Origin of the sequence: Corallococcus sp. AB049A, assembly GCF_003668885.1 — a bacterium.
GTDB classification, from domain to species: Bacteria; Myxococcota; Myxococcia; order Myxococcales; family Myxococcaceae; genus Corallococcus; species Corallococcus interemptor.
This window is the reverse complement of sequence record NZ_RAWL01000001.1, coordinates 1-54,792: the sequence shown is the minus strand read 5'-3', so window position 1 is coordinate 54,792 and position 54,792 is coordinate 1. Positions and strand designations below refer to the sequence as shown.

The following is a 54,792-nucleotide window of genomic DNA, read 5'->3' as shown; positions in this document are numbered from 1 at the left end:
CGCCGGCCCTGTCCGGTGGCTTGCTCACGAACCCCAGCGCACCCGGTAGGAACAGGCGTGGCCGTCGAAGTCGAAGGGCTCCACGCGGAGGTTCTTCGCGCCGGCCCGGGTCAGCCCCGCTTCGATGATGCCCAGGTGGTAGCCCGGGTTGCCGTTGCACTCGCTGACCTTGATGGTGTGGTCCGCGCGGCCGTGGGTGATGAGCTCGGTCTTCAGGTAGTTGTTCACCGTGGCGAAGCTCTCCTGCATGCGGGAGAGGACCCGGTCGGGCCCGAAGATGGGCCACAGCGACACGAGCGCCTTGCCCAGCAGCGTGTGCTCCAGGCCGGCGATGACGCCCATCCCCAGCCGCCGGTAGCCTTCGTGCGCGTCCACGTTCGGGTAGAGGTAGCGCGCGGTGATGCTCAGGGCCTCCGCGAAGACGTGGCGGGGCGTGTGGTGCGGAATCTTCTCATCCAGGTCCAGGCCAATGGCCCGCAGCTGGCCCTTGAGCTCCGGCGTGAGACGCGGGCCCAGGGAGCGCAGGAAGAGCCCCTCGATGGCGTGGCGGTAGACAATCTCTTCACTCACCCCGGCACCCATACCTGCATTGACCCTGTAATGCACTCGCGCGCGGGGTGAATCCGAGACAGCAAGGCCCCCAGGTCAGACAGCCAGACCTGGGGTGCCTCCGTGTATCAGCGTTATTCAGGGACTCAATGCACCTTGGGAGCAATCGTATCCAGCGGCGGCAGCGGCGGGATGCCGCCGGTCGCGCCCATGGAGACGGAGTCCGTGCGGGACAGGTCCTCCTCCTGCGACGCTTCGCTGCCCTCCAGCTTCTGGCTCACCTGGTCTCCCAGCTGGGACAGGCCTTCCTGCGCGCGGCGCTTGGCCGGCTCCAGGAGCTGGCGCTCCTTGTCCGTCACCGGCAGCAGGCTCGCGGCCATCATGCCCAGGGCCACCGCGCCCAGCGCGAGCGCCAGGGGCTGCTCCTCGAGGGCCCGGTCGTACCACTGCGAGGTGCGTCCCCGGAGGGCCTGGGGCGACGGCACGCGCTCGCGCAGGTGCGAGGCCTGGCTGCGCACGGCGTCCGCCGCGTCATGGACCCGGCCGCGCACGTTGTCCGCGGCGCTGCTCACGCGGTCCTTCACGTTCTCCGTGGTGTTCCCCACGCTCTCCTTCGCCATGTGCAGCGCTTCGCTCGCGCGGTCCTTGAGGTGCGCGCCCTCGTGCTCACCCGAATCCGCGCTGTATTCCTCGCGCGTGTTGTATCCGGTGACGGGGATGACCCGGCCCGCGTCATAGGTGCCGTAGTACTCGCGCTCGGCCGTGTACAGCGGGATGCGCTCGCGGCCTGGCGGGACCCGCTCATGGTCCCGGACGCGGTACTCGCGCTCCTCGATGCGCGAGCGGAAGGCCCGCTTCATCAACATGGAGCCCACGCCGGCACCCACGAGCGCGCCCAGCAGTCCCAGCCCCCGTGGCGTGTGGGTGGCCTCATCCGTCCATTCGTACGTCTTGCGCATCGCCTTCTCCTTGGCCTGTGATTTCCAGTCGAGCACCTTCTCGCGAGCCTGCTGTTTCAGCTCCTCGCGCTTCTCCGCGGCGAGCTGCTTCGCGTGCTCCGTCACCTCTTCCTTCTTCTCCAGCGCGAACTCCTTCGCGCGCGCCTTCAGCAGCTCGGGATTCGCACGGCGGCCGAGCTCGTCCGCCAGCACGCTCATGCGTGCCCGTGCATCTGCGATTTCGCGGAGCGCATCGTCGTGCTCGCCCATTGGCTGTCCTCCTTGAGGGTCTGGATGGTCTTGCGCGGTGCATGCACCGCCTTGAGTCGTTTGGCGCCCACGGCGGCGATTCCCGCCCCCGCGGCGATGAGCAGCACGGTCACCAGCAGCGCGCTGGCCCACAGCGGCATCACTTCCGCGAGCGCGATGACCAGGAAGGCCACCAGGGCCATGGCGCCCAGGAGGAGCACCACGCCGCCCGCGGCGAGCATGCCGCCACCCGCCGCTGCCTTCTTCGCCTCGGCGCGCATCTCCGTGCGCGCCAGGCTGAACTCCGCCCGCAGCAGGTGCCGGCCCTGCTCCAGGAACTCCGACACGATGGTGCCAAGCGACTGCTCGCCCAGCGAGTCCGTGTCACGGAAGCCGTCCGACGGGCGTCGGGACCGCACTTCGTCCTCGTCCAGCCCCATGTATTGACCGCGTGCGCGTGAGGATGAGGGATCCATGTCCGTCCCCCTCACGCCTTCAGGAATCGAGCGGCGACGAAGCCGAGCAGCGCGCACCCCGCCAGCGCCACGCCCGGGCGCTCGCGCATCCGCGTCTGCGCCTGGCGCAGCAGCTCTTCCGTCGAGTTGTTTTCGAGCGTGTCAGAGGCCTTGCGCACGAAGCCCACGGCGCTGCCGATGAGCTGCTGCGGAAGCTGCGTGTCCCCCTGGCCGGAGATGGACTCCAGCTGCTTCGCGAAGCCGTTGAGGCTCTCCACCAGGACACCCTTGCGGGAGTCCACCTGGGAGAACGCGCGCTGACGGGTGATGCCGCCAAGGCGCTTCACCTGCTCCTTGCCCTCCTGCTTCAGCCCCACGCGCTCACTGCCCGCTGCCGACGAGGACTGGCTGTCACTGTAGAAGCCGGGATTCCTCAGGCCCTCTTGCTCGATGATGCTGCCCATGTCGCAACCTCCCCTGGCGTGATGTGTTCATGTGTGTCGTTGAACGACTGCTCATCAAGCTATGCAATCAGCCGGAGGCTGCCGTGGAGGGCGTGTGCGCTGGTCGTGGAGCAGGCGGAATGGCATGCCCCGCGCCTGGGAATAGCTCGCCAGGTGAGACGGGGTGTGTCCCACGGCTCTATCGCTGTGTCGTGATGGGCCCGGGGGTGTGGACCCACGTCCGATGCCGCGAGGCGCGCGGCCCACTAACGGGCACGCCGCCTGCCCGCTCGGCAAAATCGACCAACCCCAGAGGTCACAACCTGAACGGATTTTCAAGGGAGCAAACGCGAAACGGTTCGGCTAGAGCGCGGCGCATTCCCTGACCCGGCTGCCTCCCGCCAGCCCGTGGGTGCCACGATGCATGCCTCCGCTCCTGAAGTGACGTCCTCCCCACCGCCTCGCGCCAGCCGCCTCAAGCGGTGGATCATCGGCGTGGTGCTGCTGCTCGCGGTCTTCGCGGGGCTCGCCGCCGTCAAGGCAGGGCAGATCGTCTCGATGATCAAGGCGGGTGAGACCTTCGTGCCTCCTCCCGAGTCGGTCACGTCCGCCCAGGCGGAGTCCTTCGGCTGGCAGGGGACGCGCAGCGCCGTGGGCACCGTGCTGGCGCTGCGGGGGGTGACCCTGAGCGCGGAGCTGCCGGGCGTCGTCAACGACATCCGCTTCGAGAACGGCGCCTCGGTGAAGAAGGGCCAGGTGCTCGTCCAGCTCGACACGTCCAGCGAGCAGGCGCAGCTGGCCGGCGCCGAGGCCGACGCGGAGCTCGCGCGGCTGACCCGCGAGCGCGCCGAGAAGCTCAACGCCCAGGGCGCCAACACCCAGTCGGACCTGGACGCCGTCCGCGCGCGGGCGCTCCAGTCCTCCGCCACGGTGGCCCACCTGAAGTCGCTCATCGCCAAGAAGACCATCCGCGCGCCCTTCGATGGCCGCATCGGCATCCGCCAGGTGGAGCTGGGGCAGCTCGTGTCGCCGGGCATCCCCATCGCGTCCCTGCAGTCCTCCTCCCCGGCGCTGGTGGAGTTCCAGCTGCCCCAGCAGTCGCTGGCCCAGGTGAAGCAGGGCCAGAAGGTGCGGCTGCGCGTGGACGTCTTCCCGGGCGAGTCCTGGGAGGGGGAGCTGACCACCATCAACCCGGAGGTGGAGCTGTCCTCGCGCAACGTGCGCATGCGCGCCACCGTGCCCAACGCGGACGGCCGGCTCCTGCCGGGCATGTTCGCCAGCGTGGAGGTGCTCTCCGACGCCAGCGAGCAGGTGGTGGCCATCCCCGCCACCGCCGTGCTCTTCGCGCCCTACGGTGACTCGGTGTTCACGCTCTCCGAGGGCAAGGACGCCGCGGGCAAGGCGGCCCTGCTGGCGCGGCAGCAGTTCGTGCGGCTGGGAGAGCGGCGGGGGGACTACGTCGCGGTGACGTCCGGCCTGAAGCCCGGGCAGACCGTGGTCAGCAGCGGCGTCTTCAAGCTGAAGAACGGCGCGGCCGTGGTCGTGAACAACGCGCTGGCGCCTCCCGTCGAGGCCGCGCCCCAGCCGGTGAACCCGTAAGGGACGCAAGAAGGCGAACCCATGAACTTCACCGACCTGTTCATCCGGCGCCCGGTCGTGGCGCTGGTCGTCAACCTCATCATCATCATCGCCGGCCTGCAGGCCCTGCGCTCCCTCAACGTGCGGCAGTACCCGCGCAGTGAGAACGCGGACATCACCGTCACCACGGTCTACGTCGGCGCCAACGCGGAGCTCGTCCGGGGCTTCATCACCACGCCGCTGGAGCGCGTCATCTCCGCGGCGGACGGCATCGAATACGTCGAGTCCACCAGCTCGCAGAACGTCTCCATCATCCGCGCCCGGCTCAAGCTCAACTACGACGCCAACCGCGCCCTGAGCGAAATCAGCGCCAAGGTGGACCAGGTGCGCGGCGACCTTCCGCCGGAATCCCAGGTCCCCATCCTGAGCATCGAGTCCGCGGACAGCCAGTTCGCGGTCGCGTACCTCAACTTCACCTCCGAGTTCCTGGAGCAGAACGAGCTGTCCGACTACCTGGTGCGCGTGGTGCAGCCCCGGCTGTCCTCGGTGGAGGGCGTGCAGCGCGCGGACATCCTCGGGGCGCGCACGTTCGCCATGCGGGTGTGGATGAAGCCGGACCAGATGGCCGCGCTCAACGTCAGCCCCATCCAGGTCCGCCAGGCGCTCGCCACCAACAACACGCTCGCCGCCGTGGGCCAGACGAAGGGCTCGCTCGTGCAGGTGAACCTCACGGCGAACACGGGCCTGCGCTCCGTGGAGGAGTTCAAGCAGCTCATCGTCCGCAAGGACGGCGGCGCGGTGGTGCGGCTGTCGGACGTCGCGGACGTGGTGCTGGGCGCCGAGGACTACGACACCGACGTGACGCTCAACGGGAAGACGGCCGTGTTCGTCGGCATCTGGGCGCTGCCCAACGCCAACTCGCTGGACGTCATGCAGGGCATCCGCGTGGAGATGGAGTCGCTCAAGAAGGACCTGCCCGAGCAGATAAAAGGCGGCGTCGCCTTCGACGGCACGGACTACATCCAGAACGCCATCGACGAGGTGGTGAGCACGCTGATTGAGACGCTCATCATCGTGGTCCTCGTCATCTTCCTGTTCCTGGGCTCGGTGCGCTCCATCCTGGTGCCGGTGGTGGCCATCCCGGTGTCGCTCATCGGCACGGTGTTCCTGATGCAGGTGTTCGGCTTCACGGTGAACCTGCTCACCCTGCTCGCGGTGGTGCTGTCCGTGGGCCTGGTGGTGGATGACGCCATCGTCGTGGTGGAGAACGTGGAGCGCCACCTGCGTGAAGGGCTGCGCCCGGTGGATGCCGCCCTCAAGAGCGCGCGCGAGCTGGTGGGCCCCATCATCGCGATGACCCTCACGCTGGCCGCGGTGTACGCGCCCATCGCCTTCCAGGGCGGCCTCACGGGCTCGCTGTTCCGCGAGTTCGCGCTCACGCTGGCCGGAGCGGTGGCCCTGTCCGGCGTGGTGGCGCTGACGCTCTCTCCGATGATGTCCTCCGTGCTCCTGAAGGCGGGGCACGAGGACAAGGGGCTCGCGGGCGTCATCAACCGCGCCTTCGAGCGCCTGCGGGCCGCGTATGCGCGCTCCCTGGACAGCTCGCTGCTGGTGCGCGGGCCCGTCTACGCGGCGTGGATCTTCCTGAGCGTGCTCGCGCTGATGATGTTCAGCCAGTCGCCCCGGGAGCTGGCGCCGGTGGAGGACCAGGACTTCGTCATCGGCATCGTCAGCACTCCGGCCAACTCCACGTTGGATCAGCTGAAGCCGTCCATCACCAAGACGAGCGAGACGCTGATGTCGATGCCGGAGTCCAGCTTCAACTTCCAGATCGTCCAGCCGAGCAACGGCTTCTGGGGGCTGGTGCTCAAGCCGTTCAAGGAGCGCACGCGGACCACGGCGCAGGTGCTGGCGGAGGCGCAGGAGCGGGTGAACGCCATTCCGGCGGTCCAGACGTTCACGCTCCAGCCCCCCGCGCTGCCGGGTGGTGGCAACTTCCCGGTGGAGTTCGTCATCGCCTCCACGGCGGAGGCGGACGAGCTGCTGGGCTTCGCGCAGCAGCTCCAGGAGAAGGCGGCGCAGAGCGGCCTGTTCGCCTTCCCGCCCATCATCGACGTGAAGCTGGACCAGCCCCAGTCGGAGCTCGAGGTCGACCGCGAGAAGGTCGCGCAGCTGGGCTTGAACCTGGGGACCGTGGGCCAGGACCTGGGGTCCGCCGTGGGCGGCAACTTCGTCAACCGGTTCAACATCGCGGGCCGCAGCTACAAGGTCATCCCGCAGGTGCTGCGGACCTCGCGCCTCAACCCGGAGCAGCTCAGGGACATCCACGTCACGGGCCCCGACGGCAAGCTCGTGGCCCTGTCGTCCATCGCGACGCTGAAGGACAAGGTGGCGCCCCGGTCGCTCAACCGCTTCCAGCAGCTCAACGCCGTCAAGCTCAGCGGCGTGGCCATCCGCCCGCTGGATGAGGCGCTGACCTACCTGGAGACGGAGGCCTCGCGCATCCTGCCCGCGGGCTACCGCGTCGACTACACGGGTGAGTCCCGGCAGCTGCGCACGGAGGGCGACTCGTTCGCTCCGGCGTTCGGGCTGGCGGTGGTGTTGATCTTCCTGGTGCTCGCGGCGCAGTTCAACAGCTTCCGGGATCCGCTCATCATCCTCGCGGGGTCGGTGCCGCTGGCGCTGTTTGGCGCGCTGGTGACGACGTTCCTGCGGATGCCGAACCCGACGATGCCGTACTTCACGGACAGCTTCACCACCACGCTCAACATCTACTCGCAGGTGGGCCTGGTGACGCTGGTGGGGCTCATCGCGAAGAACGGCATCCTCATCGTGGACTTCGCCAACCGCCTCCAGGAGGAGGGGAAGACGAAGCTGGAAGCGGTGAAGGAGGCGGCGTCCGAACGGCTCCGTCCCATCCTGATGACGACGGTGGCGACGGTGGCGGGCCACTTCCCGCTGGTCCTGGTGTCGGGACCGGGCGCGGCGGCGCGCAACAGCATCGGGCTGGTGCTGGTGACGGGCATGGCGCTGGGCACGCTCTTCACCCTCTACTTCGTGCCGGCCATCTACCTGCTCATCGCGAAGACGCGCACCGTGGCCCCCCCCGAGGCCGCGGAGGTCCAGGCAACGCAAGACGCCGCCGCGTAGAAAAGAAGAGTCACGCCGGGTCCTCGCGTGGACCCGGCGTGGCTATCCCAAGCCCGCTTCCGGCGTTCGCAACCGGATGGTGAGCGCGCGGCAGGCCGCGTCGGGTTCCGTGTCGGAGGGCGGGGCCCAGGCTCCGAGTGAGTGATAGAGCCCGCCCTCGCGCCGCTCCAGGTAGAGGATCATGTTGAGGGGCCAGCCGCTGCCCTGGAACAGGTGCCGGTCCATGGGCGTGGGCTCCTGGCTGACGCGCAGGCCTCGCTCGTGGGGCGGGCCGATGCGGTGCCAGTCCGGGTGCAGGTGGATGGAGCCGAGCACCTCCAGCCCCTGCGCCTCGGCCTCGGTGGTGATGCGCAGCAGCTCGCGGGGCTCACACCAGTAGCCTCGCCTCCCGTTGGCGTAGCAGGCGCCGAAGCGGGGGATGATGGTCGCGTTGAACTCCTGGAGCACGCTGTCATCCGTCTCGCGGATGTTGGTGGCGAAGCCCACGCGCTCCACCTGCATCGCGTCGTCCGTGAAGCGCCCCAGCAGCACGGCCCAGCTGCGCGGCGGCAGCTCCGGAGTGCACGCCTTGTACTCACGCACGGCGTCCGCGAGGAAGTCCGCCAGCGCCGCCGGGTCCATGAGCACGACGTTGGCGCTCATTCCCCGGACTCCTGCTTGGGCGTACGGCCCGCGGCCCGGTCCTCGCGCAGCTGGGTGATGAGGTGGCGGGCCATGCGCTCCTCGAAGGCCGCGGCGCTGTCCGGCGTCCATGGATAGAAGCCCTGGCCCGTCTTCAATCCCAGCTCACCCCGGTCCACCTTCTGCGCGAGCACCGGAGGCACCGGGCGGCCTGAGCCGCGCAGGACGTTCGTGATGAAGTCCAACCCCACCAGGTCCAGCCGGTCGAAGACACCGGACGCGCCCAGGCGCCGCCCGATTCCTTCCGTGAGCACGCGGTCCACCATCTCCGGCGTGGCCACGCCCTCCGACACGATGCGCAGCGCTTCACCGATGAGCGCCTGCTGCAGACGCGGGCCCACCGAGCCCGGCACGTCCTTCGCGAACACCACGGGCGACTTGCCCAGCTCTTCAAGGAAGCGACGCACCGTCTCCACCGCGTCCGGCGAGGTCTTCTCTCCCGGGATGACGTCCACCAGCGGCACCAGGTGCGCGGGCAGGTAGTAGTGCGCGGAGAGGACGCGCTCGGGATGCGCGCAGTCCCGGGCAATGGCGGTCACGCTCAGCGCGGTGGTGTTGGTGGCGAGCAGCGTGTCCGGCGAAGTGAGCCGGTCCAGCTCCTTGAAGAGCTGCTGCTTGAGCGCCAGGTCCTCGGGGATGGACTCGATGACCAGGTCCTGGCCCACCGCGGCCTCGGCGAGCACCGTGGTGCGCCGGATGCGCGCGAGCGCGGCGGTGCGCTGCTCCGCCGTCAGCAGCCCCGTCTCCACCAGCAGCGCCGCGTCACGCTCCAGCTTCACGCGCGCCGCCTCGCTGCTGTCCGCCTGCCTGTTGAAGAGCACCACCTGCCTGCCGGCGATGGCCCACTCGAGCGCGATGCCGCACCCCATGGCCCCACCACCGACCACCCCCAGCTTCGTCAGCCGCTTGTGTCCCATGCGGCGAGCGTGGCCGCCCGACTCCCGGCTGGCAATCACTTGAACGCTGGCTGCAATTGTCCAGGGCGCATGCGTGTCGCGCCGTGCCGCCATGCGGCGCCAGTGCCCGTCGCGGCAGGACGTGGGGGGGCGCCCGGAATGGACCCCGGGGAGTGCGCGCGCACGCGTGAATCCGGAGACACCCGGCCCGGCTTCCAAGCCAGCACGTCGCTTCCCGGCAGCCCGGGCCATCCGCCCCCAAGGGGGACCCGCGGCCCGGCCATGGACAGACGCCGCGCATCCTTCCGTTGCCGAAGCTGAACAGGCAAATCTGCCACGGCTTGGATTTCTTGAAAGTCACGTATTGGTGACGATTTGGGCCGGGAATGGATTCGCCATGCAACGACAAGGAGGCATGCCGTGACGCGCGACGTCCGCCGCTATGACGTGGTGTTGGTGGGAGGAGGCATCACCGGGCTGATGGTCAGCCACAAACTGTCGCGTCTGGGATTGCGGCTGTTGCTGCTGGAGAAGCAGCCAACGCTCGCCAGCGGCCCCTCGACGCGGAATGAGGGATGGCTGCACCGTGGCAGCTATCACGCCGGCTCCATCCGCGACCGGGAGAGCGCGGTCCAGGTGGCGCGGCGGTGCATCTACGGGCACGAGCAGATCCGCGCCTTCGCCCCCGAGGCGGTGGAGGACGCGGACCGGACACCGCTGGTCCTGGTGCGCGACGCGGACCGGGTCCAGGAGCTGGTGTCCCGGTGGGACGAGGCCGGCGTCTGGTACCGGCCCCGGACCCGGGCCGCGGCGTCCGCGAGCTTCCCGTCCGCGGACCTGTCCCGGGCGGCCGCCGTGTTCGAGGTCGCGGACGTCAGCCTCAACACCCGGATGCTGTACCGCAAGCTCCTCACGTCGGCGCAGCAGGGCGGCACCGAGGTCCTCACCGGGGCCCGCCTGGAGCGCATCAATGGATTGGAGGCGAGCGTCCGCACCGCCAGCGGCGAGACGCTCCAGGTCGAGGCCGGGCTGTTCGTGTACTCGGCGGGCTTCGGCGCCCGGGACCTCTTCCGTGACTTCTTCCAGCTGGAGCTCCCCATCCGCTACTGGAAGAGCCACCTGGTCGTCGTGCCGCGCCTGGGCGCCCACGGCCTGTTCTACGTGGACGCGCACGAAGCGGCGATGATGCACCACGGGGGCTACAGCATCGTCGGCCTGAACGAGGACGCGCTCCTCTGCACCGAGCCTGACTACAACGTCATCGCGGAGAAGGCGGACAACCTCCACCGCGCGCTGGAGCGGCTGGTGCCGGGGTGGAAGAACGGCGCGCCATTCACGGACGTGGCCTGCACGAAGGTGGACTTCGCGCCCGACGCCAGCGCCGCGCGCTCGCTCAACATCGCCATCCATGAGCCCGTCCCCGGGCACATCTGCATCCTGCCGGGAAAGATGACGGAGACGCCCTTCCTGACGGACGTGCTGACGGCGCGGCTCTACGAGCGCCTGGAGGACGGCCTCATCGCGAAGCGCCCCTGTGACGTCCTCCACGCCAACCTCACCCTTGCCCGTCGCGAGTCCTCCCATGCGGCCTGACCTGGACCTGCTCTCCGCCCTCAATGCCCCCCGCCGCGCGGCGGACCTGCTGACCATCGAGGAGGTCCTCGGGCTGGCCAGCCGGGGCAACGTCATCTTCGACCCGTTCTCCGTGCTCATCTCCCGGCATGCCCGCATCGGTGAGGGCAATGTCTTCCACCCCTGCGTCACCCTGACCTGCACGGCGTCCGCGGTGCTGTCGCTGGGCGACCGCAATGTCTTCCACACCGGCACCCTGATGGCCGCGGAGACCGGCCCCATCTCCATCGGCCATGGCAACCAGTTCGGCGAGGGCGGCTTCACCGCGAAGGCGAACAGCCCCCAGGCGCGCATCGTCATTGGCGACGGGGGGCGCTACCTGGGCGGGGCGTCTGTCTTTGGCCAGACGGAGCTGGGGTCGGGGACCCAGGTGCTGGGGGCCATCACCGTGGACAGGTGCACCCTGGCCGGAGGGACCGCGTTCAGCGGCCCGGACCCGGACCTGCGCGGTTCCGTCCTCAAGGGCTCCGGCACGGCCCGGGGGCTGGTGCTCGGCGTGGGGCAGGTCATCGCGGGCAGTGGCGCCTTCCGCCTGGAGGACGCGAAGCCTCAGTCCTTCTTCCATCCGAAGGTGGCGCCATGAGCGCCACGCATGAGGCCGGACTCGGGCTGGGGCTGCTGTCCATTGGCCGGACCTGGGGCTACCGCTCCGAACCTCCTCCGTCCGAGGCGGACGCGCGGCGCCTCCTGGAGGTGGCCTTCGAGGCGGGCATCCAGTGCTTCGACACGGCCCCCGCGTATGGAACCAGCGAGGAGCGCTTCGGGGCCTTCCTCGCGACGCTGGGGGCTCGCCGTGAAGGGCTGCTCGTGGCCACCAAGCTGGGCGAGCACTGGGACGCGCAGACCCAGGCCTCCTTCACCGACCACTCGCACGACGCGCTTCGCCGCAGCCTGGACCAGAGCCTGCGCCGGCTCGGGCGCGTCGACCTGCTCCAGGTGCACAAGGCCACCGCCGCCAACGTGGGCGCGCCCGGCGTGGTCCGCACGCTCGAATACGCCCGCTCGCTGGGCATCCGCTGGCTGGGCGCGAGCATCAGCGACGTGGCGGCGGCGGAGGCCGCTTGCGCGGTGGGCCTCTATTCGCACCTGCAGTTTCCCTACAACACGCTGAACCGGACCCTGGAGCCGGTCTTCGCGCTGGCCTCGCGGCACGGGCTCCAGGTGCTCATCAACCGGCCCTTCGCCATGGGACAGGTGCTCCATGACACGGACCGCCCGCGCGAGACCGTCCTGCGGGAGTCGCTGGACCACGTTCTGCGCCAGCCCTTCCGCGGCTGGGTGCTGACGGGGACCAGGTCCACGGACCACCTGCGCCAGACGCTGGCGGCCTTCCGCTCACGGGGAGGCTGACATGTGGATTGCCTATGGTCTGGGCGCGGGGGTGATGCTCGGCCTCTATGACGTCTGGACGAAGAAGGCGATGACGGACAACGACGTCATCCCGGTCGTCATGTGGTCCTCGCTGTTCGGGGCGCTGGTCTGGGTGCCCGTCCTGTTCACCGGGGCGCTGCCCATCCATGTCGACCCGCTCGGGCTGTCGCTCCGGGAGCATGCGCTCCTGCTGCCCAAGGGCGTGGCGATGACGGCGTCGTGGATCCTCGCGTACCAAGCGGTCCGGGAGCTGCCCATCTCCATCGCGGGCGCGGTCCGGGCGTCGGGGCCGCTGTGGACGCTCGCGGGCGGCTTCGTGATGTTCCGGGAGCTGCTGACGCCCATGCAGTTCCTGGGGCTGATGATCACCGTCTGCTCCTACTACGTGCTCTCCGTCATCGGCCGGAAGGAGGGCATCGTCGTCTTCCGGAGCACGCCGGTCCTGCTCATGCTGTCCGCCACGGTGCTGTCGGCGGTGACGACGGTCTACGACAAGTACCTCGTCATCCAGCTGCCCACGCTGGCCATCCAGGCGCACTCCGCCTTCCAGCGGTTCGTGCTGTCCGTCCTCCTCTTCGTGCCGTACATGCTGCGCAGGGGAGGTGGGGGGATGGGCCTGCGGTGGAGCTGGGCCGTTCCGCTGGTGGGCATCTCCTGGGTGCTGGCGGAGCTCATCTACTTCCACGCCATCGCGGATCCCCACGCCCTGGTGTCGCTGCTGTCCGTCCTGCGCCGGACCAGCCTCATCGTCGCCTTCCTCCTGTCCGCCTTCCTCTTTCGCGAGGCGAACCTGCCGCAGAAGACGCTGATGATCCTCGTCCTCGTCGTGGGGATGGCCATCCTCATCCTGGCGCGGTGACCTCGCCGTCCGGGGCGTCCTGGGGACCGGCCCCCTTCCTGCCTCCCCAGACAGACGCCGTGTGCATGCCGATACTTCCGGCATGCCGCGGCCTGTCATGGGTCGCGCCCTCAACCGATTCAGCGCGAACCCCACGCGCGAGGAGGAGCACCCATGCTGGAGACCGGACGTGTTGGCGAGCCCCTTCGGCACCTCGAAAGCCGCCGCCTGCTCATCGAAGCCCGAAGGGCCGTGCCAGAGGCCTTTGATGCGCAGGGCCGGCTGCTCTCACCCGTCGCTGGCAGGTGGGTCGTGCCGCCCGCCTGGTTCAGCGCCGTGTCGCCCATCGACTGCAGCGTCATCGCGGAGCTGCCGCTGCTGGGTGCCTCCCAGGTCGCCGCGGGCGTCGAGCATGCCGCCGACGAGTTCGCGCCCTGGGCGGCCCGTCCGCTCCGGGACCGCGCCCGTGCGGTCGCCGAGGCGGTGGTGCTGATCCATGCGCACCGCGACCTGCTGATCCGCATCCTGGCGTGGGACATCGGCAAGACGCTGCCCACGGCCTCCAACGACGTGGACCGGTGTCTCGCGGGCATCGCGTGGTACCTGGAGCGGATGGACGGGATGCTCGAGGACCGCGAGCCGCTGGGCCTCATCTCCAACATCGCCTCCTGGAACTATCCCTTCTCCGTGTTGCTGCTCAACGTGCTCGTGCAGGCGCTCTCGGGCAACTCGGTCATCGCGAAGATTCCCACCCAGGGCGGCGGCGTCTCCCTCACGATTGCCTTCGCCTTGCTGCGCCGCGCGGGGCTTCCCGTCTCGCTCGTGGGCGGACGCGGCAGGGACCTCTCCGAGGCGCTCGTCGCGCATCCCCGCATCGCGGGCGTCGCCTTCATTGGCGGCCGCGCCAACGGCGGCGAGGTCCACCGCCGCCTGCGTGACACGGACAAGCGCTACGCGCTGGAGATGGAGGGCGTGAACGCCTACGCGATTACACACTTCTCGGACTGGGACCGGCTCGCCGGACAGATTCGCGCGGGCTTCGACTTCGGCAAGCAGCGCTGCACCGCGTACACGCGCTGGGTCGTCGAGAAGCCGCTCGTCCCGAAGTTCGTCCGGACGTACGTCGACGCCGTCTCCACGCTGCGCGTCGGCCATCCGCTCCTGGGCGCGCACGTGGACTTCGGGCCGCTCATCTCTCCCAGCAAGGCCGAGGAGCTCCGGGCCCTCATCGCCGAGGCCCGGGAGCTGGGCACGGAGCTGCTGCATCAGGGGGAACTCGCGGAGGACGCCTTCACCGAGCGGCAGGAGCGGGGCGCGTACCTGCCGCCCGTGCTGCTCTTCGGCATCCCCCGGGACAGTGAACTCTACCTGCGCGAGCCCTTCGGCCCCGTGGACATCCTGGTGTCGGTGGACTCGGAGGAAGAGCTGTTGCGCGAGGCCAACGTCTCCAACGGCGCGCTCGTGGCCTCGGTGGCGACGGATGACCCGGAGCTGGCCCGGCGCATCGCCGCGCGGCTGCATGCCTTCAAGGTGGGCATCAACGCGCTGCGCTCGCGAGGCGACCGGGAGGAGTCCTTCGGAGGCAGGGGCGGCTCCTGGGCGGGCGCCTTCGTTGGAGGCACGCACCTGGTGCGCGCCTTCACGGACGGCCCCCACCCCGCGGAAGGCAACTGGCCCACCTGAGCCAGGCAGCGGGGCATACTCCCCGCATGCCTGACGCATACCGCTTCCTCGTGGATGGCCGCATCCCGGTCCTCAAGGTGCACGGTGAGCCCCGGCCAGTTCCGGCCGTCATCGTGCTCCATGGGCTGTTCTCGAACGCGGATGATCAGCGCGCGGAGCTGGAGGCGCTCGCGGCGTGGGGCCTGGCCGCTGTCGGCGTGGATGCCCCGCATCACGGCGCCCGGCGCGACGCGTGGCTCGACGGGATGCACTCGCTCGGCCCGTCGGACGCGCACGCGCGCTTCCTGTCCTTCATCCGCGAGGCCGTCCACGACGTCTCCCGGGTCATCGACCACGTGGTGGCCGAGGGCCACGGGCCCATCGGGCTCGCGGGTGTTTCCTTTGGCGCGTTCACCGCGCTGGCCGTGGCGGCCGAGGACTCCCGGGTCCAGGCGACGGTTTCCCTGCTGGGCTCACCGGACTGGGCGCCCCCGGATGGCCACGTCACGGACGAACTGCGCGAGCTGATGCGGCACGCGCCCGTCCACCGGCCCTGGGACTGCGCGCGCCATCCGCTGCTGCTGCTGAACGCGGGGAGGGACCGGCTCGTCCCCGCGCACCAGGCCCGGGACTTCGCGCACCGGCTCTGGAGGGACTTCCCCCAGCTGGGCTCGCACGTCACGCACTACGAGTATCCCGAGTCAGACCACACCATGCGCCCCGAGGACTGGCACGACGCCTGGGGCAGGGCGCTCCCCTTCCTGCGGCGCACCCTGGTTTCATCGTGAGTCCCTGGTTCGTGTTCTAGGGACTCCTGGCGCCAATGCTCCAGCAGGCGGCGGTGTAGCGGACGTCCGCCCCGTGCACGAAGGGCTCGAACGCGGCGCGGACCGTTTCGATGAGCCGGGCGTGGCTCGGGTCGTCCAGCTCCGGCAGGAACCGGCTGAGGACCCCGAACCGGGTCAGGTACGGGACCAGCTCCTTTTCGGGCAGGGTGCAGGTGACGTCGATGGGCTGGATGTCGATTCCGGTCCAGCCGCTCTCCGCCAGGATGCGGTGGACCCGGTTTGAATCCGCGAAGCCGAACTGTCCCGGCGCGTCCGGCCGGCGGGCGGGGAGGTTCGGAAGGAGCGGCGCCGCGGCGCGCTCGGCCGTCGTCATGAACGGGTTCTCCGAGGGGCCTCGCCACGCGATGAGGTGAAGCGTGGCGCTGTCCTTCGCGGAATGCCGCAGGTTCGCGAAGGCGCGGGCGGGGTCGTCGAAGAACATGACGCCGAAGCGCGAGATGATCCGGTCGAAGCTGGCGGGCTCGAAGGCATGCGACTGCGCGTTGGCGCGGACGAAGCTCGCTGGAGTGCCTTCCTCTTCGGCCCGGGCGCGGGCGACGGCGAGCATCGGCTCCGAGAGGTCAATGCCGGTGCAGCGGCCCTGCGGGCCCAGCCTCCGCGCGACGGCGAGCGTCGTGGCGCCCGTGCCGCAGCCCACGTCGAGCACCTGGCTCGCGGCGCTGGCGACGACCGCCTCCACGAGCAGGTCCTCGAGCGGCTTGAACATCGCATCGAGCACCGTCTGCGCTTCGGCCCAGGCGCGTCCCGCGGTGCCGTTCCACAGCGCCGTCTGTTCGTCCTGGGTCTGGCGGGTGACATCCATGTGCGTCTCCTCCTGCTTGCCTTCAAGAACGGATGGCAGCACTGTGCCACTTCAAGTCAACTTGAGGTCAAGGGGATGGACGCGCTGGACATCACGGAGGTGGCGCGGCGCTCCGGGGTCCCAGCCTCGGCGCTGCGCTTCTACGAGGAGAAGGGGCTGATTGCCTCCGTTGGCAGGCGGGGGCTTCGCCGCCTGTTCGACCCCGGCGTGCTGGAGCGGCTGGCATTGATTGCCCTCGGGCGGGCCGCGGGCTTTTCGCTCGATGAAATCGCGCGCGTGTTCGCGCCGGGAAGGCGGCCGCGCATCGACCGGAAGATGCTCACGGCCCAGGCGGAGAAGCTGGACAAGCGGATCCACGAGCTGAGCGCGATGCGCGACAGCCTGCGCCACGCCGCCTGCTTCGGGGCGCGATGAAGGGCTCGCGGGCTCAGGTGTCGAAGCGGTAGCGGGTTTCGCTGGCGGAGGGCCGCTGCTCGAACTGCTGGCGGAACTGGTTCAGCGCCGCGTACGGCTGGACGGGCAGGACGTCCCGGAACTCCAGATGGGTCACGAGGCAGAAGAGCGTGACCTCCAGGTAGCTCACGTCCCGCTCGGGCGGGAGGGCCGCGAGCGCTGCGTTCGCGTTCTCCTCCAGCCACGCCATCATGTTGAGCAGGGATTCGCGCAGCTTGCGCGCATGGGTGGTGCCCTCACCGGCGCCGGCCATCTTCTCCATGACCAGCGTCACCTCCGTCGCCATGGCCTGCAGGGTGAGTTCCTGCATGTTGGCCAGCAGCGGCGTGTCCAGGTCCTCCGGCCACACCACGCGGAGCCGGGGGCTCGACTGCCGCCACATTTCACGGGAGGCATTGAGCGCGCCGAACCAGACACCCCGGGAGGTCTTCAGCACAGGGATCCGGAGCGCGGGATTGCCGCCGTAGTCCCCCGGGTCCGTCGACAGCAGGTCTCGCACCACCTGGAAGGAGGGGTCGACACGCAGCTCCGCCGCGAAGATGCGCGCGATGCGCGTGAAGTGCGAGCTCGAGCGACCGATGATGACAGGCTTTTCCAACACGGCCATGCGGGGCCTCCGGTCAACGTGGCGCGGCAGGCTACCGCGCCACGGACCGGCGACCCAGCCGGAATCAGGGGCTGGTCGTGGTGCTACCCCACGGCTCCCAGCTCCAGCCGGCCGACGGCGTGTCGCAGGCGGAGACGCTGCCGTCGCAGCGGCCGATGCGCAGCTCCAGCCGCTTGCCCTCCGGAAGGTCCTTGTCGCACTTGCCGGAGCCGTTCGCCCCGCCGGTGAAGACACACAGGCCCCGGCGGGAGTCGTCGCCCAGCCGCCAGTGGATGCCCACGCGCTTGCCGTCCGACCGGTCGTCCATCACGCAGAAGCTGTCGTACTGCTTGTTGAAGGCGCCCTGGCCCCACTGTCCGGAGCCGTCCTGGCCAAAGGTGACGAAGTCGAAGGAGTCGCAGTTCCCGCCGGCCACGTTGTACTCGAGCGTTGCGACCTCCGCCTGGACGGTGCCCAGCGGCTCACCGGCCTGCGTGTCCTCCGTACCCCCGCCACAAGCACTTCCAACGACGAACACAAGACCCAGACACACGCGCGAAAGACGGCTCATCATGGGGAGACCTCGATGGGGACAGCCAGGGCTGTCCACGGTGAGCGACGCCTTCTAGGAGACACATCCCCAGCACTCAACGCCTCACCAGGTATGGCGTTGAGGTGCGGACAGGCGACCAGACACCTGCGCTGTCCCCGGGTGCTAATGCACTGCGTTGCCGCGCGATGCACGCCGCCGCTTTCTTTTGCATTTCCTGTAGAAAGTTCTGGTTCTGGCGCTTGAGGTAACTTTCCTGGATATTCACGGATAATTGAAGACGGGGGAGGACTCCCGCTGTTCCCAAGGAGATTCCAGTGAAGATTGTCGAGCGCGCGCTCAACGCTGTTCTTTCCAATACCCAGAGCCAGCCGACCGCGAAGTCGGCCCAGTCAGCGGAACTCGACTTCCTCAAGGGTTTGCAGCAGCTGACCGCCACGCAGGCGACGGCGGCGACCCCCACCACGGCTCCGGTGGAGACGGCCCGCACCAGCTACGTCACCGCCCAGGCAGCCCCGGCCGCCAGGGGACCGCTCCTGCCGGACAGCCGCCCCAGCCCGTCCGCCATCACCTCCCGGGTGGATGAGGCCTACCAGCAGATCGGCCGCGTCCCCACCACCAGCGAGCGCAAGGAGATGGTCAAGCTCGCGGAGGAGCTGGCGGGGAAGGGCAAGAACGGCACGGAGATCAAGTACGCCGTCATCGCGAAGCTCCGTGAGATCCAGGCCGGCACCGCCGTGAAGCCTGGCTCCGCGGAGCTGCGCAACGTGGCGGCGGAGACCTTCAAGACCGTCTTCGGCCGGGCCCCCGGTGATGCTGAACTCACCAGGTGGGCGGCGGAGGCCCAGAAGCTGGCGGATGACGGCATGGACGCCATCTCCATCAAGTACAACCTTCCCTCGAAGATGCGCGAGGTGCGCGACGGTCTGGACAAGACCGACACCGCCACCCTGCGCAACATGGCGAAGGACATCTTCAAGACCGTCTTCGGCCGCGAGCCCTCCTCCAGCGAGCTGGCGACCTGGACCGAGAAGGCCCAGAAGATGGTGGACGACGACAAGATGAGCGCCACCGGCGTCAAGACGACGCTGCCGTCCATGATGCGCGACGTGCGTGACGGCCTGGACAAGACGGACACCGCCACCCTGCGCAACCTGGCGAAGGACGTCTTCAAGACGACCTACGGCCGCGAGCCCACCTCCAGCGAGCTGGAGACCTGGACCCAGAAGGCCCGGAAGATGGTGGACGACGACAAGATGAACGCCACCGGCGTCAAGACGACGCTGCCGTCCATGATGCGCGACGTGCGCGACGGCCTGGACAAGACGGACACCGCCACCCTGCGCAACCTGGTGAAGGACGCCTTCAAGAACACCTACGGCCGCGAGCCCACCTCCGGCGAGCTGGAGACCTGGACCCAGAAGGCCCGGAAGATGGTGGACGACGACAAGATGAACGCCACGGGGGTGAAGACCCACCTGCCCTCCATGATGCGCGAGGCCCGTGACGGCCTGGACAAGACGGATGACGGCACCCTGCGCCGCCTGCTGAACGAGGCCTTCCGCGAGGTCCTGGGGCCCAACGGCCGGCCTCCCAGCGACGCGGAGGTCAACGCCTGGCTGAAGAAGGCCCACGACATGGTGAAGGACGACAAGGCGAACGCCACCACCATCAAGTACGCCTTCATCACCGGCCTGCGCATCGCCCTGGAAAACCAGTAGTTTCGCGGGGATGGCGCCAGGCCCCCCACCGGGTCTGGCGCCCTGCTTCCCACCCTGCTGGAATTCACCGTGTGGGCACAACTTCTGATCGCGCCTGCTGGATAATCCAGGTTCAGAAAGTCCGCGCCTTCCGAGGCGCCATCATCGAGGGGAAAACATGGCTGGCATCACCTCCACCGGCAACAGCGCGCGCGTCCTCCAGAGCACCACCAACGCCCCCGGCCTGAGCGAGGCGGAGCTGGCGAAGAACCTCAAGCTCATCGAGTCGACCGCCAACGAGGCGCTGTCCCTCATCGATGCGCAGCTGAAGCAGGCCTCCGCGCAGCCGGCCACCTCGAAGACCGCGGACGGCAGCTCGTTCGTGAGCGGCCAGTCGTCCACGCCCGAGCAGGCGTCGACGAGCGGGGCCTTCCCCTCGGAGGCGCCGAAGTGGGAGGCGCAGATGCGCCCCGCGGACAAGCTCAAGGTGGACAGCAACGGCGTCATCACCACGCCGGGCGGCTACAAGATTGAGCAGCTGGGCACGCAGGAGTGGAAGATCTCCGGCCCGGACGGCAAGAGCACCCGCATCTGGGGCGACCCGCACGTCGACGAGAGCGACGGCGGCAAGTTCGACTTCAAGCGCGACACGACCTTCGTGCTGGGTGACGGCACGCAGATCCACGTGGGCTGCGTCCCGTACGGCAACGGCATGACGGTGACCGGCAAGCTGGACATCACCTGCGGCGACGATCACATCCAGGTCACGGACATCGACAAGGGCAAGGGCAAGGTCGGGCAGATCACGAAGGACGGCTGGGAGACCTCCGCGGACTTCACGACCAAGCACTTCTCGGACCGCCTGAACATGGGCGACTCCACGGCCTCCTGGTCCTACGGCGGCCGCGAGGTGACGGGCAACGACGGCACGGTGGACAAGTTCAAGACCGGCGACTTCATGACGCTGAGCGAGAAGGCCACCTCCAGCGCGGACGGCAAGTCGAGCTCCGCCACGTTCAACAAGGCGACCTTCGACGCGACGCGCGACAACGCGCTGAGCAAGGCCACCGAGGCCGTCACCAAGACCTTCAACGCGCTGGGCAACACCCAGGCGCTGGGCTTCAACCCGTTCACGGGCGCGGACGACCTGGGCAAGTACAACAAGGACGACCACCGCGAGGGCATCCAGAAGGCCTTCGACAGCGTGAAGAACATGTTCAGCGCGCTCGACGACGTCGGCCGCCTGAATGATATCGTCAAGCGCAACCTGTTCGTCTGACAGTAACCCGCTGGATTCGGGGGGCGCTTGCACCGGGCCCCCTGGCTTGAGGTGCCCGTGAGCAGCAAGGCCGTGAGCAACAAGGCCGAGTCCCCCAAGGACACGCCGAAGGATGCACCGCCGCTGACGGAGGAGCTCATCCGGGGAGAGGTCACGCTGGGCCAGTTCCTCGGGATGTCGAACGACCGGCTCTACAAGTACGCCGCCACGGGCCACCAGATGCTCCAGGCCGGCCGCACGAAGGTCGCGCTCCAGATTTTCGAAGGCCTGGTGGCCGCCTCGCCGCACGACACGGTGTTCCGCGCGCAGCTGGGCGCCGCGTACATGACCGTGGACCGCGTGGATGACGCCTTCGACGCGTACGACCAGGCGCTGCGCTTCAACAGCTCCAACGTGGACGCGCTGGTGGGCCGCGGTGAAATCCACCTGCGCCGCGGCAAGGTGCCGGAAGGCCTCAAGGACCTGAGCAAGGCCATCGAGTACGACCCCGGCCTGCGCCGCAAGTCCACGCAGCGGGCCCGTGGGACGCTGCTCGCGCTCAAGAAGCAGGCGGAGCAGGCGAAGGCGAAGCCCGCCGCGAAGAAGTAGCCCCCGCTCAGGGCCGGGCGGGCGCCATCAGCGCCGCCGCGATGATCCGCGCGGCGATGTCCGGCTGGGCGCCCCCCATGTGGAGCGTGTTGACCGAATAGACGAGGCGCCGGCGCAGGTCCCGCGTGGCGCCCATCCCGTTGTTGTAGCCGTGCCGGTCTCCGCTCTTGCCCCAGAACGTGACGCCGCCCAGCTCGTACCGGTTGAGGCCCACGCTGTAGGTGGCGCCGGGCAGGTCCGGGACGGTGAACATCTCCTCCAGCTGCTTGCGCGGCAGGAGCCGCCCCTGGAAGAGCGCGACGAGGAAGCGGTCCACATCCTCGGCGGTGGAGATCATGTTCCCGGCGGCCCAGGGCACGGACTGGCTGGCCTCGGTGACGTCCACCATGCAGCGCGCGCCGTACGCGAAGGCGCCGGCCGGGCACTGTCCGTCCTCGGGCGTGAGCTCCTCGTAGCCCCGGGCGTGGCGTCCGGGAATCGTCACGTCGTTGCCGGGCACGAAGGTGTCGCGCAGGTGCAGCGGCCGCAGGATGCGCTCGCGCACGGCGTCCCCGTAGGGCCGGCCCGTCACCTGTTCGATGAGCAGCCCCGCGACGATGTAGCCGATGTTGCCGTACTCCTGCTTCGTGCCGGGAGCGAAGCGAGGACCCGGAGGAAGTGACAGCGCGACGAGCTCTCGCGGGCTGAAGCGCCGGAAGCGGTTCTCGAAGAACCAGTCCGGGTCCTTCTGCGGCACCGGCACGCCAGGCAGCCCGTGGGTGTGATTGAGCAGCTGGCGCACGGTGATGGGCGCGTAGACGCCCGCGGGTAGAAGGCGCGGCAGGTAGTGCTGGACGGGCCGGTCCAGGTCCACGCGCCCCTCGGCGGCGAGCTGGAGCACGACGGTGGCCGTGAACGTCTTCGTCATGCTGCCAATCCGGAAGTGCGCGTCCGCGTGCACTGGAGCGCCGGTGCGGAGGTCCGCCACGCCGGACGTGCCCAGCCAGCGTCCGTCCGCGCCGCTCACCCGGACCAGCGCGCCGGTGACCTCCGCGTTGGGCAGCCCCGCGATGGCCTGTCTCAGGGCCTCGCGGTCGAGGGGCGGCAGCGCCGTCTCCACCGCCAGGTCCTGGGCCTCCAGCTCACCCAGCTCCAGCTCGCTGCCAAACGGGAGCTCCGGCCCGCAGGCGGGGGCCATGACGCTCGCGAGCAATGCCATACCCACCCGCAGTCCTCGGTGCAGGACAGCCATGTTCCATCTCCTGTGAGGGAAGGGCCGGTGCTTCTTCCAGCCGGCGGATGGAACACCGGTGATGCCCGGCGGTGTCACCGGGCAGCGGGCGTGTTCTTCAATCCGCCGCCACGTACAGCTCGCCGTTCTGCCCGATGGCGCCCGGGGACAGGGACCAGCCCGGGTGCTCCGGCATGAGGTAGAGCGTGCGCTTTCCCTCTGGCGTGCGCGCGGCCCCGATGAGCAGGAACCGGCGTGTGCGCTTCGCTCCGGCGGCCGTCAGCACGTCGTGCTTCACGCTCCAGGTGCCCTGGTCGTCCTCGGAGCCGAACCGCATCGCGCCCACCTGGCCGGACGCACCCGCGTACTTGTATTGGAAGGCGTGGCCGGGGCTGAAGGTGTACTCGGCGCTGTAGGAGACCGCCGTCATGGTGGTGCTCCCGGTAAAGGTGTTGACCCACTGGGCGCTGGTGCTGCTGCCGTAGATGAAGTGGCCCACCACCTCCGGGTCGTCCACCAGCGGCAGCCCCACGGGGCTCCCGCGCACGCCCTTCAGCGCTTCCTCCACGCGGGCGTAGGACGTGTTCCAGGAGAACGAAGCCGACATGGCCTCGCCCAGGCCTCCGGGCGTCATGAAGCTCTGGATGAACACCAGCGGCTCCAGGCGGTCTTGCGCCTCCACCAGGTAGAGGCTCACGCGGAAGGTCCGGTCGTTGTTCTTCGCGCGCACCACCGCCGCGGTGAAGAAGGCGCGGGCCCCGTTGGCCATGAAGCGCCGCATCACCAGCGGGTTCGGCTTCACGTCGTTCCAGTCCGCGCCCACGCGCTCCTGCCACATCCGCGCGAGCTTGCCCTCGGCGTCGTCGAGCCCGGGCACGGCCGGCAGCCGGAGCGCCTCGACGCCCAGGGTGTCGCCCCGCTCGTCCCACTCCAGGATGAAGCGCCCGTCCGCCTGGGTCTTCCATCCCTGGGGCGCGTCGAAGGCGAAGCCGCCGGGCTCACCGGGGTCGCCGCGTCCCCGGGCCACCGCGCCCGGAGCCCCCGGCGTGGCGCTGTCGTCTCCGGCGAAGAGCCCCAGGGCCATGAGCCCCAGGGCGCCGGTACAGCAGAGCGCGCAGGCGCCTCCGGCCGCGAGGAGGATCCAGACGAAGGGACTCTTGGGACGGGCCATGCCACTTCTACGCGCTCCGGGCCGGATCTTCCCTCCCATCCCCCTGAAACAGCACGGCGGCCCTCTCCGGGCTGGAGGGTGGCCTCGGGCCTTGATTCAGTCGTGGGTGCGAAGGCTTGCGCGCCGGAGCACCGCGGGCGTGAGCCCCGTCACCCGGCGGAACACCGTGGTGAAGTGACTCTGGGAGCTGAAGCCGACTTCGAGCGCGATGTCTCCGAGGGAGCGGGTCGTGTGGCTCAACAGCTCCCGCGCCCGCTCCACCCTCCGCTGCTGCACGTAGGCATGTGGGGTCATGCTCATGGACTGGCGGAAGGCGCGGGTGAAGTAGAACACGCTCAGGCCCGCGCCGGGCCAGCTCGCCCACGTTTATCTTCCGCGCGAGGTGCGCTTCGACGAAGAGCCGCACGCGGTGGAGCGCGGCGGCGGAGAGGCCCCCACGCCGGCGTGCCGCCCGGGTGCCTCCGGGCTCCTGGAGCAGCTTCGCCACGCGGGCGGCGTGGCGGTCCTGGGACTTGCGTGCCTCGCCCAGGAAGCGGGCAATGACCTTCAGCTCCGCGTCCGTCAGGGGTGACATCAGCTGGAGGCCATCCGCCTGGACGGGACCCCAGAGCGTCTCAATCCATTCGCGTGCGTGCGCGGTGAGCGCGAGCCTCCTGCTGCTTCCCGAGCCCTCGCGCTGGACGTAGCCCGCGAGCTCCAGCCGCTCCACGTCGGCGTCTTTCGCGACGGCGCTCAGGGGCGCGGGGCCTCCGAAGTGCAGCTGCGCCAGACACGTCAGCTCCGCGCGGCCGAGCGCGAGCACCTGCCCCACGGCGGAGTCGAACTCCACGGAGGCCTCCTGGAAGCGGACGATGTCGGTGCCAATCTGGGCGAGGAGGGCGTGCCGGGGCTCATGGAGAACACCCGACGTGGGGCGGCGCTTCTGGGGCTTCGTCAGCACCGGGCCGTTGACGCTGCTCACGCTGGCCAGCCTGTACTTCGCCACGCGGGCCACGGGGCCGCTGCGGACATGGTGGCTCGCGGCCGCGCTCATGGCGCTCGTGGATCGGCTGCTGACCTTTTCGTACTTCATCCCGACAATGATTCGGCTGATGCAATCACCCGACGTGCCCGCGACCGTGGAGACCGCGACACGGTGGGTCCGGATGAACCACTTTCGTCATGGTTTGGTCATGGGAGCGTGGCTCGCGGGTCTTCAAGCCCTGTCATGGGTCCGGGTGAAGGCTGGCGCTTGACCTGCGCGGCGTTGATATGGATTAGGATTCATCCGGGGGCGGATCCCATTGCAGGTCCGCCAAAGAGGGGATGATGGGAGTGCGGATGCGAAGCGCAAGGCGTTGGGCGGTGGTGCTGGCGGTGGGAAGTGGGGTGCTGGGGGGATGCGAGGATTCGGATCCGCCTGTGGATCCGCTCCCGGACTCCGGGAGCGTGGACTCGGGGACTCCGGATGCTGGTGGCGCGCAAGGCGATGACGGCGGCACGCAGGTGGAGGTGGATGCCGGCACCGACGCGGGCTCCCTGGGGGAGCCGCTGCCCTGTGAGAAGACGCAAGGCGTCTGTTCTGGAGCCCGGCGCGCCCTGGTGGATGGGGCCTACGAGCCGGTGTGCACCGCGCTCTCGTATGGCGCGGACTACGAGGCCTCGGAGACGCGCTGCGATGGTCTGGACAATGATTGCGACGGCGTGACGGATCCGCCGCCGTCCTGGTCACAGGTCGCGTCGCTGGGATGGCCTCCGCACGCAGGCCGGATCAGCAGCCTCCGTGTGACGGAGGGTGTCCTGGCGGTGGTCTTCGACCGGGAGGTGGTGGCCCGTGTCATCCAGATGGACACCGCGATGACGCCGCTGGGCACCACGGAGATTCCGGTGGAGGTCCAGGATGACGTCCTCGCGCTGGACACGGTGAGCACCCGGCTGCTGCGCACGTCCCAGGGACCGGCGCTGTACTACTCATCCGCGGGACCCAATGGCGACCACACCCGGGGCCACCTCATCCTGCTGGATGAGCAGGGACACCGGGTGCCCCGCGAGGGCGAGCCCGAGGGGGGGGCGCTTCTCTTCGACCAGACCGTGGGCGACAGGGCCACCGCGGCGGCCGTGTCGGCGGATGGAACCCGGATCTTCTCGGCCTGGAGGAACAGCTCCTCGTTCGTCTCCGGGGGCCGTGAGGTGCGGGGCGCGCTCACGGAGCTGAACGGCCAGTCCGTGGTGGCTCCTCGGGTCCTGATGCAGGCAATCGCCAAGGACACGGTGCTCTACGGCGTGGACGTGATGGGGCTGCGTGACGGTGGCTTCGTGGTCCTGGCCCAGGAGATCAAGGACGGCGCGGTCGAGGGACTGCTGCGGCTCCAGCGCTTCGACGCCGGCCTGCAACCCGTGGGCGATGAGCGGACGTTCCCCTCCGAGGCGAATCCGGAGACCCGGCTCGTGGACCTGGGCGCGGCGGCGGGCGACGCCCTGGCGTCTCCAGCCATCGTGCTGCGTGGCATCCAGGCCGGTCAGCGCGTGCTGACGGTCCTGGGGAACCTCTTTGGCGAGGTGAGCAATCGCACCCTGGCCACGACGACCCCCATGGAAGCCTCCTGGGCCGGGACCGCGGTGACGTCTCGTGGCCTTCAGGCCGCGTGGCTCTCCGTCTCCAGGAACTCGCAAGAGAGCGATCCCCTCTTCTCGTGGCGCGGCCGGTTCTGGGCCCTGGGGAAGGAGGGCGTCCCGGCGGACCTGACCCCTGGACCCGAGTACCTGCCCCTGCACCGGTACGCGCAGTGGGTCCAGTTGCAGGAGCTTCCGGAGCGCTGGATGGGTGCGCTGGTGATGACGTCCACCAAGAGCCCCCTGTCCCACACGCTCCAGGCGGTCCGCTACTGCGCTCCCTGAATCAGGGCAGGGTGTACTGGAAGTCGTAGGAGTGCTTCCCGCCCGGCGCGATGTCGATGGTCATCGAACCGGCGAGCCCCGTCAGCTCGCCGGTTCCGGAGTCTGGCACCACGGAGATGACCAGGTGGGGCGCACCGCGCGTCATCACGCCGAAGTGCTGGAGCGCGAAGGTGCCGCTCCGCCCGTCCAGCGTGCCGCTGACGCGCTCCATGGCCACGTACCCCGCGGACCCCTCCACCGGCGTCCGCACCGCGAGCATCTGCCCCTGGCTCGTGGCGTCCAACGCACCGTGAAAGCGCTTGTCGAGCATCATCCGGCCCGGGGCCGCCTCCACCGCACCGGCCTCTGGCGCCATGGGGGTGAGCTTGACGTCGAAAGGACCACTCGCGCGCTTCGTCATGGGTGTCTGCTCCCTTGCCTGGTTCCCGGACCCATACGCCAGGAGCCCCGGCCTGGATTGCAAAAACGCGTCACTCCGGATCCAAGCCTGCCCGCCCGTGCTCCGTCCTGGAGGGATGGCAAGCCTCCGGGGCGTGATGCATCTTCCGGGGACAGCCACCCGGACAGGAGCCCCGCCGATGTTCCAGCCTCCGAAGGAGACCACCTCGAAGAAGCACCGTGGTGGCTTCATCCAAGAGACGAAGAACTTCCAGAAGATCCGCAAGCCCACCCAGGTGACGGGCAAGCGCATTGGCGGGGCGCTGCGGGCGGAGTTCGCCCGGCAGCAGAAGCGCCGCGACTCGCGCTGAAGCGCGTCACTTCGCCTTGGCGGGCGCGAAGTCGAAGGGCTTGTCCTGGGCGATGAGCAGCACGCACTCGGCGTCCGGCGAGCACTGGTTGCGGTGCACCACCTTGCCGGGCTGGTCCCACGTGCTGCCCGCCTCCACGGCGCCCGCCGCGACGGCGCCCTCGCTGGTGTTCGTCATGCGGCCCTTCACCAGCACGCCGTGGTAGCCGGCGGAGTGGGTGTGCGGCCCGGAGTCGAACCCGGCGGGGAACTTCATCAGCAGGGCGTACGGCCCCTTCTTCATGTCACCCCAGAGGACGTGCACGGACGGGCCTCCGGGCATCATCTCCGTCCAGCCGAGCTTGTCATAGGCGGTCTGCTGGAAGGCCGCGGCCTCCTTGCCCCTGGCGGCGGCGAAGGTGAACGCGGAGACGACGGCGACGGCGGCGACGAGCTTGGGCAGGGTCTTCACGGGAACGGCTCCTGGGGTTGGAAGGAAACGCCCGGGAGGATGGCGTCGAGCAGGGTCTGCGAAAATGCCCGTTTCCGCAGACCGCCTCTGCGAGAATGCAGACCATGCCCGAATGGAGTGACCTGCGGCACTTCCTGGCCATCGCGAGGGAGGGCAACCTCTCCGCGGCGGCGCGGCGGTTGAAGGTGGACCAGACCACGGTGGGCCGGCGCCTGGCCGTGCTGGAGAAGGAGCTGGGGGCGCGCCTCTTCGACCGGACACCCACGGGCCTGAAGCCCACGGCGGTGGCGCTGCGCATCCGGCCGGCCGCGGAGGCGGTGGAGACGGAGGCGCTGCGGGTGGAGCGGCTCGCCAGCGGCGAGGACCTGCGCCCCTCCGGCCCGGTGACGGTCACCGCGACGGACTCCTTCCTGGTCCACAACGTGCTGCCCCGGCTGGCCGCGTTCCAGGAGCGCCATCCGGAAATCGAGTTGCAGCTGCTCTCCGGTTACGAAGCCCTGTCGCTCGCGCGGCGCGAGGCCGACGTGGCCATCCGGCTCGTGCGCCCGCAGGAGGCGTCGCTGCGGGCCCGGAAGGTGGCTGCCATTGGTGTCGTGCCCTTCGCGTCCAAGGCGTACCTGGCCCGCCGGGGGCCGGTGCGCTTCGACACGGGGCTGCAGGGGCACGCGGTGGTGGGCTACGCGCAGGACTCGCGGCGCTGGCCGGAGTCGAAGTGGCTGGACGTGCACGCGGCGAGGGCCACCGTGGCGCTGCGGCTGACGTCCATCCTGGGGCTGCTCCAGGCCGCGCGCGAGGGCCTGGGCGTGGCGCTGTTGCCGGCGTTCTTCGGCCACCTGCACCCGGAGCTCGTCCCGCTGCGCGACGCGCTGCCGGAGCTGGAGCGGACCGTGTGGCTGGTGTTCCACGAGGACCTGGCCCACAACGCGCGGGTGCGCGCGGTGGTGGACTTCCTGGCGGAGACCATCAGGGCGCAGGCGGAGGCGCTCGCGAAGCCCCCCGCCCGGTCCCGGAAGAAACGCGCGCGGTGACCTGGGTCAGGGCGTTCCGAGCCGCTTGCCCCGGGCGAACTCCAGGCCCAGCAGGTTGCCCCGGTGGTGGATGGGATCCAGCGTGACCTTCTGGATGCGCCATCCCTCCGCGGCCGTCTTCACGACTTCGTGGGTGTAGCGCCCCACCAGGGTCCACTCCTGGGGGTAGCCGTCCATGTTGAAGAAGTGGGACACCTCCGCGTAGGCGTGCACCGTGGCGTGCGTGGGGCTGGTGAACTCCGTGCGCACGGTGTTGGCGGTGGAGTGCTGCACGCGGGTGAAGCACTCCAGCGCCTTGTTGCCGAACTGTGCCAGCACGGCGCGCGGCGCGGTGGACGGCGGCACCCCCATGAAGCGGGAGTAGTCGGACGTCACCTCGGGGGCGAAGACCCGCTCCCACCGGGTCCAGTCGCCCGTGTCCTTGCCGTGGTCGATGGCCTGCCCGTACTCGGCCACCAGCTCCTGCACGGCAATCCAATCCAGCATGTACTCCAGGCTCTTCTCACGCACCCGTGTCTGCCTTTCGTCAAGGAGGAGGGCGCAGGCTTTCACCCTCCGCGGAGGCAGATCAAACTCGGGCTGCCCGGCTCACGGCTCCGAGACGATGACGGCGAAGCCCTTGGGCGTGCTGGAGGTATCCACCACGTGCGCGGAGGCCGTCGCCGTCCACACCACCTCCACCGTGCCGGGCGCGGCGCCGGGCTGCAGCTCGAGGTTCAGCTTCGGGGCCCACTCGCAGCGCGTTCCCAGCGTGCAGTCACGGCCGAGGTAGTTGTGGACCTGGAATGTCACCGGCTGCCCCGCCACCAGCACGCCGCTCGCTTCCGGACCGGTGAACTCCGAGTCGCCCTCGGACAGCGTGGCGCGGACCCAGGGTCTGGCGGCCTGCTCGGGGTTCGTGGGCGTCCACGTGGCCGACACCAGCACCGTCACCTCCGCCTCGACGAGCTTGTCGGGCGACTTCGTGGCCGTAGCCGCCACCACGAACGGCACCTTGGCCCTGGGCGCATCGGGGGTGAGCTGGACCGCCCGGCCCGTGTAGGGCTCGGAGGTCAGGTCCTCGGACGTGGCCTGCGACGTGGCGATGGCGCTGACGCCCGCGACCAGGAGGGCCAGCCGGGAGGCCCAGTGACGCAGGCGGAGGTTCGGAGCGGATTCGGGGTGGTGGGTCATGGTGCCCGGGCCTTCAGCAAGCCGGATGCCACGACTTCACAGAGGGAAACATTCCCGGGACGCACCGGCGGTCAACGCCAGTCATGACACGTGTGTCACATCCCGGGCTCAGCGGTAGTGGACGGCGATGCGCTTGCCTTCAACCAGGTGGATGCCGATGTCCATGCCATAGATGTCGCGCAGCACGTCGGGGCGCATCAGCTCATCCGGCGTCCCCTGGAAGGCGACCCTCCCGCCGCGCATGGCGATGACGTGGTCGGAGTAGCAGGAGGCGTAGTTGAGGTCGTGCAGCACCAGCACCACGCACCTGCCCAGCGTGTCCGCCGCGCGCCGCAGTTCCTTCATCATGGCCACGGCGTGCTTCATGTCCAGGCTGTTGAGGGGTTCGTCCAGGAGCACGTAGTGCGTGTCCTGGCACAGCACCATGGCCACGAAGGCGCGCTGGCGCTGGCCACCGGACAGCTCGTCCAGGAAGCGGTGGGCGATGGGCTCCAGGCCCAGGTGGTGGAGCGCGCCCTCCACGAAGGCGCGGTCCTCCACCGTGGGGCGGCCCTTCGAGTGCGGGTAGCGGCCGAACGTCACCAGGTCGCGCACGGTGAGCCGCGACGTGACGGCGTTGTCCTGCCGCAGGATGGCCAGCCTGCGCGCCAGCGCGTCGCCGGGTGTGCGGGCCACGTCCATGCCGTCCACCAGCACCGTGCCGGAGGACAGGGGCAGCAGCCGGCTCACCATGGACAGCAGGGTGGACTTGCCGGCGCCGTTGGGCCCGATGATGGACGTCACGCCGCGCTCCGGCAGCTTCAGCGTGACGTCGTCCACCACCAGGGTGTCGCCGTAGCGGCGGGACACGTTCCGGGCTTCAATCATCGCAGCGCGCCTCGCATCAGCAGGGAGATGAACATCAGGCCGCCCCAAAACTCGATGATGACGCGCAGGTTGGCGCCGAAGGAGAAGACGCGCTCCAGCACCAGCTGACCGCCCAGGAGGCCAATCACCGCGAGGCAGACCGCCGCGGGCAGCACGTGGACGTGCCGGTGCGAGCGCACCAGCCCATGCGCCAGGTTCGCCACCAGGAGCCCGAAGAAGGTCACCGGCCCCACCAGCGCCGTGGACACCGACACCAGCACGGCCACCACCGCCAACAGGCGCGACACCGTGCGCCGGTGGTCCACGCCCAGGTTGATGGCCACGTCGCGGCCCAGGTTCAGCACGTCGCAGGCGTGAAGCAGGCGCAATCCCAGGACGGACGCGCCCGCGGTCATCACCGCGGAGACGAGGAGCAGGTCCGGGTCGGGGTTGTTGAAGCTGGCGAAGAAGCGGTCCTGCAGGAAGTCGAACTCGCCCGGCGCGATGAGGCGCTGGAGGAAGCTGGACAGGCTGCGGAACAGCACGCCCAGCACCACGCCCGTGAGCAGGAGCAGGTGGACGCTGCGCCGGCCGCCCTCGAAGAGCCAGCGGTGCAGCACGGCGGAGAAGCACACCATCACGGCGACCTCCACCGTGAAGAGCAGCCGGGTGTCCAGGCTGGCCATGGTGCGCGAGCCCAGGAAGAAGAGCAGGCCGGACTGCAGGAGCAGGTAGAGCGTGTCGAAGCCCATGATGGCGGGCGTCAGGACGCGGTTCTCCACCACGGTCTGGAACAGCACCGTGGAGACGGCGATGGCGTAGCCCACCAGCAGCACCGTGGCGGCCTTGCGCGCGCGGAAGGGCAGCACGAAGTCCCACCTGCCGCCCGCGTCCACGGTCATGAACACCCCCACGCAGAACGCGGCCAGGCCTCCCAACAGGAGCAGCCGCCGCTCGTGGCCCTCCAGGCGCAGCGCGCTAGCCGACACGGTCGTTCCTCCGCAAGAGCAGGTGCAGGAAGACGAGGCTGCCCACCACGCCCGCCACGGTGCCCACCGGAATCTCATAGGGCTGGCGCACCACCCGCCCGACGATGTCGCACAGGAGCACGAAGCCCGCGCCCAGCACCGCCACCCACGGGATGGAGCGGCGCGCGTTGTCGCCCACCATGAGGCTGACGACGTTGGGCACCACCAGCCCGATGAAGGGAATCATCCCCACGGTGGCCACCACCACCGCGGTGACCATGGCGACGATGGCCAGCCCCAGCGCCACGATGCGCGGGTGGCTCAGGCCCAGGTTGGTGGTGAAGGCCTCGCCCATTCCGGCGACGGTGAAGCGGTCCGCGGCGACGTAGGCGACGACCGTCAGCACGAACGCGCCCCAGAGCAGTTCGTAGCGGCCGCGCAGCACGCTGGAGAAGTCGCCCGTGGTCCAGGCCATCAGCGATTGCAGCAGGGAGAAGCGGTAGGCGAAGAACGTCGTCGCCGCGTCGAAGATGGCCCCCAGCACCAGCCCCACCACGGGCACCACGAGCGCCGAGCGCAGGGGGATGCGCCGGAGGATGAGCAGGAACAGCGCGGTGCCCGCCATGGCGAAGCCCGCCGCCACCGCCGTCCGGGCGAGGATGGGGAGGCCGGGAGCGAGGAGGGTGACGGCCAGCAGGCCCAGGCTCGCGGACTCCGCCGTGCCCGCGGTGAAGGGCTCCACGAAGCGGTTGCGCGCGAGCATCTGCATGATGAGGCCCGCGACGGACAGGGACATGCCCGCCAGCACCAGGGCCAGCGTGCGCGGCACGCGGCTGATGACCAGCACCTGCACGGCGCGCTGGTGCTCCGACGGCGCGAGCAGCGCGTCCCACGACACGTGGCTCACGCCAATCAGGAGGCTCGTGCCCGCGAGCCCCAGCACCGCGAGGCCGGCCAGCACGAGCAGCGGCAGCGGGCCTCCCTTCGCGGGCCGGGCCACGGACTCGCTTCGCGCGAAGGCGGCCTCAGGGAGCGGGGGGCTGTCGGGGCTTCGCGTAGACATCGGAGAGCTGCTCCATCAGGCGCCGCAGGGACTGGATGCCGCCGCCGATGAGGTAGGTGTTCGCGGGCTCCAGGTACACGACCTGCCCCTGCTTCCAGGCCGCCGTCTGGTGCACCAGCTCGTTGTCCAGGAGCCGCTGCGCGCCGCCACCCTCGCCAATGGCCGCGTCCCGGTCGATGACGAACAGCCAGTCCGGGTGGGTCTCCAGGATGAACTCCGAGCCCACGGCCTCTCCGTGCAGCGACGCCTTGAGCGACGGGGCCGCGGGAGGGATGCCGAACGCGTCGTGCAGCACGCCGAAGCGCGAGCCCGGGCCATACGCGCTCATCCGTCCGCCGGACGTCAGCACGATGAGCCCCTTGCCCCGGCTGGCGGTGGTGCCCTTCAGCGTCGCGATGCCCTGGTGCAGCGCCTCCACCTGGGCGCGTGCCTGCTCCTCCTTGCCGAAGACGGTGGCCAGCCGCCAGGTGTTGGCCACCACGGTGTCCAGGAAGTGCGCGTCGTCCGTGACCTGGTCGATGGTGGGCACCATGGCGGACAGCTTCGAGTACCGGGCGCTGGAGCGGCCGCCGGTGATGACCAGGTCGGGCCGGGCGGCGTGGAGGGCTTCGTAGTCGGGCTCGAAGAGCGTCCCGAAGCGCGGGTACTTCTTCGCGTCCGCGTACTTCGCCAGCTGGCCGGGGAAGTAATCACCCGCCACGCCCTGCACGTCCACGCCCAGCGCGTCCAGCGTGTCCAGCGCCGCCAGGTCGAACACCACGACCTGCTTCGGGTGCTCCACCACCACGGTGCTGCCCTGCGCGTGCGGGATGCTCCGGCCCGCCGCCGCGCTGGCTTCAGGGACGGGCGCGGGGGCCGGGGCGCGCGAGGCCCGCCAGCCGAAGAGCGCGATGACCGCGACGCCGATGAGGATTGCAATGAAATTGATTTTCATTATCGAAGTCGGCGATATACCGGATGGTCGCCGGGCCGTCAAAACCCATCGGCCTTGCGTGGTCCGGGCCTTCCTTGGAAGCTTGAAATTCAAGACTTCCATGGAGAGGCCTCATGAAGCCCGTCCGAGCCGTGCTGCTGCTGTCGTTCCTTACCCTGGCCCTGTCGGGGACCGCCCGCGCGCAGGACAACTCGCGCACGCTGCTGATGCAGTGGCTGGCGGATCCGGACGTCTACAAGGAGCACGACGACCTGTTCTTCCTCACCGGCACGGGCAACGGGGTGGTGCTGCCGCTGTATGAGTCCAACGACCTGACGGCGTTCCGCTTCAAGCGTGACTACAACCCGTCCGCGGCGGACCCGGCCTACGACTACTGCTTCCTGTGGGCGCCGGACCTGAGCAAGGTGGGCAGCGTCTACCAGCTCCACTTCTCCGGCCACCGCGTGCCCAACGGCGCGGCGTGTCCTCCGGCGGGCCAGGAGGTGACGACGTTCGTGGCCACGGCGCCGGATTTGAACCTCAACTTCGGCGCGCCCCAGCCCATCAACGCGAACACGACGTGGCCTCGCACCACCACTGGCACGGCGTGCCTGCCGCAGGGGTGCAACCGGAACATCCGCATCGACTCGGCGACGTTCAACGACGGCGTGGACCGCTGGCTCTTCTATGTGTGGTTCCAGAACGGCAACAACATCTCGTCGTTCAAGCTGGCCGCGCCCGGCACCGTCTACAACCACGCGGGCCCGGCGGTGTTCGCGACGCCTTCCTACGAGGAGGGCATCAACGAGGCGCCGGAGCTCTTCAAGCGCGACGGCCGCTACTACATGGTGTTCAGCGGCGGTTGGTACAACAGCCAGTACGCCATGTATTACGTGATGGCGGACACCGTCCCGGAGCTCACGCGGGCGCGGGCGGTGCGGCGGCTGTCCCTGCCGTTGAAGAACTCCGCGGGCCGGCTGGTGCAGTCCCACGGCCACAACGTCATCGTCGAGCGGCGGGGGGAGTACTTCAACGTCTTCCACCAGGGGGCCTTCGACAGCGCGGGCAACCTCACGTCGCGCAGCACGTACAAGCAGCGCGTGGCGTTCAGGCCGGACGGGGCGATGACGTCACTCAACCAGGTGAGCGTGCGCTGGAACCGGCTGGCGGGGTACAGCTACTCATTGGACGTCGTGTTGAAGAATGGCTCGGTGGTGGGGCCGTGCACGTCCGTGACGCTGCTGGGGCAGGCCAACAAGACGGTGTTCGACGGCGTGTGCCGCAGCGCGGGGGACCGCGTGGTGACGAAGGGGGAGATCGCCGCGTTCCGCATCTTCTATTCCAACAACAACGTCTGGGGCCCGTTCGTGGAGAAGGCCTATGACGGCATCTCCGACGACGTGACGCTGGAGCTGCCCGGCGGCGTCACGCCCTTCGTGGACCTGGAGTGGAGCGAGGAGGAGACGACGGCACAGTACTCCATCGACGTGCAGCGGCGGGACACGGGCGCGTGGATTGGCCCGTGCATTGGCGTGGGCGCCGTGAACAAGAGCCTGGCCTGGACCTACCAGGGGCGCTGCGACACGCCGGGCATCAACGTGCCCCTCTCCAACATCCAGGCCTTCCGCATCTGCTCCGCGGTGAATGGCGACTGGGCCCATGCCCGCTGCGGCGCCGCCGCGTATGACGGGCGGGCCATGCACTCGCGCATCAACATCCCGTAGGCTGAACCCCATGTTCGACGCCATCACCTCCGACCCTCCGCTCCTGGTCCTCCTCCTTGTCGTGGTGGGGGGACTGGCCTGGGCGTTTGGGCCGAAGGGGGGCTGTTGGGCGCCGGGCTGGATCGCGCGGAGTTGAAGAATGGAAGGGCCGGGGAGGCCACAGTGCTGGAGGTGCGGGACACCGCGATCCGCATCGATAAGCGTCCCATCCTCCAACTGCTGCTGGAGGTTCACATCCCCGGCCGTGCTCCCTATCAGGCGCGGGTGAGCAAGCGGCTGCCGCCTCATTCGAGCACGGCCACCTGGGGGCCAGGGCTTCGGGTCCAGGTGATGGTGGACCCGATGCAGCCCCAGCGCGTCGTCATCACCGGCTTCGCGATGACCGCTCCGCCAGCGCCTCCGGCCGACCCCGTCCGGGCGATGGAGGACCTGAAGCGCATGGCCGATGCCGGCCTCATCACCGAACACGAGTTCGAGGCGAAGAAGGCGGAGATACTCGGCCGCTTGTAGCGGCGGCCGTCAGCGCGGGGCGAAGCGCTTCGCGGAGCGCAGCTTCGCCTTCATGGCCTCCATGTCGCGGTTGCGCGGCGGGGACGTGGTCACCAGCGAGTCCACCAGCCGGCGCGCGGCCTCGGTGATGTCCTCGACGGCGCGGTTGAAGGCCTCCTCGTTCGCCTTCGACGGCGCGCTGGTGCCGCTCAGCTTCCGCACGAACTGCAGGGCCGCCGCCCGCACCTCCGCGTCCGACGCGGGAGGCTCGAAGTTGAACAGCGTCTTGATGCTCCGGCACATGGGCGGGTCCCTCTTCGTGAAGTACCCCGAGCGTACCGCGCCCCCGCCGCGCGCTGTTCCATTGCCGCGAGAACGTGACTTGGCTCCATGGGGCTGAAGTGGTTTTCTCCGGACTCCTCCCTTCTCTTGGAAAGGTTCCCCAAGATGCGCAAGCCCTTCGCCGTGGCCGTTTCCTTCTTCTCGTTCGCGATGCTCGCCTGTGGCGCAAGCCCGGCCCCGGAGCAGCAGACCCCCGCCCCCACGCAGCAGGAGCAGGGGCTCAACGCCGTGGGCCAGGGCTGTTTCGCGGACACCCAGTGCTCCTCGGGCCTGTGTTGGACGGAGGCGGACTCGTACCCCCTCTACAATCCGCAGTGGATCCGCGCGGACCAGTGCACCGAGGAGTGCGGCGGCCCGACCGACCACGCCTACTGCCAGCAGCTCGCGGCGGACTACAACGCGCCGTATCCCAACCAGGCCCGCTGCATCCCCGCGCGCGGCGTGTATGACAACTACCCGTACGACGACATCTTCTACGTCTGCGACCTCATCCCCGCCGGCCTGGGCAAGGTCCACTGGGCGAACTAGCCGCCTGTGACGCATGCCGTCCGGAGCACCGCGCTCCGGACGGCGTGGCGGCCCGTTACCGCATTTTGCTGTAAAGTCAGCATTCGCTGATTTCAGGGGGGACATCATGCGGCTCGATATTTTTTCGGAGATGCAGCACCCGAAGGAGCGGTGGAGCGGTCCGGACCACGAGCATCAGATCATCCAGGAGACGCTGGAGCAGGCGCGGCTGGCGGATGAGATGGGCTACGGCGTCTGGTGGCAGGTGGAGCATCACACCGCCGTGGAGTTCAGCTACAGCTCCGCGCCGGAGATCATGCTCACCGCCATCGCGCGGAGCACGAAGAACCTGCACGTGGGCCACTCGTCGGTGCTGGCGCCCACGCGCTTCAACCATCCCATCCGGGTGGCGGAGCGCGCGGCCTTCATCGACCACCTGAGCGGGGGCCGCTTCCAGCTGGGACTGGCGCGCAGCACCCTCCCGGAGTGGCGCACCTTCAACATCGAGCCCGACTCCACGCGCGGGCAGATGCAGCAGGCCTTCGAGCTGATTCCCAAGCTGTGGACGCAGGACAAGGTGTCCTGGGATGGGCCCGACCTCAAGCTCAAGGACGTCAGCGTCATCCCGAAGCCGTACCGCAAGCCGCACCCGCCGCTGTGGCAGGCGTGCTCCAGCCCCGCGTCCTTCGAACAGGCGGGGCGCAACGGCGTGGGCGCGCTGGGCGTGACGCTCTGGGCCTCTCCGGAGGAGGTGGCGGAGATGATCCACCTCTACCGTGAAGCGCTGCGCACGCGCTGCGAGCCGGTGGGCGAGTTCGTCAACGACCAGGTCGCCTTCTTCACCTTCGTGCACTGCGCGGACAGCGAGCGCGAGGCCATGGAGAACGGCGCCGCGAAGGCCGCCGCCTGGTACACCAGCGGGTCGTTCACCTTCTTCGAGGCGAAGGACGCCTTCGTGAAGACGGCCGCGGAGCTGGAGGTGCTGGCGAAGGACCCGGCGGGCGGAGGCCTGACGGGCCAGTACCTGCGCAAGAAGGACCCGAACGCGCCGCAGTCCCAGGCGCAGCGCCTGCTGGGCCGCATCATGGCCGGTGAGAACGTGCCGGATGAGCAGGTCTGGGAGGTGCTGAGCGCGCAGGACTCGCTCATCGTCGGGACCCAGGACCAGGTGCGCGCGGGGCTCAAGCGCTATCAGGCGCTGGGCATCGACGCGCTCATGTCGTTCCACCAGGTGGGCGCGCTGGCGCACGACAAGGTCCTCAAGAGCATCCGGCTCACGGGCGAACTCATTCCGGAGTTCAAGACACCGGCGGCGCCCTAGCGGGAACGAAGAGGGCAGGGGAGCGTGAGGAGCCAACACCCGCGCTCCGCGCCACTTCTCCCGCGCGGCGGGAGGGAGCAAGCTGAGCTTCGTGTCCCGCCGCAAACAGCTCTGGCTCCTGCTCGGAGTGTCCGGGCTCCTGCACGTGGCGCTCCTGGTGGCGCTGTCGCGGAGTCCGTCCGCTCGCGTGCCGCCTCCGGCGCCGCGGGCCGTCGAGCTGGAGATCGTCACCCGGGACGCACGCCCCACGCCCCCCGCGCCAGAAGAAGCGCCGCGCCCTCCGCGCAAGCCCTCCACGAGCACGCGGCGGAAGGACGCGCCGAAGAGGGACGAAGCGCCTGCCAGCGCCGAGGCCCCCGGGAAGCCGGCGCCGGAGCCCCTGGCGGAAGCACCCACGAAGAGCGAGTCACCTCCGGCCCGCGACGTCCCGCTCCAGCTGGAGCCTCCCGGGCTGCTGGGCGGTGGGCCCCTGACGGGGGAGCCTCCGTCGACGGGGCGGACGCTTCGCAACGTCCCCGGTTCGGAGCCGGACCCCAAGGCCCTGGCGGCCCGCGAGGCGGAGGAGGCGCGGCAGAAGGTGGATGGCTGGACCAAGGACGCGACCGCGTCCGCGCGGGCCTCGGGCGCCACGCCTCCCTACTTCGCGAAGCTGCGCCAGGGCTTCGCCGAGCGGCTGGTGGACCCGCCCCCTCCCAACAAGGACGTGGTCCTCGGCCGGCTGAAGCGTGAACAGCTGGAGGCCATCGAGCGGTTCGGCCGGACGGGCACGCCCTTCGCGCCCCAGGCGCGCGACGTCCGCGGTGAGACGTCCGACCGGCTGCGCGCGGCGGTGGAGGCCGGGCGCGCGGCGGACGTCTACATGATGGACGTCACGGCCCCCGTGCTCGCGCTCGTCGCCATCGTGGAGGTGCGGCAGGCGCGCGATGGCAGCCTCATCGACCTGCAGGTGCTGGAGGGCTCCGGGGACCCGAAGTTCGACCGCTGGGCGGTGTCCCAGCTGCGCGAGGCGCTGGCCAGCGCGGAGGCCCCCACCGGCGGCGGCGTGGGCATCCGCGAGGACGGGATGCGGACCCGCTGGCGGCTGGAGGAATACCTCGGCAACCCCCGCGTGCGGGTCCACCTCATCTCCATCTACTGATTCACTTCCCTCCCAGGCCAATGCCGCCGATGCGTTCACCCGTGGCGGCGTCCAGCGCGAGAAGGCTGCCCCAATCAGACACGTAGAGCCGGCCGTCCCGGGCCCAGAGGGTGGGCTGGACGGCGCTGGTCTGGGCCTCGGGCAGGGCCACGTCCCAGACGACGGCGCCGGTGCGCAGGTCGCGCCGGATGAGCTGCCGGCCGCCCTGGTCCAGCACGTAGATGACGTACACGGCGTCCTTCGTGAGCTCCCCCACCTCCGGCGAGAGGTCCCGCAGGAGGAGCGGATCCTTCTCCGACACGATGTCGTGCCACAGCGGCTTGCGGTTGCCCGGCTCGAACAGCGCCACCATGGGCACCGACGTCCCCGGGTACCGCATGCCCAGCGCCAGCGTGTAGCCGCCCGAGCGCAGGAGGTACCGGACGGTGAGGCCGCGGATGTCGGAGGGCGGGTCGCTGGAGCGCTCGCAGGTGGTGGGGTGCTCCAGCGGCCGGCTGACGTCGCACGACTTCATGCTCTCGGGCGGCGTGGCGCAGCCCTTCGGCGCCTGGGGCGCGGGCTCCGCCCTGGCCGTGCGCGTGTCGAAGAGCAGGTGCTGGTGGTCCTTCACCTCCACCCAGACGGACGTCGTGTCCCCGGGCGGGATGCACAGCCGGCGCGGTGAGTCCGTCAGGGGCGCGTGCCCCAGCCGCTTGCCGGTCGCCAGCTCCAGCAGGTTCAGCTTTCGCTGCTCGCTCATCACCAGCCGGCCGTTCTGGGCGATGACCTTCACGTAGCGCGAGGTGTCCGGCCCTTCCGCGGGCGCCGACTCCCAGAGCGTCTGGAACGTCCGTCCGTCGAACGCGGCGACGACCTGCCGGAAGCCGGTGCCTGCTTCGTGCTGGCTCACGTGGCCGATGAGGTCCTCCGTCCCATCGCCGTTGACGTCCGCGAACACGGGCGCGCCCTGTTCCACCCACTGGAAGGGCCCGCGCTTGGGACTGGGGGGCTCGGGCGGAGCTCCGGGGACGACCGGCGACGAGACGGGGCGGGGCCCCGGCACGTCCGGGCCTCCGGAGGCCCGGCTGAACACCGCGCCCATGACGCCCATCAGGACCATCACCGCGATGCCCGCGACCCTCATCACGACCTGCGGGTTCTTCTGGCCCGGCCGCGGGGCGCGCGGCCCGGGCTGGAGCGGCGGCGGGCCGTCCAGGTCGAAGGCGTGGCCGCAGTACCCGCAGTCGTAGTGCGTCTTCGCCACCTGGGGCGTGAAGGGCGCGTTGCAGTGGGGACAGCGCGAAGCTCTGGGGACGGGCCGGACCATGACACCGGGTGTAGAACCCCACGCACGCGTGGTGGCTGAAACACGAAGGCCCCCTCCCTCCGCGAAGGGAGGAAGAGGGCCCTGCGCGCTGAAGACGGAATCAGGAGGCGACTACGGCACCGTGGCCTTCACGGCGACGCCCGAGTACGCGGAGTAGCCGCGCACGGAGACGTACCAGGTGCCGGCCGCGGGGGCGGTGATGGTGCAGGTCTCCGCGTTGCCGCTGAGGTACGGGCGGCAGTTGTACGCCGTCGTCGTGGGCTGCGAGCCCTGGCGCACGTAGAGGTCCGCGTCACCCGTGCCGCCGGACTGCTCCACCGTCAGGGTGGTGGCGCCCGCGGGGACGGTGATGGCGTAGTGCTTGAAGGTGCCGGAGGCGCCGGAGAGGTTGGTCTGGCTCAGCAGCGTCTGCGTCGGCTGCTGCACGGCGTTGACGGTGCTGTCGATCCAGCTGGCGAAGGACGACACGCGGCCGTACATGCCCGCGTACGCCGGATCCGCGCAGCCGTAGCCCCAGCTCACGATGCCCGCGAGCACGCGGGTGCTGCCCTTGAGGACGGTGAGGGGACCGCCGCTGTCACCCTGGCAGGAGTCCTTGCCCGAGGCCTTCGCGCCCAGCTGGTCCGCGGTGATGGTCTCCTGGCCCTGGTAGTCCGCCTGCGCGGCCGCGTTGCTGATGATGTTCACGTCCACCGTCTGGAGCGTGGTGGGCAGCGAGGACGAGCCGCTGGACAGCGTGCCCCAGCCCGTGACGCGCGCCACGGCGCCGACACCGCCCACGCCCGCCGCTTCATCCGCCGCAGTGACGATGGGGATGGCCTTCACGTTCGCGCCGCTCAGGTCCAGCGGCGAGGACAGCTTGAGGAGCGCCGCGTCCTTGCCGTAGTTGGCGTCCACGTAGCCCGGGTACACGACCACCTGGGACACGGTGCGGACCTGCCCGCCGGTGGTGGTGGTGCGGTTGGTGACGCCCGCGACGATGCGGCCCGGCTTGGAGATGGAGCCGCCCGAGTTCACGCAGTGCTGCGCGGTGAGGATCCAGTTCTCGTTGATGACGGAGCCGCCGCAGAAGTGGCTGCCGCCGCTGCTCTGCAGCGACACCTGCCAGGGGTTCGCGCCGATGGTGGTCGCGCTGCCACCGACGATCTCCTGGGTGGTGGCGGCGGGGGCCGGGGTCTCCGGCTGGGCCTGCTTCTCTTCCGTGGCCTGGGGACCGCAACCGACGACGAGCAGCGACACCGCGCTGGCGGCAGTCCAGCGACGCACCATCTGAGCCGAAATCATGTGAACCCCGGTTTTTGTGGGAAATGTGAGGCGCCGGGATTCTCGATTAAAGCGGAAGTGAATGTAAACACCTGTGACTGTCTACACCGCGATGAAGGTGAAGCCGGGGGGCACCTCCAGCCGGTAGCCGGGGTCCTCGAAGACCACGCGGCAGCCGGTGTCCTCCAGCATGTCTCGCACGTGGCTGACGTGGACGCGCAGCGCGTTGTCGTGCAGGCGCGGGTCGTAGTCCGCGTTCCACATGGCGCGCACGCAGTCCTCCTTCGACAGGACGTGTCCCGGCTGGCGGGCCAGGGCGTAGAGCAGCTTCCGGGGCAGGGCGCGCCGCTCCAGGGACACCGTCTTCCCCGGCGCGCGCAGCTCGTGCCCGCGGGCGTCCAGCACCACCGCTTCCGGCGCGGGGGCCTGCTTGGGCGCGGAGGCGAGGGGCCGGGTCAGCTCCGCCAGCAGCTCCGGGTCCAGCCCACCCTCGGACGCTTCGCGGGTGGCGTCCTCCAGGGACTGCAGGGACTCGCGGGCGCGGCCCGCGTGCCGGTGCAGCGTGGCGCGGGTCAGGTGCGCGAGCGTGCGCTCCAGCGCGAAGTCCCCGTCCTGGGGCAGCGGCTCCAGCGCGGTGAGCAGCGCGGTGGCGCGCGTCGCATCCGCGCTCCGGGCGGCGGCCAGGGCGGCCAGGACGCGCTGACGGGCGGCGATGCCGGGGCGTACCTCGCGCGGCTCCACCGTGACGGGCGCCGCGTCCGGGCCGGGCACGTCCAGCGTGCGCGCCACCCGCGCGGCCCGCATCAGCCCCACCACGCCGCGCGCGCGGACCTCCTCCTCCACCGCGTCCAGCTGGGCCCGGCCCTCCGCGCGCCGCCCCAGCTCCAGCAGCATCCGGCCCGTGCCCACGCGGCAGAGCAGCCGGACGAAGAGGTAGCCCGCCCGCTCCGCGCGGGCCTCCGTGTCCCGCAGCGCCTCCAGCGCCGCTCTCCGCTGTCCCCGCTCTCCACGCACCCACGCCGCGATGCAGTCCAGCTCCAGCGCGAGGCGGGGCGCGCCCAGCTGGCCCAGGCGCTCCCGGGCGCTGGCGAGCGCGGCGTCGGCTTCCGTGAAGCGGCCCAGCCGGCTGAGGATGCCCGCGGACATGGCCGCGACCAGGGGGCCGCGCGAGTCGAGCGGCGCGTCCTCCAGCAAGGACACACACTGGGCCAGGGGCTCCGCCAGCTCGCTGTCGCGGCCTTCAATCCACAGCATCAGCGCGCGGGCGTAGGCGCACCAGCCCAGCACGCGCCGGTCCCCGGTCGCGGCGGCGGCGTTGTCCAGCATGGCCAGGGACTCGTCGAGCCGCCCCTGGAAGAAGCGCAGCGCGGTCCAGGCCAGCAGCTGCTGGAGGAAGACCTCCGCGCTGCTGGGCACCGGCATGGCCTCCAGCGTGCGCTCGCAGGCCTCCGGCTCCAGCGCGAAGAGGGCCACCCGCACCAGCACCGCGCCCACGCCCTCGCGCAGGGACTCGTTCGACTCCGGCCGTGGAGAGCCGGCGGCGGCCTCCAGGGACGCGCGCAGGGCCAAAAGCTCCGGGTAGGCCCGGCGCAGGTCGAGCAGCCGCACCCGCGCGCGCGCGTGGGCCAGCCGCACCTGGGGCGTGCGCAGCGCGGCGGGCAGCGAGTCCAGGAGGTTCAGGAGCTCGTCCGCGGCGCCGTGCCGCACCAGGCTCTCCGCCTGCGCGACGATGAAGTCCGCGCGCGCCTCGTGCCGGCCCAGCGCCTGGAGGTGGCGGCACACCGCGCGCACCCGGACCACGGCGGGCAGGGGCTCGCGCTCCCAGACCTCCAGCAGCGCTTCGTGGGCGGCGCGCGCCTCGTCCGGTGACACCAGGGACACCATCGCCTCGCGCACCAGGTCGTGCACGCCGTACCGGCCCCGCGCGTCCGTCTCCACCAGCAGCTTCGCGCCCAGCTGGCGCAGCGCCTCCGCGGCCGCGCCCGCGGGCAGCAGCGGCTCCAGCGCGCTCGCGGTGAGCGGCAGGTGGCTCAGGGCCAGCACCGCGGCCAGCTGGCGTTCATCCGGAGGCAGCGCCGCGAGGGCCGCGCGCACCGGCTCGTCCCCGCCCGTGTCGCCCGCGTGGGCGCGGCGCAGCAGGAAGGGCAGCCCGCGTGAGCGGCCCCAGGCCTCGTCGAAGCCGTCGCGCTCGCCGTAGAGCGCGTCCAGCTCCCGCCACAGCTCCCGGGCGGCCTCCTCCGTCAGGCCCTCCAGCCGCAGCTCCACCCGGTCCGGGCTCGCCGCGTGCCGGGGCACGGATTCGCGGGACGTGGCCAGCAGCGTGCCCTGCCTCAGCCGGCCTCCCAGGTCCTCCACCAGCGCCGCGCGCTCGCGGGGCCCGAGCACGTGCAGGTCGTCCACCACGCACAGGGCGCGGCGTGCCTCCAGCTCACCCGCCAGCGCCTCCAGCCGCGACGCGTCCGACAGCGCCTGCGCCACCGGCGCGTCGCTCAAGAGGCGGCGCACGTCGTCCACCACCGTGTCCAGCGTGTCCCCGGGACGCACGCGCCGGTGCACGACGGGCCCCCGGTGCTTCGCGGCCACCGCGGCCACCAGCGCGGACTTGCCCGCGCCCGGCAGCCCGTAGACGACGCCCGTGCGCACGCGCCTCAGCAGGTCCCCCAGGCGCCGGACCTCCTGGGCGCGGCCTACGAAGACAACCGGCGGTCCCAGTCCCGGAGCGGATGGCGTGTGCATGGCGTGCGCCATTGTACGGTGATCCAGGTCTCCTCAGGTGTCATCCAGGCTGAGCGCGCGCAGGTGGCTCACGTCCCCCCACGTCACCAGACGCAAGGACCCCTCATGGAGGTCGAACTGGTTCCAACCCGCGTTGAGGACGGAGAAGGCGCGCGGCAGGGTGGCGGGGATGCCCAGGCAGTGGCGCAACAGCGCGCTGAGCAGCCCGCCGTGGGTGACCACCACCACGCGGGCGTCCGGGTGGCGCGCGCCCAGGTCCTCCAGGCATTGCAGCGCCAGCCGCAGGCGCTGCGTCGCGCTCTCGCCTTCGGGCACGACGTAGTCCGCATGGCCTTCCGCGTACGCGGCGAAGACGTCCGGGTGGCGCTGGCCGGCCTCCGCGCGCGTCAGCCCCTCCAGCACGCCCAGGCCGCGCTCCCGCAGGCGCGCGTCCCGCTGGACGTCGTGGCCCGTCCTCGCCGCGATGCGGGAGGCCGTCTGCACCGCGCGGTCCAGGTCGCTGCTGTAGAGGGCCTGGAAGGAATGGGTGGACAGCCGCGCCGCCAGCGCATCCGCCTGCCGCAGCCCCTCGCGGCTGAGCATGCTGTTGAGGTGCCCCTGCAGACGCCCCAGGGCGTTCCACTCCGTCTCCCCGTGCCGGAGCAGGATGAATTCGGTCGTCATGGCCCCAAGCGTGGCGGGCGGGCCCCGGGGGAGCAAGGTTCGCGGAGTGTCCGCCAGCGGGCGCCACCATCGCGCCCCGGACGGGGCCGCCCCTGACGCCCGGGCGCGTGTCGCATCCCTGATACATCCTCGCGGGCGCACCGTTGGCCTCGCGCCCGCCCCACGCGGTTCCCATACCGGATGGATGGGTTTCCACCCTTGGATGCAGGCCGCCTGCTCAACCGCCTACAGCCCCCCGGGAAGGCAGTCTTACAGCACTCCCGGACGGCTTTGGCGCCACTGGATGCGAGCACACCTTTCCGTGATTCCAAGCTAGGGCGTGTCTTCCTGTTTGCGCGGTTGGGAGGACGGCGGAGGTCCGCGGGACGCCGGCTTGGAGGGGGAGACATCAATGGGACACGGGCAGAATCTGGATGCGATGGGCCTGGACGCAACGCCGCGGGAGGCCCCGGAGGGTGCGCCGCGCAGGGCCCACCGGTTCGGCTGGCTGCGGATGCTCGGTGTGGACGCGGTCCTCATCGCCGGCTCGCTGCTGTTCGCCACGATGCTGCACTTCGGTGACGGGCTGTCCCCGGCGTGCCGGGAGGTCCTGCCCCGGGCCGTGGCGCTGCTGGTGGGGGTGCGCCTGGCGACGCTCGTCTGGCTGGGGCTGCACCGCTGGTCCTTCCACCGCTCCGGCATCCACGAGGCCGTCCGGCTGGAGCTGGCCAGCCTCGCGGGCACCATCGTGTTCGAGCTGGTGCGCTCCATCTTCTTCATGGAGTCGCTGCCGTGGCAGGTGGTGGCGCTGGAGTTCTTCGTCACCACCACGCTCCTGGGCTTCCACCGCTTCGCGCCGCGCATGGTCCGGCAGTGGTACCTGGACCGGCGGCGCGCGCGGGCGAAGGGCTCCCAGCGCACGCTCATCGTCGGGGCGGGCAGCGCCGGGGACCTGCTCCTGCGCGACCTGTTGCGCGACCGCGAGAGCCCGTGGCACGTCATCGGGCTGGTGGATGACGACCCTGGCAAGCAGGGGACGTACCTCAATGGCAAGCCGGTGCTGGGCGTCCTGGACGCGCTGCCGGAGCTGATGAAGAAGCACCGGGTGACGCAGGTGCTCATCGCCATCCCCCGGCTGTCCCCGGAGCGCACCCGGCACCTGTTGAGCCTGTGCCGGCACCAGAGCGTCAGCTTCAAGATCATCCCGGCCTCGTTCGCGTACCTGGACCAGAAGATCACCGCCGCCATGCTGCACGACCTGTCGCCGGAGCACCTGCTGCCCCGGGACGCCATCTCGTTCGACCACGACGAGGTGCACCGGCTGGTGACGGGCCGCCGCATCCTCGTCACCGGCGGCGCGGGCTCCATCGGCAGTGAAATCGTCCGGCAGGTGGCGGGGCACTCGCCCTCGTCGCTGGTGGTGGTGGACATCAACGAGAACGAGCTCTACCTGCTGGTGCGCCAGCTGCAGTCGCGCTACCCGCACCTGCCGGTGCACTCCGTGGTGGCGGACATCCGCGACCTGGACCGGATGCTGCGCATTGGCCAGGAGTTCTCCCCGCAGTACGTCTTCCACGCGGCCGCGCACAAGCACGTGCCGCTGATGGAGGACGCGCCGGAGGAGGCCATCAAGAACAACGTCTTCGGCACGCAGAACGTGGCGCGCATGGCGGACGCCTGCGGGGCCGAGCGCTTCATCCTCATCTCCACCGACAAGGCGGTGAAGCCCTCGTCGGTGATGGGCGCCTCCAAGCGGCTGGCGGAGATGGTCATCCGCGACATCGCCACCACGTCGCGCACCGTCTTCTGCGCCGTGCGCTTCGGCAACGTGCTGGGCTCCGCGGGCAGCGTGGTGCCCCTCTTCAAGCAGCAGATCCAGGCGGGCGGCCCCGTCACCGTCACGCACCCGGACTGCACCCGCTACTTCATGATCATCCCGGAGGCGGTGGGCCTGGTGGTGCTGGCAGGCCTGGGCGGCTACGGCGAGCTGTGCATCCTGGACATGGGCGAGCCGGTCCGCATCGCGGAGCTGGCCGCGAACATGATCACCATGACGGGCCTGGTGCCGGACAAGGACATCCCCATCGTCTACACGGGGCTGCGTCCGGGAGAGAAGCTGGAGGAGGTCCTCATGTCCGAGGAGGAGGAGCTCACCCAGCAGGTGCGCAACCGCATCAAGGTGGCCCGGAGCCCCGCGCCGCCCGCGGACTTCCAGCTCCAGCTCAAGCGCCTGGACCGCGCGGCCCGCGCCGGTGACACCCACGACGTGAAGCGCGCCCTCCAGGACCTGCTGCCCGCGTACACCCCGTCGAAGCCACAGGGGACGGTGGCGAAGGTGCTGCCCGCCTTCCCCGCGAAGCCTTCCTCGGCGGAGCAGAACGTCAGCGCCTGACCCCACGCGGCTCCGGCTGTCGCCGGCAAGCCCCGGTCTCCCTTGCCCCTGACGGGCGGGAGGCCGGGGCTTTCTTCATCCGTGGGGCTGCGCCCGATAGGCCGGGAAGAAGCCGCTGGGAGGGGGAGCGCGGCCCTGCGACAGCGCGGCGTACGCCGCCGCGTCGCAGATGATTTCGTGCGTGTGGACGCGCCCGCTGGCGTTGGAGAAGCCGCGCTTGAAGTCCTCCAGCCCGTCCCCCGGAAGGAGCCCGCCCCCCAGGTGCAGCGGGAGCCCCATGCGGGCGCTCAGGTCGATCATCTCCCCGAAGACGTTCTTCGCCGGGGAGCGCGCCAGGTGCGCATCCGCCGTGCCGCCCAGGTAGTAGTGCAGCAGGCCGTCGCTGCGGACGACCAGCGCCGCGGAGGCCACCGCCCCGTCCGGCGCGCGCGTCGTCGCGAGCCACGCCTCCGGTGAGGCGAACACCTCCTCGAAGTACGCGTCGGAGAAGAAGTACCGGTGGCACGCGCGGTCCCGGACCATGGTCTGCCGGTACACCTCCCGGAACCCCGCGCGCTCCTCCGGCGGCGCGTCCCGGCACGCGCGCACCGTGCTCACGAAGCCCAGCCGCGCGTTGCGCCGCATGTGACGGCGGTGCATCTCCCGCAGCGTGAGCGGGAGGCGCGGGTCCACGAAGAAGACCTCGTTGCGCGCCGTGCCCCCCGTGAAACAGCGCGGCCCCTGGACCCGCTCCCTCACGAAGATGCTGACAAGCTCCGTGCCCCTCCAATCCACCGCCGGAGCAGGAACCCCGTCCCAACCGTCCGTCACCCCGCCTGGAAACCCATACGGAGAGATGGCGTCGCGCCAGGACGTCCCCTCAATCGCGCGCACGATGAGTGGGATCCGCACCGTCCTGTCCGTATTGCTTTGTTGGATGACCAGCGTATGGGTCACGTGTTCCGCACGCAGATGGTGCTCGGAGCGGAAGTACTGCCCGGACAGCGCCGAGGCGCCCGCGTCGGGAACCAGCATGGCGCTCGCCTGCCCTGTCCTTGTCATTTATCCCCCACCCGGAGTCCGCCAGCTCAGCCGGACAGGCCCACGGGGCCTTGCACTGACCACTGACAGCCTGTTTCAGTGATTTTTTTGTCTAATCACAAAGGAATTACGCGGGCCCGCAAAGCCTTTTGGCGTCCTGTGAACGCACTCCGGCGTTCCCACAACAGGGTAACCCATCGGCTGTCTGGTTGGAGTTACCCCACAGGACCCCCCTGATGTTGGAATCCCGTCGTCGCAACTCTGGTCGCGCCCTGTCGTCCCTGTTGTCGCTTGCCCTGCTGGTGGGTGGTGCCTGCGGCCCCAACCCCGAGCAGGACGCGGTCAGCACGGCCAGTCCCAACGGAGATAACACCCCGGGCAGCACCGATGTCGCCAGCCCGGACGCGGAGACGCTCGCTCCCTCTTCCCCCGAGGAGAGCACGGCCGTCCCCGGCGAGCCCGAGTCGGAGGACGTTGCCTCCGCGCCCGTGGCCGAGGCGGACGCCCCTGCCGCCGCTGAAGCACCTGCCACCGCCACCGAGTCGGAGGGCCTTGGCACCACCGCCCAGGCCGCCACCAGCCTGCGCACGGTCGCGGCCTGGGAGACGCTGTTCCTGAACCGCTGGAACTCGGAGCACACCTCCAGCTTCCTGCCGAAGAGCCAGTCGCTGGACAGCTGGCAGTTCTACGACCTCGCGTACGGCATTGACGGCAACACCGCGATGTATCGCGCCACCGGCAAGACGCAGTACATGGACCGGGCGCTGCTGTATGTGAACAACATGGTCAACCACGCGAAGGTCTCCTCTTCGCTGCCCCGCAGCCAGTTCAAGGACAGCTACCTGGGCTGGGCGTCCGCCCGCTCGGACACGCTGGGCCAGGAAGTCCCGCTGTTCGAAAGCTACTGCTGGCGTTACGTGACGCGCATGCTGCGCACCATCCGTGAGACGCCCGCGCTCTACGGCAACAGCAACTACAAGGCGCAGTACGACAAGCTGCTGGCGTTCACCGAACGCAACATGTTCGAGAAGTGGATGAAGCGCGGCGCGAACAGCTACATCTACCGCGTCAATACGCACATGGCGTCGCACTGGGCGTACATCTCCATGGACCTGTCGAAGATGACGACGGACGCCACGAAGCGGGCGCAGTACATGACCGTCTTCAACAACATCAACCGTGACATGCCCAACAACACCTCGTCGCTGCGCGGCCAGCTGATGGCCAGCCCGGTGAACGCCAACGCGTACTTCTGGGCCGCCGAGTGGGGCTCCAAGAAGCGTCCGGGCCAGGACGTGGCGCACGGCAACGGCGTGATGGCCTACATCGTGGAAGCCCACGACGCGGGCATGGAGTGGACGGACGCGGACATGCGCAAGTTCGTCACCACCCTGAACAACGTCATCTGGCCGTCCGCCAAGAAGTACGGCAACTACGTGGACGGCACGGGCAGCGGCACGGGCTGGTTCAATGACGGCCTGGTGAAGCTGGGCCGCTACAACGCCGCCCTCCAGCAGCGTCTGGAGACCCACACCGTGGGTCAGAACACCCAGTACTACGGCAACGGCGCGCTCAACGCGAAGCTGCTGTCGCAGGGTTCGGCGCTCTAGCCCGGATTCCCCAATGTGAAACAAACACCCCCTCCTCCCGCCCGAGCGCGCGGGAGGAGGGAGTGTGCGAACGCTCCAGGTCATGCCGGGATCCAAGTGCCCGGCCTTGCCTGGAGCTTTCGCATGTCCTCCCGCATCTACCTGTCCTCGCCCCACATGGGCACGCTCGAGCGCGGCTATGTCGACGATGCGTTCGCGAGCAACTGGATTGCCCCCCTGGGCCCCCACGTCGACGCCTTCCAGGACGAGTTCGCCCGGTGCGTGGGCACGCGGCACGCGCTGGCGCTGAGCTCCGGGACGGCCGCGCTCCACCTGGCGCTCCAGCTGGTGGGGGTGGGGCCCGGCGACGACGTGCTGGTGAGCACGCTCACCTTCTCCGCGTCGGTCAATCCCATCCGCTACCTGGGCGCTTCGCCCGTCTTCATCGACAGCGAGCGCACGTCCTGGAACATGGACCCCGCGCTGCTGGAGGAGGAGCTGGCGGTACGGGCCCGCCAGGGCCGGCTGCCCCGCGCCGTGGTGGTGGTGCACCTGTACGGGCAGAGCGCGGACCTGGACCCCCTGCTGGCCGCCTGTGACCGCTACGGCGTGCCGGTGGTGGAGGACGCGGCGGAGGCCCTGGGCAGCACCTACAAGGGGCGGGTCCCCGGCACGCTGGGCCGCGTGGGCATCTACTCCTTCAATGGCAACAAGATCCTCACCACGTCCGGCGGCGGGATGCTGGTGTCCGCGGACGGCGACCTGGTGCAGCACGCGCTCAAGCTGGCCACGCAGGCGCGCGACGCGGCGCCGCACTACCAGCACTCGGAGATTGGCTACAACTACCGGATGAGCAACGTGCTGGCGGCCATTGGCCGGGGGCAGCTGCACGTGCTGGAGGACCGGGTGGCCGCGCGGCGCGCGAACTTCGACTTCTACGTGGAGGCCTTCCGGGACCTGCCGGGCATCCAATTCATGCCGGAGGCGCCGTGGGGCCGCCACACGCGCTGGCTGACGACCCTCACCATCGACCCGGAGGCGTTCGGCGCGGACCGGGAGGCGGTGCGGGTGGCGCTGGAGCGGGAGAACATCGAGGCGCGGCCGGTGTGGAAGCCCATGCACCTGCAGCCCGTCTTCGCGAGCTTCGACCGGCGGCGGGGCGGCGTGGCGGAGGACCTGTTCCGCCACGGCCTGTGCCTGCCGTCCGGCTCCAACCTCACGCGCCAGGAACTCGAACGGGTGGTGGAGGTGGTCCGAGCCGTTCCGCGGACGCAGCGGATGCGGACGGCGGGCTGACCGGGGCGTCCGCCGGCTGCCGGAGGGCCACGACGGTGGCCTCCAGCAGCGGGGTGCCCATGAACTTGTGCATGGTGGCCTCGCTGGCGAAGGAGATGCCCTGGCGCTGCAGCACGCGCACCACCGTGAGCAGCAGGATTTTCAGGTCCAGCGCCAGGCTCCAGTGCTCCACGTACCAGACGTCCAGCCGGAAGCGCTCCTCCCAGCTGAGCGCGTTGCGGCCGTTGATCTGCGCCCAGCCGGTGATGCCGGGCAGCACGTCGTGGCGCCTCGCCTGCTCCGGGCTGTAGCGAGGCAGGTACTCCATGAGCAGCGGGCGGGGCCCCACGAGGCTCATGTCCCCCCGGAGCACGTTCCACAGCTGGGGCAGCTCATCCAGGCTGGTGGAGCGCAACAGCCGGCCGGCCCAGGTGAGCCGCTGCTCGTCCGGCAGCTCCTGGCCGTCCGCGTCCGTGGCGTCCAGCATGGTGCGGAACTTGAGGACGGTGAACGGGTGGCCCTTCCTGCCGGGGCGCCGCTGCCGGAAGAACACGGGGCCGCCCATGGTCAACCGGACGAAGAGCCCCGTGGCGGCCAGCACCGGGGAAAGACATACCAGGCCTGCGCCCGCCGCCACCACGTCGATGCATCGCTTGAGGAACAGCCCTGGGCCTGTCTGTCTTTGCATGGGGTATGGCGCTCCTTGAAGCCGGAAAGCCTAGAAATCCATCCGGCCCGCCACCACCGCCCCCCGGACTCAGCCTGTTGTCGGTTCCCGGGCATCCACCTGGGCGTCTGGAACGGGTTGGAGCCCTTGCGCGGGCTCCGGCGCCGTCAGCCGCCGCCAGACGCGCAAGGTGAGCCACGCGCTGCATCCCAATTCAGACACCCACCCCAGACCCAGGGCCCAGGCGGCCCCCACCGGGCCCACGCGCGGCACCCATATGGCACTGCCCAGCGCCACCACGGCCACGGAGACGACCAGCAGCACCACCTGGCCCTTGAGCTCGCGCGCCGCGGTGAGCCCCACCGCGAGGCTCAGGCAGACGTACTCCAGCGCCGCGGCGGCCATCAGCCAGACGAACAACGTGAGGTTTCCGGCATAGGCGGCGCCATAGAAGAGCGTCAGCGCCCAGCGGCCCAGGAGCGCCGAGCCGGCGATGGCGCACAGGCCCACCCCCGCCGCCGCGCCCACGAAGCCCGCCAGCACCCTGCCGTAGCGCCGCGAGTCCCCCGCCGCGTGGTAGCGCCCCAGCCGGGGGCTCACGGCCTGTCCCAGGGAGTGCACCACCCGGCCGCCCAGCGCGGCGAAGTACGCGAGCGCGGCGTACATGCCCAGCTCCGCCGGGCCCGCGTGCGCCTCCAGGAGGTAGCGCGGGATGTTGGGCCGCAGCGCGCCCAGCAGCGCCGTGAGGCCCAGCACCCAGCACAACAGGAAGAGCGCCTTGAGCCGCGGGCCCTCCGTGCGCCACGGCGTGCGCCACAGGGTGCTCCAGGGGCGCACGCCGGGGAACTCGCGCTTCAGTGCGCGCGCGTCGAAGACGAAGAGGACGATGGCCCACGCGAAGGCCATGGCCGCCGCGCCGGCGATGGGGCTGTGCGTGAGCCACAGGGCCAGCGGCACCAGCACCACCGACAGCACGCTCTTGGCGATGGTGGACCGGGCGATGAGCCCCAGCCGCTCCACCTTCTGGAGCGCGCCGTAGAACACCTCGCTCACGGCTTCGAAGCCCTTGGCCAGCGCCACCAGCGCGATGACCCAGCCCGCGTGGAGCGAGTCCGCCATCCCCGCGGCGATGGCGCAGCAGAGCACCACGCCCGCGGCGACGTTGAGCACCATCAGGCCCAGGTAGTGCTGGAAGCCGAAGGCGCTCCTGGCGTCCGTGGCCTGGAGCGTGCGCAGCTGCATGCGCGCCATCAGCAGCACCGGGGCGGTGATGGCCAGGGCGAGCGCGAGCTCGCCCACCTCCTCCATGGTGGCCAGCCGCGCGAAGGCCACCAGGACGCCCCACTGCGCGAGGGCGTAGACGAGCCCGGCGGAGAGCGACCAGATGAAGTTGCCCCCCACCGAGCGCGCCGTCATGACCGGGCCGCCGCCGCGCGCTGCAACACCTCCGACAGGCGCTTCGCCGCGATGTCCGCGGAGTAGCGCTCCCGGCCCAGCTTGCCGGCCAGCGCGCCGGCCTCCGCCAGCCAGCGCGGGTCGCGCAGCCTCTTGGCCAGCATGGCCGCCGCGGCGGGGATGTCCTTGGGCGGCAGCCTCAGGCCGAAGGGCTCCCGGTCCAGCAGCTCCGCCTGCCAGCCGCCGTAGTTGAGCGCCAGCGGGCGGCCCGCGGCGAGCGCGTCGAAGAACTTGTTGGCGGAGTTGTCCTGCATGCCCGGCACGTCCGTGAACAGCGACGTGGCGATGGTGGCCGCGCTCAGCACCGCGGGCACCTGCGCCTTGGGCACGCTGGGCAGGAAGAAGAGGTTCACTCCCTTCACGCCCAGCCGCTCCGCCAGCGCGTGCAGCATGGCCTCCTCACGGCCCTGGCCCATGATGACGAAGCGGACCTCCGGGTCCAGCTTGCGCATCTCCGCGGCCACCCGCACCAGGTACTCCACGCCGTTCACCAGCCCCAGCGTGCCCGCGTACAGCACCATGGGACGGTCCTGGAGCCAGGGGTACTTCTGGCGGAACTCCTGGCCCGCGGAAGGAGGCACCTGGAAGCGCTCCGGGTCGCAGAGGTTGGGGATGATGGTGATCTTCTCCGGCGGCACGCCCGCCGCCTCCACGCCCGCCTTCATGCCCGGCGACAGCGCGACGATGTGCTCCGCGCCCGCGTAGGCGGCCTTCTCCAGCAGCTGCGCGGCCAGGATGGCGGAGCGGCTCTTGAGCGCGCCCACCGCGATGGGGATGGCGGGCCAGAGGTCCCGCACCTCGAAGACCATGGGCCGCTTGTTCCAGCGGGACGCGGCGATGCCCGGCACCGCGATGGTGAGCGGCGTGCTGGTGGCGAAGAAGACGTCCGCGGGCAGCTGGGCGGCGCGGCGCGTGGAGTTGACCGCGAAGTGGCTGAAGGCCCGGATGCGGTCCGGGTAGCTCATGGCGTTGTTGTAGGGCACCGGCAGCCAGTGCACCTGGATGCCGCTCTCGTTGGACTCGCGCCAGCCCTTGCTCGTGCCGGCGTCCACGCGCGTGTCGGAGGTCACCATGTGGACCTCATGGCCCATGGAGACCAGGCGCCGCGCGAGCTCATAGGAGCGCGTGCCCCCGTGCATGGTGGGGGTGTTGAAGTACTGGTGCAGGTAGACGATGCGCATGTCAGACGGCTCCTGTGAATGAGGGTTGGGGAAGGGCCTGGGGTAGGGG

General features: G+C 70.1%; 55 protein-coding genes (1 of these 55 only partly in view). 26 read left to right on the top strand and 29 right to left on the bottom strand.

The genetic code is table 11. The features are described 5' to 3' along the window. On the top strand, positions 1-49 hold the end of the coding sequence (locus D7X55_RS00265; protein ID WP_121721837.1) for a hypothetical protein. It extends 1,478 nt beyond the left edge of the window; the window shows 49 of its 1,527 coding nt (coding positions 1,479-1,527); its start codon lies off the left edge, out of view; the stop codon is at positions 47-49. On the opposite strand, the gene D7X55_RS00260 is transcribed toward D7X55_RS00265, so the two are convergent. From D7X55_RS00260 to D7X55_RS00245, 4 genes are all read right to left on the bottom strand, one after another. Continuing rightward, positions 25-570: a DUF2378 family protein gene (locus D7X55_RS00260; RefSeq protein WP_233609413.1), complete on the bottom strand. Its 546-nt coding sequence runs from the start codon at positions 568-570 to the stop codon at positions 25-27. The two genes, D7X55_RS00265 and D7X55_RS00260, sit on opposite strands and share 25 nt — an antisense overlap. Positions 571-695: 125 nt before the next feature. Then, on the bottom strand, positions 696-1,757 hold the full coding sequence (locus tag D7X55_RS00255) for a hypothetical protein (RefSeq protein WP_147468212.1): 1,062 nt from the start codon (positions 1,755-1,757) through the stop codon (positions 696-698). Beyond that, on the bottom strand, positions 1,703-2,155 hold the full coding sequence (locus D7X55_RS00250; RefSeq protein WP_233609412.1) for a phage holin family protein: 453 nt from the start codon (positions 2,153-2,155) through the stop codon (positions 1,703-1,705). Before D7X55_RS00250 ends, D7X55_RS00255 begins: the two co-directional genes overlap by 55 nt. 68 nt (positions 2,156-2,223) lie before the next feature. Then, positions 2,224-2,655, bottom strand: a complete 432-nt coding sequence (locus D7X55_RS00245) for a hypothetical protein (protein ID WP_121721835.1) — start codon at positions 2,653-2,655, stop codon at positions 2,224-2,226. A 399-nt stretch (positions 2,656-3,054) separates the two neighbouring features. On the opposite strand from D7X55_RS00245, the gene D7X55_RS00240 reads away from it, so the two are divergent. Together D7X55_RS00240 and D7X55_RS00235 are read left to right on the top strand one after the other, a co-directional pair. Beyond that, a complete protein-coding gene (locus D7X55_RS00240; protein WP_120546849.1) occupies positions 3,055-4,233 on the top strand; it encodes an efflux RND transporter periplasmic adaptor subunit in 1,179 nt (392 codons plus the stop codon). 21 nt (positions 4,234-4,254) lie between these two features. Then, positions 4,255-7,362 (top strand): efflux RND transporter permease subunit, encoded by a 3,108-nt coding sequence (locus D7X55_RS00235; protein ID WP_121721834.1) that lies wholly within the window; start codon positions 4,255-4,257, stop codon positions 7,360-7,362. A 42-nt stretch (positions 7,363-7,404) separates the two neighbouring features. On the opposite strand, the gene D7X55_RS00230 is transcribed toward D7X55_RS00235, so the two are convergent. Continuing rightward, on the bottom strand, positions 7,405-8,004 hold the full coding sequence (locus D7X55_RS00230; protein WP_121721833.1) for a hypothetical protein: 600 nt from the start codon (positions 8,002-8,004) through the stop codon (positions 7,405-7,407). Beyond that, positions 8,001-8,960, bottom strand: coding sequence for a 3-hydroxyacyl-CoA dehydrogenase family protein (locus D7X55_RS00225; protein ID WP_121721832.1), 960 nt, complete (start codon positions 8,958-8,960; stop codon positions 8,001-8,003). Before D7X55_RS00225 ends, D7X55_RS00230 begins: the two co-directional genes overlap by 4 nt. 399 nt (positions 8,961-9,359) lie before the next feature. On the opposite strand from D7X55_RS00225, the gene D7X55_RS00220 reads away from it, so the two are divergent. The 6 genes from D7X55_RS00220 to D7X55_RS00195 all read left to right on the top strand — a co-directional run bounded on the left by D7X55_RS00220 (position 9,360) and on the right by D7X55_RS00195 (position 15,230). Further along, positions 9,360-10,532: an FAD-binding oxidoreductase gene (locus D7X55_RS00220; RefSeq protein WP_120546853.1), complete on the top strand. Its 1,173-nt coding sequence runs from the start codon at positions 9,360-9,362 to the stop codon at positions 10,530-10,532. Next, positions 10,522-11,154, top strand: a complete 633-nt coding sequence (locus tag D7X55_RS00215; RefSeq protein ID WP_120546854.1) for a hypothetical protein — start codon at positions 10,522-10,524, stop codon at positions 11,152-11,154. Before D7X55_RS00220 ends, D7X55_RS00215 begins: the two co-directional genes overlap by 11 nt. Then, positions 11,151-11,921 carry an aldo/keto reductase gene (locus D7X55_RS00210; RefSeq protein WP_120546855.1) on the top strand — a complete coding sequence of 257 codons (771 nt, stop codon included), beginning with the start codon at positions 11,151-11,153 and terminating at the stop codon, positions 11,919-11,921. The genes D7X55_RS00215 and D7X55_RS00210 overlap by 4 nt, the downstream gene beginning before the upstream one ends. A gap of 1 nt (position 11,922) precedes the next feature. After that, positions 11,923-12,801: a DMT family transporter gene (locus D7X55_RS00205; RefSeq protein ID WP_121721831.1), complete on the top strand. Its 879-nt coding sequence runs from the start codon at positions 11,923-11,925 to the stop codon at positions 12,799-12,801. Positions 12,802-12,954: 153 nt separating this feature from the next. Further along, positions 12,955-14,463, top strand: a complete 1,509-nt coding sequence (locus D7X55_RS00200) for an aldehyde dehydrogenase family protein (protein ID WP_121721830.1) — start codon at positions 12,955-12,957, stop codon at positions 14,461-14,463. Positions 14,464-14,489: 26 nt separating this feature from the next. Then, complete coding sequence (locus D7X55_RS00195) at positions 14,490-15,230, top strand: dienelactone hydrolase family protein (protein ID WP_121721829.1); 741 nt, start codon at positions 14,490-14,492, stop codon at positions 15,228-15,230. Between the two features lie 16 nt (positions 15,231-15,246). Here D7X55_RS00195 and D7X55_RS00190 read toward each other — a convergent pair whose 3' ends face one another. Then, entirely contained in the window at positions 15,247-16,092 is an 846-nt protein-coding gene (locus tag D7X55_RS00190) for a class I SAM-dependent methyltransferase (RefSeq protein WP_121721845.1), read from the bottom strand. A gap of 75 nt (positions 16,093-16,167) precedes the next feature. Between D7X55_RS00190 and D7X55_RS00185 the strand changes: the two genes are divergently transcribed. Then, on the top strand, positions 16,168-16,506 hold the full coding sequence (locus tag D7X55_RS00185; RefSeq protein ID WP_121721828.1) for a helix-turn-helix domain-containing protein: 339 nt from the start codon (positions 16,168-16,170) through the stop codon (positions 16,504-16,506). A gap of 13 nt (positions 16,507-16,519) precedes the next feature. On the opposite strand, the gene D7X55_RS00180 is transcribed toward D7X55_RS00185, so the two are convergent. Both D7X55_RS00180 and D7X55_RS00175 read right to left on the bottom strand, forming a co-directional pair. Next, a complete protein-coding gene (locus D7X55_RS00180) occupies positions 16,520-17,152 on the bottom strand; it encodes a glutathione S-transferase domain-containing protein (RefSeq protein ID WP_121721827.1) in 633 nt (210 codons plus the stop codon). 64 nt (positions 17,153-17,216) lie between these two features. Continuing rightward, positions 17,217-17,705: a hypothetical protein gene (locus tag D7X55_RS00175; protein WP_147442647.1), complete on the bottom strand. Its 489-nt coding sequence runs from the start codon at positions 17,703-17,705 to the stop codon at positions 17,217-17,219. Positions 17,706-17,998: 293 nt separating this feature from the next. Here D7X55_RS00175 and D7X55_RS00170 point away from each other — a divergent pair, with 293 nt between their 5' ends. The 3 genes from D7X55_RS00170 (at position 17,999) to D7X55_RS00160 (ending at position 21,248) form a co-directional block, all read left to right on the top strand. Beyond that, entirely contained in the window at positions 17,999-19,402 is a 1,404-nt protein-coding gene (locus tag D7X55_RS00170; RefSeq protein ID WP_121721826.1) for a hypothetical protein, read from the top strand. A gap of 157 nt (positions 19,403-19,559) precedes the next feature. Then, positions 19,560-20,660, top strand: coding sequence for a DUF1521 domain-containing protein (locus tag D7X55_RS00165; protein ID WP_121721825.1), 1,101 nt, complete (start codon positions 19,560-19,562; stop codon positions 20,658-20,660). A 57-nt stretch (positions 20,661-20,717) separates the two neighbouring features. Then, the gene (locus tag D7X55_RS00160; RefSeq protein ID WP_233609411.1) at positions 20,718-21,248 is read left to right on the top strand and encodes a tetratricopeptide repeat protein; all 531 of its coding nucleotides are present in this window, start codon (positions 20,718-20,720) and stop codon (positions 21,246-21,248) included. A 7-nt stretch (positions 21,249-21,255) separates the two neighbouring features. On the opposite strand, the gene D7X55_RS00155 is transcribed toward D7X55_RS00160, so the two are convergent. From D7X55_RS00155 to D7X55_RS44385, 3 genes are all read right to left on the bottom strand, one after another. After that, entirely contained in the window at positions 21,256-22,479 is a 1,224-nt protein-coding gene (locus tag D7X55_RS00155) for a serine hydrolase (RefSeq protein WP_121721824.1), read from the bottom strand. Between the two features lie 97 nt (positions 22,480-22,576). Further along, on the bottom strand, positions 22,577-23,629 hold the full coding sequence (locus D7X55_RS00150) for a hypothetical protein (RefSeq protein ID WP_121721823.1): 1,053 nt from the start codon (positions 23,627-23,629) through the stop codon (positions 22,577-22,579). 96 nt (positions 23,630-23,725) lie between these two features. Further along, positions 23,726-23,962, bottom strand: coding sequence for a helix-turn-helix domain-containing protein (locus D7X55_RS44385; RefSeq protein ID WP_233609409.1), 237 nt, complete (start codon positions 23,960-23,962; stop codon positions 23,726-23,728). Positions 23,963-24,011: 49 nt separating this feature from the next. On the opposite strand from D7X55_RS44385, the gene D7X55_RS44380 reads away from it, so the two are divergent. The 3 genes from D7X55_RS44380 to D7X55_RS00135 all read left to right on the top strand — a co-directional run bounded on the left by D7X55_RS44380 (position 24,012) and on the right by D7X55_RS00135 (position 26,506). Next, positions 24,012-24,200 (top strand): hypothetical protein, encoded by a 189-nt coding sequence (locus D7X55_RS44380; protein WP_233609408.1) that lies wholly within the window; start codon positions 24,012-24,014, stop codon positions 24,198-24,200. A 337-nt stretch (positions 24,201-24,537) separates the two neighbouring features. Next, positions 24,538-24,864, top strand: a complete 327-nt coding sequence (locus tag D7X55_RS44375) for a DUF1772 domain-containing protein (protein WP_120546866.1) — start codon at positions 24,538-24,540, stop codon at positions 24,862-24,864. A gap of 85 nt (positions 24,865-24,949) precedes the next feature. Next, complete coding sequence (locus D7X55_RS00135; RefSeq protein WP_147442649.1) at positions 24,950-26,506, top strand: putative metal-binding motif-containing protein; 1,557 nt, start codon at positions 24,950-24,952, stop codon at positions 26,504-26,506. 1 nt (position 26,507) lies between these two features. Here D7X55_RS00135 and D7X55_RS00130 read toward each other — a convergent pair whose 3' ends face one another. Then, a complete protein-coding gene (locus D7X55_RS00130; protein ID WP_120546868.1) occupies positions 26,508-26,906 on the bottom strand; it encodes a DUF3224 domain-containing protein in 399 nt (132 codons plus the stop codon). Between the two features lie 178 nt (positions 26,907-27,084). Between D7X55_RS00130 and D7X55_RS43175 the strand changes: the two genes are divergently transcribed. Next, the gene (locus tag D7X55_RS43175) at positions 27,085-27,255 is read left to right on the top strand and encodes a hypothetical protein (RefSeq protein WP_158626289.1); all 171 of its coding nucleotides are present in this window, start codon (positions 27,085-27,087) and stop codon (positions 27,253-27,255) included. A gap of 6 nt (positions 27,256-27,261) precedes the next feature. Here the strand turns inward: D7X55_RS43175 and D7X55_RS00125 are convergent, their stop codons facing one another. Beyond that, entirely contained in the window at positions 27,262-27,705 is a 444-nt protein-coding gene (locus D7X55_RS00125; RefSeq protein ID WP_120546869.1) for a DUF4437 domain-containing protein, read from the bottom strand. A gap of 104 nt (positions 27,706-27,809) precedes the next feature. On the opposite strand from D7X55_RS00125, the gene D7X55_RS00120 reads away from it, so the two are divergent. Continuing rightward, complete coding sequence (locus tag D7X55_RS00120; protein WP_158616150.1) at positions 27,810-28,733, top strand: LysR family transcriptional regulator; 924 nt, start codon at positions 27,810-27,812, stop codon at positions 28,731-28,733. A 6-nt stretch (positions 28,734-28,739) separates the two neighbouring features. Here the strand turns inward: D7X55_RS00120 and D7X55_RS00115 are convergent, their stop codons facing one another. The 6 genes from D7X55_RS00115 to D7X55_RS00090 form a co-directional block, all read right to left on the bottom strand. Continuing rightward, entirely contained in the window at positions 28,740-29,243 is a 504-nt protein-coding gene (locus D7X55_RS00115) for a nuclear transport factor 2 family protein (RefSeq protein ID WP_120546871.1), read from the bottom strand. A gap of 78 nt (positions 29,244-29,321) precedes the next feature. Next, entirely contained in the window at positions 29,322-29,906 is a 585-nt protein-coding gene (locus D7X55_RS00110) for a hypothetical protein (RefSeq protein WP_120546872.1), read from the bottom strand. A 108-nt stretch (positions 29,907-30,014) separates the two neighbouring features. Beyond that, positions 30,015-30,773 (bottom strand): ABC transporter ATP-binding protein, encoded by a 759-nt coding sequence (locus D7X55_RS00105; RefSeq protein WP_120546873.1) that lies wholly within the window; start codon positions 30,771-30,773, stop codon positions 30,015-30,017. Next, positions 30,770-31,741 (bottom strand): iron chelate uptake ABC transporter family permease subunit, encoded by a 972-nt coding sequence (locus tag D7X55_RS00100; RefSeq protein ID WP_121721822.1) that lies wholly within the window; start codon positions 31,739-31,741, stop codon positions 30,770-30,772. Before D7X55_RS00100 ends, D7X55_RS00105 begins: the two co-directional genes overlap by 4 nt. Further along, positions 31,731-32,783, bottom strand: a complete 1,053-nt coding sequence (locus tag D7X55_RS00095; RefSeq protein ID WP_147469993.1) for an ABC transporter permease — start codon at positions 32,781-32,783, stop codon at positions 31,731-31,733. Before D7X55_RS00095 ends, D7X55_RS00100 begins: the two co-directional genes overlap by 11 nt. Then, a complete protein-coding gene (locus D7X55_RS00090) occupies positions 32,746-33,717 on the bottom strand; it encodes a siderophore ABC transporter substrate-binding protein (RefSeq protein ID WP_199746817.1) in 972 nt (323 codons plus the stop codon). The genes D7X55_RS00095 and D7X55_RS00090 overlap by 38 nt, the downstream gene beginning before the upstream one ends. Before the next feature lie 113 nt (positions 33,718-33,830). Here D7X55_RS00090 and D7X55_RS00085 point away from each other — a divergent pair, with 113 nt between their 5' ends. After that, positions 33,831-35,420: a family 43 glycosylhydrolase gene (locus tag D7X55_RS00085; RefSeq protein WP_121721821.1), complete on the top strand. Its 1,590-nt coding sequence runs from the start codon at positions 33,831-33,833 to the stop codon at positions 35,418-35,420. A 132-nt stretch (positions 35,421-35,552) separates the two neighbouring features. Beyond that, positions 35,553-35,930 carry an SHOCT domain-containing protein gene (locus tag D7X55_RS44035; protein ID WP_199746816.1) on the top strand — a complete coding sequence of 126 codons (378 nt, stop codon included), beginning with the start codon at positions 35,553-35,555 and terminating at the stop codon, positions 35,928-35,930. 9 nt (positions 35,931-35,939) lie between these two features. Here D7X55_RS44035 and D7X55_RS00075 read toward each other — a convergent pair whose 3' ends face one another. Beyond that, complete coding sequence (locus D7X55_RS00075) at positions 35,940-36,212, bottom strand: DUF2277 domain-containing protein (protein WP_120546878.1); 273 nt, start codon at positions 36,210-36,212, stop codon at positions 35,940-35,942. A 144-nt stretch (positions 36,213-36,356) separates the two neighbouring features. Here D7X55_RS00075 and D7X55_RS00070 point away from each other — a divergent pair, with 144 nt between their 5' ends. From D7X55_RS00070 to D7X55_RS00060, 3 genes are all read left to right on the top strand, one after another. Continuing rightward, positions 36,357-36,779 (top strand): hypothetical protein, encoded by a 423-nt coding sequence (locus D7X55_RS00070; RefSeq protein ID WP_120546879.1) that lies wholly within the window; start codon positions 36,357-36,359, stop codon positions 36,777-36,779. Between the two features lie 106 nt (positions 36,780-36,885). Continuing rightward, positions 36,886-38,079 carry an LLM class flavin-dependent oxidoreductase gene (locus D7X55_RS00065; RefSeq protein ID WP_121721820.1) on the top strand — a complete coding sequence of 398 codons (1,194 nt, stop codon included), beginning with the start codon at positions 36,886-36,888 and terminating at the stop codon, positions 38,077-38,079. Positions 38,080-38,170: 91 nt separating this feature from the next. Beyond that, positions 38,171-39,217, top strand: coding sequence for a ferrichrome ABC transporter substrate-binding protein (locus D7X55_RS00060; RefSeq protein WP_167510790.1), 1,047 nt, complete (start codon positions 38,171-38,173; stop codon positions 39,215-39,217). 1 nt (position 39,218) lies between these two features. On the opposite strand, the gene D7X55_RS00055 is transcribed toward D7X55_RS00060, so the two are convergent. From D7X55_RS00055 to D7X55_RS00040, 4 genes are all read right to left on the bottom strand, one after another. Further along, positions 39,219-40,523 carry a PQQ-binding-like beta-propeller repeat protein gene (locus tag D7X55_RS00055; RefSeq protein ID WP_121721819.1) on the bottom strand — a complete coding sequence of 435 codons (1,305 nt, stop codon included), beginning with the start codon at positions 40,521-40,523 and terminating at the stop codon, positions 39,219-39,221. A gap of 111 nt (positions 40,524-40,634) precedes the next feature. Next, positions 40,635-41,792, bottom strand: coding sequence for a trypsin-like serine protease (locus D7X55_RS00050; RefSeq protein ID WP_233609407.1), 1,158 nt, complete (start codon positions 41,790-41,792; stop codon positions 40,635-40,637). Positions 41,793-41,888: 96 nt separating this feature from the next. Further along, entirely contained in the window at positions 41,889-44,522 is a 2,634-nt protein-coding gene (locus tag D7X55_RS45450; RefSeq protein ID WP_147442650.1) for a winged helix-turn-helix domain-containing protein, read from the bottom strand. A gap of 33 nt (positions 44,523-44,555) precedes the next feature. After that, positions 44,556-45,185, bottom strand: coding sequence for a histidine phosphatase family protein (locus tag D7X55_RS00040; RefSeq protein WP_120546885.1), 630 nt, complete (start codon positions 45,183-45,185; stop codon positions 44,556-44,558). 418 nt (positions 45,186-45,603) lie between these two features. On the opposite strand from D7X55_RS00040, the gene D7X55_RS00035 reads away from it, so the two are divergent. After that, positions 45,604-47,556, top strand: a complete 1,953-nt coding sequence (locus D7X55_RS00035) for a nucleoside-diphosphate sugar epimerase/dehydratase (protein WP_233609406.1) — start codon at positions 45,604-45,606, stop codon at positions 47,554-47,556. A 75-nt stretch (positions 47,557-47,631) separates the two neighbouring features. Here D7X55_RS00035 and D7X55_RS00030 read toward each other — a convergent pair whose 3' ends face one another. Beyond that, on the bottom strand, positions 47,632-48,570 hold the full coding sequence (locus D7X55_RS00030) for a GNAT family N-acetyltransferase (RefSeq protein ID WP_120546887.1): 939 nt from the start codon (positions 48,568-48,570) through the stop codon (positions 47,632-47,634). A gap of 242 nt (positions 48,571-48,812) precedes the next feature. Between D7X55_RS00030 and D7X55_RS00025 the strand changes: the two genes are divergently transcribed. Both D7X55_RS00025 and D7X55_RS00020 read left to right on the top strand, forming a co-directional pair. After that, on the top strand, positions 48,813-50,186 hold the full coding sequence (locus D7X55_RS00025) for a hypothetical protein (protein ID WP_120546888.1): 1,374 nt from the start codon (positions 48,813-48,815) through the stop codon (positions 50,184-50,186). Positions 50,187-50,309: 123 nt separating this feature from the next. Beyond that, positions 50,310-51,461, top strand: a complete 1,152-nt coding sequence (locus tag D7X55_RS00020) for an aminotransferase class I/II-fold pyridoxal phosphate-dependent enzyme (protein ID WP_121721817.1) — start codon at positions 50,310-50,312, stop codon at positions 51,459-51,461. On the opposite strand, the gene D7X55_RS00015 is transcribed toward D7X55_RS00020, so the two are convergent. From D7X55_RS00015 to D7X55_RS00005, 3 genes are all read right to left on the bottom strand, one after another. Beyond that, on the bottom strand, positions 51,382-52,128 hold the full coding sequence (locus tag D7X55_RS00015) for a sugar transferase (protein ID WP_121721816.1): 747 nt from the start codon (positions 52,126-52,128) through the stop codon (positions 51,382-51,384). The two genes, D7X55_RS00020 and D7X55_RS00015, sit on opposite strands and share 80 nt — an antisense overlap. Before the next feature lie 69 nt (positions 52,129-52,197). Continuing rightward, the gene (locus D7X55_RS00010; protein ID WP_120546891.1) at positions 52,198-53,523 is read right to left on the bottom strand and encodes a lipopolysaccharide biosynthesis protein; all 1,326 of its coding nucleotides are present in this window, start codon (positions 53,521-53,523) and stop codon (positions 52,198-52,200) included. Next, a complete protein-coding gene (locus D7X55_RS00005) occupies positions 53,520-54,743 on the bottom strand; it encodes a glycosyltransferase family 4 protein (RefSeq protein ID WP_120546892.1) in 1,224 nt (407 codons plus the stop codon). Before D7X55_RS00005 ends, D7X55_RS00010 begins: the two co-directional genes overlap by 4 nt. Positions 54,744-54,792: the final 49 nt, after the last annotated feature.

Bases quoted from the DNA above. Each gene is read 5' to 3' on its own strand.
- D7X55_RS00135 (WP_147442649.1), top strand. From the start codon at position 24,950: ATGCGAAGCGCAAGGCGTTGGGCGGTGGTGCTGGCGGTGGGAAGTGGG.
- D7X55_RS00025 (WP_120546888.1), top strand. From the start codon at position 48,813: ATGTTGGAATCCCGTCGTCGCAACTCTGGTCGCGCCCTGTCGTCCCTG.
- D7X55_RS00010 (WP_120546891.1), bottom strand. From the start codon at position 53,523: ATGACGGCGCGCTCGGTGGGGGGCAACTTCATCTGGTCGCTCTCCGCC.
- D7X55_RS00210 (WP_120546855.1), top strand. From the start codon at position 11,151: ATGAGCGCCACGCATGAGGCCGGACTCGGGCTGGGGCTGCTGTCCATT.
- D7X55_RS00130 (WP_120546868.1), bottom strand. From the start codon at position 26,906: ATGACGAAGCGCGCGAGTGGTCCTTTCGACGTCAAGCTCACCCCCATG.
- D7X55_RS45450 (WP_147442650.1), bottom strand. From the start codon at position 44,522: ATGCACACGCCATCCGCTCCGGGACTGGGACCGCCGGTTGTCTTCGTA.
- D7X55_RS00195 (WP_121721829.1), top strand. From the start codon at position 14,490: ATGCCTGACGCATACCGCTTCCTCGTGGATGGCCGCATCCCGGTCCTC.
- D7X55_RS00230 (WP_121721833.1), bottom strand. From the start codon at position 8,004: ATGAGCGCCAACGTCGTGCTCATGGACCCGGCGGCGCTGGCGGACTTC.
- D7X55_RS00055 (WP_121721819.1), bottom strand. From the start codon at position 40,523: ATGGTCCGGCCCGTCCCCAGAGCTTCGCGCTGTCCCCACTGCAACGCG.
- D7X55_RS00035 (WP_233609406.1), top strand. From the start codon at position 45,604: ATGGGCCTGGACGCAACGCCGCGGGAGGCCCCGGAGGGTGCGCCGCGC.
- D7X55_RS00235 (WP_121721834.1), top strand. From the start codon at position 4,255: ATGAACTTCACCGACCTGTTCATCCGGCGCCCGGTCGTGGCGCTGGTC.
- D7X55_RS00205 (WP_121721831.1), top strand. From the start codon at position 11,923: ATGTGGATTGCCTATGGTCTGGGCGCGGGGGTGATGCTCGGCCTCTAT.
- D7X55_RS00245 (WP_121721835.1), bottom strand. From the start codon at position 2,655: ATGGGCAGCATCATCGAGCAAGAGGGCCTGAGGAATCCCGGCTTCTAC.
- D7X55_RS00255 (WP_147468212.1), bottom strand. From the start codon at position 1,757: ATGGGCGAGCACGACGATGCGCTCCGCGAAATCGCAGATGCACGGGCA.
- D7X55_RS00030 (WP_120546887.1), bottom strand. From the start codon at position 48,570: ATGCTGGTTCCCGACGCGGGCGCCTCGGCGCTGTCCGGGCAGTACTTC.
- D7X55_RS00085 (WP_121721821.1), top strand. From the start codon at position 33,831: ATGAAGCCCGTCCGAGCCGTGCTGCTGCTGTCGTTCCTTACCCTGGCC.
- D7X55_RS00105 (WP_120546873.1), bottom strand. From the start codon at position 30,773: ATGATTGAAGCCCGGAACGTGTCCCGCCGCTACGGCGACACCCTGGTG.
- D7X55_RS00225 (WP_121721832.1), bottom strand. From the start codon at position 8,960: ATGGGACACAAGCGGCTGACGAAGCTGGGGGTGGTCGGTGGTGGGGCC.
- D7X55_RS00050 (WP_233609407.1), bottom strand. From the start codon at position 41,792: ATGGTGCGTCGCTGGACTGCCGCCAGCGCGGTGTCGCTGCTCGTCGTC.
- D7X55_RS00155 (WP_121721824.1), bottom strand. From the start codon at position 22,479: ATGGCTGTCCTGCACCGAGGACTGCGGGTGGGTATGGCATTGCTCGCG.
- D7X55_RS00175 (WP_147442647.1), bottom strand. From the start codon at position 17,705: ATGATGAGCCGTCTTTCGCGCGTGTGTCTGGGTCTTGTGTTCGTCGTT.
- D7X55_RS00240 (WP_120546849.1), top strand. From the start codon at position 3,055: ATGCATGCCTCCGCTCCTGAAGTGACGTCCTCCCCACCGCCTCGCGCC.
- D7X55_RS00005 (WP_120546892.1), bottom strand. From the start codon at position 54,743: ATGCGCATCGTCTACCTGCACCAGTACTTCAACACCCCCACCATGCAC.
- D7X55_RS00150 (WP_121721823.1), bottom strand. From the start codon at position 23,629: ATGGCCCGTCCCAAGAGTCCCTTCGTCTGGATCCTCCTCGCGGCCGGA.
- D7X55_RS00215 (WP_120546854.1), top strand. From the start codon at position 10,522: ATGCGGCCTGACCTGGACCTGCTCTCCGCCCTCAATGCCCCCCGCCGC.
- D7X55_RS00075 (WP_120546878.1), bottom strand. From the start codon at position 36,212: ATGTGCCGGAGCATCAAGACGCTGTTCAACTTCGAGCCTCCCGCGTCG.
- D7X55_RS00090 (WP_199746817.1), bottom strand. From the start codon at position 33,717: ATGAAAATCAATTTCATTGCAATCCTCATCGGCGTCGCGGTCATCGCG.
- D7X55_RS00110 (WP_120546872.1), bottom strand. From the start codon at position 29,906: ATGACCCACCACCCCGAATCCGCTCCGAACCTCCGCCTGCGTCACTGG.
- D7X55_RS00015 (WP_121721816.1), bottom strand. From the start codon at position 52,128: ATGCAAAGACAGACAGGCCCAGGGCTGTTCCTCAAGCGATGCATCGAC.
- D7X55_RS43175 (WP_158626289.1), top strand. From the start codon at position 27,085: ATGTTCCAGCCTCCGAAGGAGACCACCTCGAAGAAGCACCGTGGTGGC.
- D7X55_RS00120 (WP_158616150.1), top strand. From the start codon at position 27,810: ATGCCCGAATGGAGTGACCTGCGGCACTTCCTGGCCATCGCGAGGGAG.
- D7X55_RS00180 (WP_121721827.1), bottom strand. From the start codon at position 17,152: ATGGCCGTGTTGGAAAAGCCTGTCATCATCGGTCGCTCGAGCTCGCAC.
- D7X55_RS00040 (WP_120546885.1), bottom strand. From the start codon at position 45,185: ATGACGACCGAATTCATCCTGCTCCGGCACGGGGAGACGGAGTGGAAC.
- D7X55_RS00165 (WP_121721825.1), top strand. From the start codon at position 19,560: ATGGCTGGCATCACCTCCACCGGCAACAGCGCGCGCGTCCTCCAGAGC.
- D7X55_RS00200 (WP_121721830.1), top strand. From the start codon at position 12,955: ATGCTGGAGACCGGACGTGTTGGCGAGCCCCTTCGGCACCTCGAAAGC.
- D7X55_RS00070 (WP_120546879.1), top strand. From the start codon at position 36,357: ATGCGCAAGCCCTTCGCCGTGGCCGTTTCCTTCTTCTCGTTCGCGATG.
- D7X55_RS00065 (WP_121721820.1), top strand. From the start codon at position 36,886: ATGCGGCTCGATATTTTTTCGGAGATGCAGCACCCGAAGGAGCGGTGG.
- D7X55_RS00185 (WP_121721828.1), top strand. From the start codon at position 16,168: ATGGACGCGCTGGACATCACGGAGGTGGCGCGGCGCTCCGGGGTCCCA.
- D7X55_RS00190 (WP_121721845.1), bottom strand. From the start codon at position 16,092: ATGGATGTCACCCGCCAGACCCAGGACGAACAGACGGCGCTGTGGAAC.
- D7X55_RS00095 (WP_147469993.1), bottom strand. From the start codon at position 32,783: ATGTCTACGCGAAGCCCCGACAGCCCCCCGCTCCCTGAGGCCGCCTTC.
- D7X55_RS00020 (WP_121721817.1), top strand. From the start codon at position 50,310: ATGTCCTCCCGCATCTACCTGTCCTCGCCCCACATGGGCACGCTCGAG.